At 67.5% G+C, this 53,360-nt stretch carries 50 protein-coding genes, 2 tRNA genes and 1 other RNA gene; 30 read left to right on the forward strand and 23 right to left on the reverse strand.

The annotated features are described in order from the left end of the window. The 4 genes from VFV09_13395 to VFV09_13410 form a co-directional block, all read left to right on the forward strand. Positions 1-207, forward strand: a 207-nt coding sequence (locus tag VFV09_13395; GenBank protein HEU4868705.1) for a hypothetical protein, incomplete at its 5' end; no start/stop codon positions are given. After that, on the forward strand, positions 195-890 hold the full coding sequence (locus VFV09_13400; protein ID HEU4868706.1) for a ubiquinone/menaquinone biosynthesis methyltransferase: 696 nt from the start codon (positions 195-197) through the stop codon (positions 888-890). The genes VFV09_13395 and VFV09_13400, both read left to right, overlap by 13 nt. Continuing rightward, positions 887-2,083: an isochorismate synthase gene (locus VFV09_13405; protein HEU4868707.1), complete on the forward strand. Its 1,197-nt coding sequence runs from the start codon at positions 887-889 to the stop codon at positions 2,081-2,083. Before VFV09_13400 ends, VFV09_13405 begins: the two co-directional genes overlap by 4 nt. A 161-nt stretch (positions 2,084-2,244) precedes the next feature. After that, entirely contained in the window at positions 2,245-5,208 is a 2,964-nt protein-coding gene (locus tag VFV09_13410) for an Ig-like domain-containing protein (GenBank protein ID HEU4868708.1), read from the forward strand. 45 nt (positions 5,209-5,253) lie between these two features. Here VFV09_13410 and VFV09_13415 read toward each other — a convergent pair whose 3' ends face one another. Both VFV09_13415 and VFV09_13420 read right to left on the reverse strand, forming a co-directional pair. Further along, positions 5,254-6,102, reverse strand: coding sequence for a SigB/SigF/SigG family RNA polymerase sigma factor (locus tag VFV09_13415; GenBank protein ID HEU4868709.1), 849 nt, complete (start codon positions 6,100-6,102; stop codon positions 5,254-5,256). Then, positions 6,102-6,479, reverse strand: coding sequence for an ATP-binding protein (locus VFV09_13420; protein HEU4868710.1), 378 nt, complete (start codon positions 6,477-6,479; stop codon positions 6,102-6,104). The genes VFV09_13415 and VFV09_13420 overlap by 1 nt, the downstream gene beginning before the upstream one ends. Positions 6,480-6,569: 90 nt before the next feature. Here VFV09_13420 and VFV09_13425 point away from each other — a divergent pair, with 90 nt between their 5' ends. Both VFV09_13425 and VFV09_13430 read left to right on the forward strand, forming a co-directional pair. Further along, positions 6,570-6,905, forward strand: coding sequence for an STAS domain-containing protein (locus tag VFV09_13425; protein HEU4868711.1), 336 nt, complete (start codon positions 6,570-6,572; stop codon positions 6,903-6,905). An 8-nt stretch (positions 6,906-6,913) separates the two neighbouring features. Beyond that, a complete protein-coding gene (locus tag VFV09_13430) occupies positions 6,914-7,321 on the forward strand; it encodes an ATP-binding protein (GenBank protein ID HEU4868712.1) in 408 nt (135 codons plus the stop codon). Positions 7,322-7,517: 196 nt separating this feature from the next. Here VFV09_13430 and menD read toward each other — a convergent pair whose 3' ends face one another. The 4 genes from menD to menB are packed head-to-tail and all read right to left on the reverse strand — an operon-like array spanning position 7,518 to position 11,850. Continuing rightward, positions 7,518-9,227 (reverse strand): 2-succinyl-5-enolpyruvyl-6-hydroxy-3-cyclohexene-1-carboxylic-acid synthase, encoded by a 1,710-nt coding sequence (menD, locus tag VFV09_13435; protein HEU4868713.1) that lies wholly within the window; start codon positions 9,225-9,227, stop codon positions 7,518-7,520. Further along, positions 9,224-10,135 carry an o-succinylbenzoate synthase gene (locus tag VFV09_13440; protein HEU4868714.1) on the reverse strand — a complete coding sequence of 304 codons (912 nt, stop codon included), beginning with the start codon at positions 10,133-10,135 and terminating at the stop codon, positions 9,224-9,226. Before VFV09_13440 ends, menD begins: the two co-directional genes overlap by 4 nt. Beyond that, positions 10,132-10,995: a 1,4-dihydroxy-2-naphthoate polyprenyltransferase gene (locus VFV09_13445; protein ID HEU4868715.1), complete on the reverse strand. Its 864-nt coding sequence runs from the start codon at positions 10,993-10,995 to the stop codon at positions 10,132-10,134. The genes VFV09_13440 and VFV09_13445 overlap by 4 nt, the downstream gene beginning before the upstream one ends. Positions 10,996-11,007: 12 nt before the next feature. Then, the gene (gene menB, locus VFV09_13450; GenBank protein HEU4868716.1) at positions 11,008-11,850 is read right to left on the reverse strand and encodes a 1,4-dihydroxy-2-naphthoyl-CoA synthase; all 843 of its coding nucleotides are present in this window, start codon (positions 11,848-11,850) and stop codon (positions 11,008-11,010) included. A gap of 88 nt (positions 11,851-11,938) precedes the next feature. Between menB and VFV09_13455 the strand changes: the two genes are divergently transcribed. The 3 genes from VFV09_13455 (at position 11,939) to VFV09_13465 (ending at position 14,410) form a co-directional block, all read left to right on the forward strand. After that, positions 11,939-13,114: an AMP-binding protein gene (locus VFV09_13455; GenBank protein HEU4868717.1), complete on the forward strand. Its 1,176-nt coding sequence runs from the start codon at positions 11,939-11,941 to the stop codon at positions 13,112-13,114. Between the two features lie 73 nt (positions 13,115-13,187). Further along, positions 13,188-13,565, forward strand: a complete 378-nt coding sequence (locus tag VFV09_13460) for a hypothetical protein (GenBank protein HEU4868718.1) — start codon at positions 13,188-13,190, stop codon at positions 13,563-13,565. After that, positions 13,553-14,410, forward strand: coding sequence for an HTTM domain-containing protein (locus tag VFV09_13465; GenBank protein ID HEU4868719.1), 858 nt, complete (start codon positions 13,553-13,555; stop codon positions 14,408-14,410). The genes VFV09_13460 and VFV09_13465 overlap by 13 nt, the downstream gene beginning before the upstream one ends. On the opposite strand, the gene VFV09_13470 is transcribed toward VFV09_13465, so the two are convergent. Further along, positions 14,407-15,438 carry an aldo/keto reductase gene (locus VFV09_13470; protein ID HEU4868720.1) on the reverse strand — a complete coding sequence of 344 codons (1,032 nt, stop codon included), beginning with the start codon at positions 15,436-15,438 and terminating at the stop codon, positions 14,407-14,409. The two genes, VFV09_13465 and VFV09_13470, sit on opposite strands and share 4 nt — an antisense overlap. 63 nt (positions 15,439-15,501) lie before the next feature. Here VFV09_13470 and VFV09_13475 point away from each other — a divergent pair, with 63 nt between their 5' ends. Both VFV09_13475 and VFV09_13480 read left to right on the forward strand, forming a co-directional pair. Beyond that, on the forward strand, positions 15,502-15,906 hold the full coding sequence (locus tag VFV09_13475; protein ID HEU4868721.1) for a secondary thiamine-phosphate synthase enzyme YjbQ: 405 nt from the start codon (positions 15,502-15,504) through the stop codon (positions 15,904-15,906). A 1-nt stretch (position 15,907) separates the two neighbouring features. Beyond that, positions 15,908-16,639, forward strand: a complete 732-nt coding sequence (locus VFV09_13480) for an inositol monophosphatase family protein (GenBank protein ID HEU4868722.1) — start codon at positions 15,908-15,910, stop codon at positions 16,637-16,639. On the opposite strand, the gene VFV09_13485 is transcribed toward VFV09_13480, so the two are convergent. Next, complete coding sequence (locus VFV09_13485; GenBank protein HEU4868723.1) at positions 16,626-17,141, reverse strand: peptidylprolyl isomerase; 516 nt, start codon at positions 17,139-17,141, stop codon at positions 16,626-16,628. The two genes, VFV09_13480 and VFV09_13485, sit on opposite strands and share 14 nt — an antisense overlap. A gap of 316 nt (positions 17,142-17,457) precedes the next feature. Here VFV09_13485 and VFV09_13490 point away from each other — a divergent pair, with 316 nt between their 5' ends. The 11 genes from VFV09_13490 (at position 17,458) to selB (ending at position 29,522) form a co-directional block, all read left to right on the forward strand. Further along, positions 17,458-17,661, forward strand: a complete 204-nt coding sequence (locus VFV09_13490; protein HEU4868724.1) for a Flp family type IVb pilin — start codon at positions 17,458-17,460, stop codon at positions 17,659-17,661. Between the two features lie 202 nt (positions 17,662-17,863). After that, positions 17,864-19,153, forward strand: a complete 1,290-nt coding sequence (locus tag VFV09_13495; GenBank protein HEU4868725.1) for a hypothetical protein — start codon at positions 17,864-17,866, stop codon at positions 19,151-19,153. Between the two features lie 11 nt (positions 19,154-19,164). Continuing rightward, the gene (locus VFV09_13500) at positions 19,165-19,617 is read left to right on the forward strand and encodes a TadE/TadG family type IV pilus assembly protein (protein HEU4868726.1); all 453 of its coding nucleotides are present in this window, start codon (positions 19,165-19,167) and stop codon (positions 19,615-19,617) included. A gap of 2 nt (positions 19,618-19,619) precedes the next feature. Further along, positions 19,620-20,090, forward strand: coding sequence for a TadE/TadG family type IV pilus assembly protein (locus VFV09_13505; protein HEU4868727.1), 471 nt, complete (start codon positions 19,620-19,622; stop codon positions 20,088-20,090). A 10-nt stretch (positions 20,091-20,100) separates the two neighbouring features. Then, positions 20,101-20,832, forward strand: a complete 732-nt coding sequence (gene cpaB / locus VFV09_13510) for a Flp pilus assembly protein CpaB (GenBank protein HEU4868728.1) — start codon at positions 20,101-20,103, stop codon at positions 20,830-20,832. A 46-nt stretch (positions 20,833-20,878) separates the two neighbouring features. Further along, on the forward strand, positions 20,879-22,891 hold the full coding sequence (locus VFV09_13515; protein HEU4868729.1) for an AAA family ATPase: 2,013 nt from the start codon (positions 20,879-20,881) through the stop codon (positions 22,889-22,891). Next, positions 22,888-24,309, forward strand: coding sequence for a CpaF family protein (locus VFV09_13520; protein ID HEU4868730.1), 1,422 nt, complete (start codon positions 22,888-22,890; stop codon positions 24,307-24,309). Before VFV09_13515 ends, VFV09_13520 begins: the two co-directional genes overlap by 4 nt. A 2-nt stretch (positions 24,310-24,311) precedes the next feature. Then, the gene (locus VFV09_13525) at positions 24,312-25,259 is read left to right on the forward strand and encodes a type II secretion system F family protein (GenBank protein HEU4868731.1); all 948 of its coding nucleotides are present in this window, start codon (positions 24,312-24,314) and stop codon (positions 25,257-25,259) included. Between the two features lie 97 nt (positions 25,260-25,356). Then, positions 25,357-26,190: a type II secretion system F family protein gene (locus VFV09_13530; GenBank protein ID HEU4868732.1), complete on the forward strand. Its 834-nt coding sequence runs from the start codon at positions 25,357-25,359 to the stop codon at positions 26,188-26,190. A 108-nt stretch (positions 26,191-26,298) separates the two neighbouring features. Next, entirely contained in the window at positions 26,299-27,693 is a 1,395-nt protein-coding gene (gene selA / locus VFV09_13535) for an L-seryl-tRNA(Sec) selenium transferase (protein HEU4868733.1), read from the forward strand. Next, entirely contained in the window at positions 27,693-29,522 is a 1,830-nt protein-coding gene (gene selB / locus VFV09_13540; protein ID HEU4868734.1) for a selenocysteine-specific translation elongation factor, read from the forward strand. The genes selA and selB overlap by 1 nt, the downstream gene beginning before the upstream one ends. Here the strand turns inward: selB and VFV09_13545 are convergent. Continuing rightward, a complete protein-coding gene (locus tag VFV09_13545) occupies positions 29,519-30,895 on the reverse strand; it encodes an NfeD family protein (GenBank protein ID HEU4868735.1) in 1,377 nt (458 codons plus the stop codon). The genes selB and VFV09_13545 overlap by 4 nt on opposite strands. A 32-nt stretch (positions 30,896-30,927) precedes the next feature. On the opposite strand from VFV09_13545, the gene VFV09_13550 reads away from it, so the two are divergent. From VFV09_13550 to VFV09_13560, 3 genes are read left to right on the forward strand one after another with little or no spacing between them, the layout of a single operon-like run. Then, on the forward strand, positions 30,928-31,896 hold the full coding sequence (locus VFV09_13550) for a hypothetical protein (GenBank protein HEU4868736.1): 969 nt from the start codon (positions 30,928-30,930) through the stop codon (positions 31,894-31,896). Between the two features lie 27 nt (positions 31,897-31,923). Further along, positions 31,924-32,949 carry a hypothetical protein gene (locus tag VFV09_13555; protein ID HEU4868737.1) on the forward strand — a complete coding sequence of 342 codons (1,026 nt, stop codon included), beginning with the start codon at positions 31,924-31,926 and terminating at the stop codon, positions 32,947-32,949. Positions 32,950-32,971: 22 nt separating this feature from the next. Further along, positions 32,972-33,826 carry a metallophosphoesterase gene (locus VFV09_13560; protein ID HEU4868738.1) on the forward strand — a complete coding sequence of 285 codons (855 nt, stop codon included), beginning with the start codon at positions 32,972-32,974 and terminating at the stop codon, positions 33,824-33,826. Here VFV09_13560 and VFV09_13565 read toward each other — a convergent pair. Next, complete coding sequence (locus tag VFV09_13565; GenBank protein HEU4868739.1) at positions 33,823-34,434, reverse strand: nitroreductase family protein; 612 nt, start codon at positions 34,432-34,434, stop codon at positions 33,823-33,825. The two genes, VFV09_13560 and VFV09_13565, sit on opposite strands and share 4 nt — an antisense overlap. 63 nt (positions 34,435-34,497) lie before the next feature. Between VFV09_13565 and VFV09_13570 the strand changes: the two genes are divergently transcribed. Beyond that, a complete protein-coding gene (locus tag VFV09_13570; GenBank protein HEU4868740.1) occupies positions 34,498-34,860 on the forward strand; it encodes a VOC family protein in 363 nt (120 codons plus the stop codon). An 18-nt stretch (positions 34,861-34,878) separates the two neighbouring features. Here the strand turns inward: VFV09_13570 and VFV09_13575 are convergent, their stop codons facing one another. Both VFV09_13575 and VFV09_13580 read right to left on the reverse strand, forming a co-directional pair. Beyond that, positions 34,879-35,229, reverse strand: a complete 351-nt coding sequence (locus VFV09_13575) for an STAS domain-containing protein (GenBank protein HEU4868741.1) — start codon at positions 35,227-35,229, stop codon at positions 34,879-34,881. Continuing rightward, on the reverse strand, positions 35,226-36,827 hold the full coding sequence (locus VFV09_13580) for a SpoIIE family protein phosphatase (protein ID HEU4868742.1): 1,602 nt from the start codon (positions 36,825-36,827) through the stop codon (positions 35,226-35,228). Before VFV09_13580 ends, VFV09_13575 begins: the two co-directional genes overlap by 4 nt. Before the next feature lie 47 nt (positions 36,828-36,874). Here VFV09_13580 and VFV09_13585 point away from each other — a divergent pair, with 47 nt between their 5' ends. Continuing rightward, a complete protein-coding gene (locus VFV09_13585; protein HEU4868743.1) occupies positions 36,875-37,060 on the forward strand; it encodes a hypothetical protein in 186 nt (61 codons plus the stop codon). Between the two features lie 186 nt (positions 37,061-37,246). Here the strand turns inward: VFV09_13585 and VFV09_13590 are convergent. The 9 genes from VFV09_13590 to ffs all read right to left on the reverse strand — a co-directional run bounded on the left by VFV09_13590 (position 37,247) and on the right by ffs (position 46,929). After that, positions 37,247-37,323 (reverse strand) — tRNA-Pro (locus tag VFV09_13590). 36 nt (positions 37,324-37,359) lie between these two features. Next, positions 37,360-37,779 (reverse strand): HIT family protein, encoded by a 420-nt coding sequence (locus VFV09_13595; GenBank protein ID HEU4868744.1) that lies wholly within the window; start codon positions 37,777-37,779, stop codon positions 37,360-37,362. Then, positions 37,776-38,804 (reverse strand): aspartate-semialdehyde dehydrogenase, encoded by a 1,029-nt coding sequence (locus tag VFV09_13600; protein ID HEU4868745.1) that lies wholly within the window; start codon positions 38,802-38,804, stop codon positions 37,776-37,778. The genes VFV09_13595 and VFV09_13600 overlap by 4 nt, the downstream gene beginning before the upstream one ends. Positions 38,805-38,855: 51 nt before the next feature. Then, complete coding sequence (locus VFV09_13605; GenBank protein ID HEU4868746.1) at positions 38,856-42,143, reverse strand: hypothetical protein; 3,288 nt, start codon at positions 42,141-42,143, stop codon at positions 38,856-38,858. 107 nt (positions 42,144-42,250) lie between these two features. Then, the gene (locus VFV09_13610) at positions 42,251-43,495 is read right to left on the reverse strand and encodes an aspartate kinase (GenBank protein HEU4868747.1); all 1,245 of its coding nucleotides are present in this window, start codon (positions 43,493-43,495) and stop codon (positions 42,251-42,253) included. Positions 43,496-43,499: 4 nt separating this feature from the next. After that, positions 43,500-44,099 carry a recombination mediator RecR gene (gene recR / locus VFV09_13615; protein HEU4868748.1) on the reverse strand — a complete coding sequence of 200 codons (600 nt, stop codon included), beginning with the start codon at positions 44,097-44,099 and terminating at the stop codon, positions 43,500-43,502. A gap of 40 nt (positions 44,100-44,139) precedes the next feature. Beyond that, entirely contained in the window at positions 44,140-44,460 is a 321-nt protein-coding gene (locus VFV09_13620) for a YbaB/EbfC family nucleoid-associated protein (GenBank protein HEU4868749.1), read from the reverse strand. A gap of 15 nt (positions 44,461-44,475) precedes the next feature. After that, a complete protein-coding gene (dnaX, locus tag VFV09_13625) occupies positions 44,476-46,599 on the reverse strand; it encodes a DNA polymerase III subunit gamma/tau (protein ID HEU4868750.1) in 2,124 nt (707 codons plus the stop codon). A 64-nt stretch (positions 46,600-46,663) separates the two neighbouring features. After that, positions 46,664-46,929, reverse strand: an RNA gene (ffs, locus tag VFV09_13630) — signal recognition particle sRNA large type. Positions 46,930-47,063: 134 nt separating this feature from the next. Here ffs and VFV09_13635 point away from each other — a divergent pair. Beyond that, positions 47,064-48,347 (forward strand): hypothetical protein, encoded by a 1,284-nt coding sequence (locus VFV09_13635; GenBank protein ID HEU4868751.1) that lies wholly within the window; start codon positions 47,064-47,066, stop codon positions 48,345-48,347. Between the two features lie 14 nt (positions 48,348-48,361). Here VFV09_13635 and VFV09_13640 read toward each other — a convergent pair. Together VFV09_13640 and VFV09_13645 are read right to left on the reverse strand one after the other, a co-directional pair. Next, a tRNA-Ser gene (locus VFV09_13640) sits at positions 48,362-48,450 on the reverse strand. A gap of 37 nt (positions 48,451-48,487) precedes the next feature. After that, positions 48,488-51,325, reverse strand: a complete 2,838-nt coding sequence (locus VFV09_13645) for an AAA family ATPase (protein ID HEU4868752.1) — start codon at positions 51,323-51,325, stop codon at positions 48,488-48,490. Positions 51,326-51,452: 127 nt separating this feature from the next. Between VFV09_13645 and VFV09_13650 the strand changes: the two genes are divergently transcribed. Further along, complete coding sequence (locus VFV09_13650; protein HEU4868753.1) at positions 51,453-51,791, forward strand: hypothetical protein; 339 nt, start codon at positions 51,453-51,455, stop codon at positions 51,789-51,791. Between the two features lie 188 nt (positions 51,792-51,979). Further along, positions 51,980-53,360: M28 family peptidase (locus VFV09_13655; GenBank protein HEU4868754.1), on the forward strand; the 1,381-nt coding region annotated here is incomplete at its 3' end.

The following is a 53,360-nucleotide window of genomic DNA, read 5'->3' on the forward strand; positions in this document are numbered from 1 at the left end:
GCGTCCTCCGACGAGGAGGCGGCCAAGCAGCTGGTGGAGGCGTTCCGAAAGATGCTGCCCGCCACCGTCGCCCTCGTGGCGCACCACTTCCGCCGGGTGCTGCTGGCCACCGCCCAGGCCCGGATCGAGAAGGTGGGAGCCGAGCCGGAGAAGCTTGCGGTTCGAACCGAAGCCGAGAAGCGGCTCGAGCCCTCATGGCCAACCTAAAGGGCGAGCTCCCGACCGGAGAACAGAAGGTCAAGGCGGTTACGTCGATGTTCGACGCGATCGCCCCCCGATACGACCTCGTCAACCGGGTGATGACCTTCGGCATGGACAAGGGCTGGCGCCGGCTGACCGTCGACCGGCTTGAGCTCCCCGACGGCGCGTTGGTCTTCGACGTCGCCTGCGGCACCGGCGACCTGTGCAAACAGCTTCGCAAGTCCCGCCTCAGGGCGGTCGGTTTCGACATGTCGTCCGGCATGCTCGAGGCGGCCCACACCACCGCCCCACTGGTGCTCGCCGACGGGCTCAAGCTGCCGGTGAAGGACGGCTCCGCGGACGGCGTGACCTGCGGCTTCGCGCTCCGCAACGTCGAGAGCCTCCCCAAGCTGTTCGAAGAGTTCGCCCGGGTTCTGCGCCCCGGCGGCCGGGTGAGCCTGCTGGAGGTGTCCGAGCCGAAGTCGCCGGTCATCAAGATGGGCCACCACTTCTACTTCCACAAGGTCGTGCCGGTCATTGGGGGCTTGATCTCGGACCGCAGCGCCTACAGCTACCTCCCCCGCTCCACCGCTTACCTCCCGCCGCCCGACCGCCTGCTGGAGATGCTGGGCGAGTCCGGCTTCACCGACATCGAACGAAAGGTCCTGGGGCTGGGGGCAGCCCAGCTGATCACCGGGACCCGGGGTTGACTGGAGCCATACGCTCCTCGACGGTCAAGCTGGAGGACGCGCCGGACCCGCATGACCTGATCCCGGCCGCCGGAGGGCTGGCCTGGCTGAGTGAAGCAATGTGCCTGATCGGCGAGGGGCCGTCGGTGGTCATTGACCCGGGCACCGGGCCCGACCGGTTCCGACGGGGCGCCGAAGCGGTGGCTGCCCTCATGGAGGGCGCCGGGATCTCCGACGAGGTTGACCTCCCCGGCACGGGCCCGGTCGTTTTCGGAAGCTGGACGTTCGACGAGGAGGCCCCCGGCTCCCGCCTGATAGTCCCGTCGACCGTCTACGGCTTCAGCGAAGGGCTTGCCTGGAAGACCACGGTCAACTTCGGATCGGAACCGCCCGCAACGCCCGCCGAGACCCACCGGGAACGCCCCGGCCTCGATCCCCAGGGGTGGCTGCGAGCGGTGGAGCAGGCGGTTGGGGAGATCGTCGCCGGCAAGCTCGACAAGGTGGTCCTGGCCCGAAAGACCGTGGTCGAGGCGGCCGAGGACATCCACCAGGGCGACCTCGCCCGGCGGCTCTCCGACGCCTACCCGGGGTGCTTCACCTTCTGCTTCGAGGACCTGGTTGGCGCTTCGCCCGAGCTGCTCGTTCGCAGGTTGGAGGATGTCGTGGACTCGGTGCCGCTGGCCGGATCCACCCGCAGGGGCGCCACACCGGCCGAGGACCTGGAACTCGGGCGGGAGCTGCAGCATTCGCACAAGAACCTGGGCGAGCATGCGCTGGCAGTCGAGACCGTGGTGAGTAAGCTTGCGCCGTTCTGCTCCGAGCTGGTGCGGGAGCCGGAGCCTTCGCTGCTGCTTCTCGCCAACCTTCAGCACCTGAGCACGAAGGTCCAGGGCAGGCTGGTCGGTTCGCCCAACGCGCTGATCCTGGCCGGCGCCCTCCACCCGACCGCCGCCGTGTGCGGGGTCCCGCAGCAGGAGGCGCTGGAGATGATCCGGGAGCTGGAGCACTTCGACCGGGGGCGCTACTCCGGCCCGGTGGGCTGGATGGACTCCCACGGAGACGGCGAGTGGGCGATAGCGCTGCGCTGCGCCCTGATTTCCGGCAACCGGGCGGAGCTGTACGCGGGAGCGGGAATTGTGGCGGAGTCGGACCCGGTGGACGAGCTGGAGGAGACGACCCTCAAGCTCCTTGCGGTGCTGGATACCCTCCCCTGATCAATTGTTCCTCCGAATCGACCGCTCTCTCACGCAGGCTAGGAAACCTAGGAAACCGCTAGGACTCGGACCGACCTAGCGACTCCTAGTACCGTCCAAGGCGCCTCTTTCAGTGTTCCCCCATCGAAGTTTCCGTTGGAACACCAAGAAGGAGGAACGTGATGCACCAGCAGCCCCAGACCCCGAGTTGGCCCGGACCCAAGACCTGGGATTGGGGGCCGTCGTACCGCCGCCTCGCCGCACTCGCACTGGCTTTCGCCCTGCTTCTTACTATCGCCGGCACCGCCGTTCCGGCCCTGGCCCTGGAATGCGGCTGCACCGCCACCGGCGACTACAAAGCCCCCGCCGTGAAGAGGGCCGCCAAGCTGGAGTTCTCGCCCGGCGGCGGCAAGTACCGGCTGACCACCTCCTCCACGCCGACCGAGGTCACCCTCCGGGTCGGCCTCGCCTCCGACAACTCCCTGGTCAAGCTGGTCCCGATGTCGCTGGTCCGTGCCGACTGGGGCTTCAGCCCCGACGGCGAGCGGTTCATGTACCGCTCGGCCACCGACACCCACATCGACCAGATCAACGTCTGGGACCTGGAGCACGACCGGCTGGTCCACCACACCACCACCACCTCCGGATCCTCTTTCGGCTTCAGCCCCCACGGCCGCTGGTTCCTGATCAACTCCCTGCGCAGCCCCGGGCACGCCGACCTCGTGGTCAAGGACTCGGTGAGCGGCGACAACGCGCTCGTCACCGAGATCGGCTACGAGTCGATTCCCGGCGACCCCGGCGACACCTTCGGCGTCCTCGGCGGCGGATTCAGCCCCGACGACGACGACCGCAGCTACGTCTACTCCTACCGCCAGCCGGGCGGCGTGGTGATGATGGTCCTCCGCAACCTCGAGACCCGCACCAACGTCCACGTCCAGTCCATGACCAGCGACTCGTGGTGGCGTTTCAGCCCGTGCGGCGACACCCTCGGCGTCGTGACCCAGCCCTTCGCCACCTCGGTTGAGGTTCGCCTGCAGAAGACCGCCGTCTCCGGCACGCTGGGCGACCTGAAGAGCTTCAGCCCCATCCCCGACCTTATCGACCTCGACACCACCGCCGACTACCACCGGGTGCTGACCACCAACGGCGCCGGAGTTGTGACCGCGCACAACATCGCACCCAACACCGCAGACACCAACTGCCCCGCAGCCCCGGCTCTGGACCAGGTCTCGGTCAGCCCGGCCGCGGTCATCGGCGGACAGGCCAACTCGACCGGAACCGTAAAGCTGACCCTTCCGGCCGCAGCGTCGACCACCGTCAGCCTGAGCAGCAGCGACACCGCAGCAGCCACCGTCCCGGCGTCCGTCACCCTGGCCGCCGGCGCCCAGACCAAGACCTTCACCGTTACCAGCAAGGCGGTTACCACCGCAAAGACGATCACGATCGTCGCAACCTCCGGCTCGGTCACCAAGACCACCGCACTGACCGTGAACCCGCCGGCCCCGACCGCCAAGGTCTCCGAGGTGTCGGTCAGCCCGTCCCGGATCCCCGGCGGCCAGAACGGCACCGGCACCGTGACCCTGGACATGGCGGCAGGTAGCAGCGGCACCCCGGTCACCCTGTCCAGCAACCTGCCGGCGATCGCAGCGGTCCCCGCATCGGTGATCGTCCCGGCCGGCGCAACCAGCGCAACGTTCGCAGTCACCACCTTCCCGGTCGACGGTGACTCGCCGGTCGTCATCAAGGCCACGGGCGGCGGCCAGGAGAAGACTGCCCGCATCATGGTCCTCGTCGCCGACCGCACCTGCACCGCCGGCGCTTCCGACGAGGCAGCGCAGAGCATGGGCGCCCGGGCGTTCGCCGCCTTCGACGACGCCGGCACCGGCGCCGACTGCTTCCAGAACCCAGTACTGAAGAACGGCATCACCGTCGGCGCCGGCAGCACCGGCCTGGCCGAAGGCACCCCGGTCGAGCTGGTCCTGAAGGCCAGCCTGAAGGGAACCGTCCACACCAGCCCGCCGGTCGGCGACGGCGGCAGCCTGGCCGAAGGCGACGTCCGCTATCAGGTCTTCGACGACAGCGTCGAGGCACCCGAGGGCCGCTACCAGGCAGCCGACTTCCGGGCCAGGATCGAACTCCAGCAGCACAGGCTCTACCCCGACAACAGCCCAAACTCCTTCCGAGAGCAGAGCACGCAGATGTTCAGCAACGCATCGACCCCGCAGGAGATCTTCGAGGACACCGAGTACCCCTCGGCCGACGCAGCAGCCCACTCGGTGGACACCGGTGAGATGGTCGCCAAGTTCACCACCAAGGTCGGCGCCCACCTCAGCCTCCAGGCCCGTCTGACTGCCGGCGCCAGCGCCTACGGCACCGGAGCCTCCGGCGTCGCGAACATGCTGAACGCCTTCAAGGCAAGCACCGTCCCGGCCGCCGGCTTCGAGGGCCTGGACCTCACCCTCGACAGCCAGGTTCCGCCGAACCGGGCCCCGGTCTGCACCAATCGTGACCTCACGACGGACGAGGACACGCCCCTGGGCGCAACCGTGGCATGCACCGACCAGGACAACGACACGATGACCTACCGGGTGATCACCGGGCCGGCCAACGGCACGATCTCGGCGATCGGCGCCGGCAAGGACTTCACCTACAGCCCCGCCGCCGACTTCTCCGGCGAGGACTCGTTCACGGTCAAGGCAAACGACGGCACCGTCGACTCGGGCCTGGCCACCATCAAGGTGACCGTGGCGCCGGTCAACGACGCCCCGACCTGCAACAACGGCTCAGGCACCACCGCCTACGGCGTACTGCTGGCCGGCGACCTGGAGTGCACCGACCCCGAGGGTGACGCACTCACCTTCTCGGTGACCACCCCGCCCGCCCACGGCTCGATGTCCCCGATTGGCGCCGACGGGAGCTTCAGCTTCACGCCGGCTTCCGGTTACTCCGGTGCGGACTCGTTCGCCTTCGAAGCCACCGACGCCGGCGGCGCCAAGGCGGCCGGACAGTTCGACATCACGGTCGGGGAGCCCGAGTTCGACCCGCCTGCCAACAAGAAGGAGTGCAGGAAGGGCGGCTGGAGGGACTTCGTCAACCCGAGCTTCAAGAACGAGAAGGACTGCTTGAAGTGGGTGCGCCAGCACTAACAAACTGCAGTAAGGAATTGCCCCCGGGATTCCCGGGGGCTTTTCTTATTCGTCCAGGTTGGCCGAAGGAGACTCCATGGGGCCCAGGCGGTCCCGGACCTTGCGAAGGGTGCCCGAGAGCAGCCGGGAGACGTGCATCTGTGAGATGCCCAGCTCGGCCGCAATCTGGGTCTGGGTCATGCCCTTGAAGAAACGCAGGTGCAGTATCTTGCGGTCGCGGTCGGGAAGGGTCTTCAGCACCGACTTCACGCTGACCCAGCTCTCAAGCACCTCCAACGAGTCGTCCTGGATGCTCAGCCGGTTGAGCGGCGAGGACTTGTCCTCGTCGGTCGGGGCGTCGAGCGGCGTCGTCGAGTAGGCGTGCATCGCCTCGATGCCCTCGACGACCTCCTCCTCGGTGGACCCGGTGTACTCGGCGATCTCCTTGACCGTCGGCGAGTGACCGAGCATCTGGTTCAGCTCCGAGACGGCCCGCTCGACGTGAAGCGAAATCTCCTTCACCCGGCGGGGGACGTTCAGCGCCCAGCCCTTGTCCCGGAAGTGGCGCTTCAGCTCGCCCACGATCGTGACCGTGGCGTAGGTCGAGAACTTGACCTCACGGCCCCGGTCGAACCGGTCGACGGCTTTGATCAGGGCGATCGATGCCACCTGCTCCAGGTCCTCCACCGGCTCCCCGCGGCCGGCGAACCGGCGGGCCAGGTAGCGGGCAAGGGGACGGAACAAAAGGACCAGCTCGTCCCGGGCCGCAGCGTCGGGCAGGCGCTGGAAGAGCTCGTCGGCGATCTCCGCGGTGGTCGGAGGGAGGACCACGGTTTCTTCCGGCGCTTCGGGCGGAGCCTCGGGGGCTGCCTCCGGATCTGGAGGGGTGGACTCCACCTCCGGCGTGGGGACCATCAAGACACTTGCCGGTTGCTTTTGGTCAACCGAACGGCCGGGAGTCCGCCGTCCTCGATGTCCACGCTGTCCGACAGGGCCGAGAGGATCGTCCAGGCCATGGACTCCTTGATGTCTTCGGGGGTTTTGGACGAGGACCCGTCCCCGGCGACGGTCAACTCGAGCGCACCATCATGGAAGCCGATGGTCAGGTTGAGCACCGTCGAGTCTGGGGACAGCTCCAGAACCTGCCCGCAGGCCTCGTCGACCACCAGACGGAGGTCGTCGATGGCGTCGATGGTGAAGTCCCTGGATGCGGCCGCACTGGCCACGACCGAGCGCAGTATGTGCAGGAACTCGGGCTGGGCAGGCAAAGAGACTTCGATGTCGCCGGGCAATGGGACTCCAGACTGTCTAGGACGGTGAGACATATACTAGCGGTGTAAATTCTCGCAGGACATTCGCAGGGGGCGGCCATCCAACTATCAATAGATTCCTCTTCACAGGATCCTTGGGTCGTAGTAAAGGTGGAGGGCGAGGTGGATCTCTCAAACGCCGCCGGGCTTCGGGACCACCTGATCGAGCAGGTACAGCAGGGCCACTACAATCTCGCCGTGGACCTGACAGGGGTTGAGTTCATGGACTCTAGCGGCCTCGCCGTCCTCATCTCTGGCCTTCGGCGAACCAAGGAGCACGACGGGTCGCTGGTTTTGATCTCCCCGACCGCCTCGGTCAAGCGGGTCCTGACCATCACGGGCCTGGACCGTGTCTTCGACATCTACGACTCGGTCGAAAAGGCTGCAGCCGGCGCCTCCCCGGCCTGACGCAGACCTTGTTTAGCATCTCTTTCCCCGCCGAGGCCGTGCACGTCAGCACCGCCCGCATCTTCTCCGCCGCCGTCGCCCGGCACTTCGGGGCCGACGCGGCCGACATCGAGGATCTCAAGATCGCCCTGACCGAAGCCTGCGGCAGCGCTATCTCCCACGCAAAGACCGGGGGTTCCGAGTCGGTGCAGGTTTCGGCAACTCCCGGTGCCGGGATGTTGACCTACGAAGTCAACGGCCACCGCCGGACCGACCTGTTGAATACGCCGGGCGGGGAGATCGAGCAGAGCACCGAGGAGCAGATGATCGCACTCAGCGCCGAGCTCATAGGCGCCCTGTTCCCGGATGCGGAGTTCATCGACAAGCCCGAGGGAACCTTCTTCCGTCTCTCGGTGCTCGCGTCGGGCGCAGGCTAGCCCCGAACTTCCCTCCCACTCTTCGTGGGCGGATTCAGTATCTATCGGCAGATCTCAGGGAACTTTTAAAGATTTTCTCGCGCAGATAGTGATTTTCTTGCTACAATTTCAAACACTCACAGTGAGCAACTTCTAGCCCCCAAACCGATCTGCCGAACACGCCAATGCCCAAGGTCCTGCTTCACCTATGCCTGCTTCACCTGAGCGCTGCCGCTGTTGCCTCCCACAGGAGGCGGTGGACGGTGACGTTCGCCTCACGAGACGTCTTTGCCTCGATCAAATGTGCCCCACCCATTCCCACCGCCCGCAGCACTGCCGGCGCCAACTCGGAGGGATCATGAATCAACGAGTAGCTGCAGTTGTAGAAATTGGCCAGCCTGGAGAAATCGAGGCCGTGGGGGGTCCCGAACAACTTCTCGAATCCGGGCTGAGCAGCCTGAGGCAGGAAGGAAAATATTCCTCCTCCGTCGTTGTTCACCACCACGAACACCACGTCAATGGAGCCCTCTGATGCGGCAAGCAAACCGTTCTGATCGTGGAGAAGTGAAAGGTCGCCGGTCAATGCAACAACTGGCCCGGAGTGCGAAAGGGCAGTTCCTAGGACGGAGGAGGCGAATCCGTCGATCCCGTTCGCGCCGCGGTTCGCCAGGAGTTGCACCCCGGGCGACGTACGCATAGACCAGTCGAGGTCGCGAATCGGCATGCTGGACGCCACGTACAGAACCGACCCGTCGGGCAGGCATCCGGCCAGATCCCGGGCGATTCGGGGCTCGGTGATCCCCTGCCCGTCCAGGAGTGTGTCGATGGCCTCCCGGGCCAGGTCATCCGCCTGAAGCCAGCCGTTTAGCCACTCCGAGTGGGGGGACTCGGAAGTGGCGGCGGCTAAAGCAGTGAAGACCTGATCCGGGTCGGCCCGAAGCATCCAGGACAGGGACCGGGCGGGGTCCAGCCAGGCGCTGGGGTCGATTGAGATCTGACGGACCGGCGAGTCGAGCAGGGCGGCGAGACTCGGAGAGGTCCCAAGGTTCCCGATCCGGATCACCAGGTCGGGGCGGTGCGACTCCGCAAACTCGGGTTGGCGCAACAAAGCTTCGAATGTCGAGATGGCCGGGGGGCCGGTACGCACGTTTGAGGTCGCCTCGGCCAGCACCGGCCAGGCGGCCTTGCGTGCGGTAGCAAGGATAGGTTCGGCGTTGTGCAGCCCGGTCCCCACCGCGATCACCCCGCGTGCGGTTCCCTCGATCTCCTCTATGAGCCGCTGCAGGTCCTCCTCCGACGCGGCTCTCGGCGAGTGCGACTCCTCGGTCCACGGACGTCCGCCCTCCCGCCCGTCCAGCGGGAATGGGAACCCGGCGGGGTCTGCGACCGGCACCAGGGGGTTGCGAAACGCCAGGTTCAGGTGCACCGGGCCGGCCGCGGGCCAGCGGCTGACTGCATAGGCCCGGGAGGCCAGCGACCGCCAGTACCCGACCGATTCCGGCCTCGCCTCGGCCACCCCGACCTCCACGAACCAGCGGACCGTGTCACCGAACATCTTGATCTGGTCGATGGTCTGCCCGGCGCCGGTGTCGCGCAGCTCGGGGGGCCGGTCGGCAGTCAGCACGATCATCGGCACCTGGGCGAAGGAGGCCTCGATCACCGCCGGGTACAGGTTGGCGGTCGCGGTGCCCGACGTCGTCGCCACCATCGCGGGGACGCCCGTCACCTTGGCCAGGCCCAGGGCCAGGAAAGCCGCCGAGCGTTCGTCGATCGACACGTGCAGGCTGATCTCCGGCCGGGCGTCCAGGGCGAGCGCCAGCGGCGTGGACCGGGAGCCGGGGCCGAGGCAGGCGTGGGTCACGCCGGCGCGGATCAGCTCGTCGACCAGGACCGTCGCCAGCGCGTGACCGGCGTTCTCCGCTTTCATCGTGCGCCGAGCTCCGAGAGCGGGTGGGGGTCGGCGTAGCGGTCGAGCAGCGCCGGGTCAACCTGTGGCCGGCGCACCTCGATCCTCCCGTCCACCGGGACCAGCGAGTGGGCCACGAGGTCGCCCGCCAGCAGGGGGACGGTTCCCAGCCCGCACGGATAGGGCAGGTGCTCCAGGGCGGCCGCAAGGGCAACCCCGGCCGATATGCCCACCGACGTCTCCAGCATGCTCGAAACGATCGCCGGGAGACCCGACTCTTCGATCGCCTGCATCGCCCGGTTGATCCCGCCCAGGGACTGGACCTTGACCACGAGCACGTCGGTCGCCTCGAGCTCCACCAGCCGGCGAACCGACTCCAGGGAGCTCGCCAGCTCATCGGCGGCGATTGGCACGTCGACGGCCCGCCGGACCTCGGCCATCTCCTCGATCGTCCGCACCGGCTGCTCGACCAGGTCGACGGAATACCGGGAGAGGACGTTGATGCACCGAACCGCCTCGTCGACGTTCCAGGCGCCGTTGACGTCGACCACCAGCCGGCCGCCCGGTCCGAGGGCATCCCGGACCGCCTCGACCCGGGCTTCGTCGTTGCCCTCGGCCACCTTGACCTTGGCCGCAGAGCAGCCCGACGCACGGACCAGAGCCGCCGCCGCCTCCGGCTCCAGCGCCGGGACGGTTACGTGGACCGGGATGTGGTCCCGGAACGGTGCCGGCCACGATTCGAACGCGGAGGCGTAGGCACTGGATACCGCCGCCCGGTGGTCCTCCGTCCCGAACCCGGGGAACGGCGAGAACTCCCCCCAGCCTTGGGGCCCCGAGACGACCGCTCCCCTTCGGGAGGTCTGGCCCCGGAACGGCATGCGCAACGGGATGTTGAAGTACCGCCATTCCGGACCGGCCGGTGCGGTCACAACCAGAGCCCCATGGCCAGCAACACCCCGAAGGCCAGTTGAAGCCTGGCGGTACCGACCAGCACGCCGATCAGTTCGCGGCCGCTGTCCGTGGAGACCTTGCGAAGCACCGGGATCGCCAGCGGGAACGAGAGCAGCGGCAGGAGCACCCAGGGGCCGCCTCCGCATAGGGCGATGAGGCCCAGCGACAGGTAGGAACCGACGATGAGCGCCTTGAAGACCAACCGGGTCCGGGCGTCGCCCAGAATCACCGCCAGCGTCCGCTTGCTGGTCCGGGAGTCGGTCGGGATGTCTCTTAGGTTGTTGGCCACGAGGATGGCCGCAGCCAGGAAACCGACCGGGACCGAGGCGGAGAGCGCCAGCGGGGAGATCTCCTCTATCTGGACGTAGGCCGAGCCCACGGTCGCGACGACCCCGAAGAAGATGAAGACGAACACCTCGCCGAGCCCCCGTGAGCCGTAGGGGTAGGGGCCGCCGCTGTAGCCGAGGGCCGCGATCACGCTCACCGCCCCGACGGCAACCAGCTCCCACCCGGCAACTGCCGCAAGACCGACACCGGTGGCCACGGCCACCAAAAAGGCGGCGATCATCGCATTGCGCATCGCCCCGGGCGAGATCAAACCGGAGGAGGTGAGCCGCCGGGGGCCGAGCCGCTCGTGGGTGTCGACACCCTTCACCGCGTCGAAGTAGTCGTTGGCGAAGTTCACGCCGATCTGCATGAAGACGGCCACGACCAGCGCGCCGAGAAACCTCGGCGGCGAAAGGCGGCCGGCAGCTGCGGTGCCGGCCAGCACCGGGACGATGCCGGCCACGAGGGTGCGGGGCCTGGCAGCCTCTACCCAGTACCTTCGATCGGCCACGGCTCTCGAGGCCTACGGCCTGCGGGGGAACTTGCCGAAGTCCGGCGCACGCTTCTCCAGGTAGGCGTCACGGCCCTCCTGCGCTTCTTCGCTCATGTAATAAAGGAGAGTGGCGTCCCCGGCCAGCTGCTGGATTCCGGCCATGCCGTCGGTGTCTGCGTTGAACGACGCCTTGAGGAGCCGGAGCGACAGCGGGCTCTTGGCAAGGATCTTGCGGCACCACTCCACCGTCGCCGCCTCGAGCTCGGCGAGCGGCACGACCTTGTTGACCAGCCCCATGTCCAACGCCTCCCGGGCGTCGTACTGGTCGCAGAGAAACCAGATCTCCTTGGCCTTTTTCAGGCCGACCATCCGTGCCAGCAGGCCGGCGCCGTAACCCCCGTCGAAAGAGCCCACCCGCGGACCGGTCTGGCCGAAGCGTGCGTTGTCGGCCGCGATGGTCAGGTCGCAGACCACGTGCAGGACGTGCCCGCCGCCGATGGCGTACCCCGCCACCATCGCGACCACCGGCTTCGGGAGCCGGCGGATCTGCACCTGCAGGTCGAGGACGTTAAGGCGCCCGACGCCGTGGTCGTCGGAGTAGCCGTCGTCGATGCGGACCCTCTGGTCCCCGCCGGAACAGAAGGCAAGGTCACCGGCGCCGGTGAGGATCACCACCCCGACCGTCGGGTCGTCACGGGCCAGGTCGAAGGCCTTGATCAGCTCGAAGACGGTCTTCGGGCGGAAGGCGTTGCGTACCTCGGGCCGGTTGATGGTGATCTTGGCGATGCCCTCGAAGGTCTCGTAGAGGATGTCCTCGAAGTCGCCGGAGCCTTCCCAGGCGAAAGTCGCCACCTCTTCAGCTTCTGAGCTCATACGCATTGACTCCTGAGTGATAACTCGAATCGTTAGAGTAACTTATCAGACGAAGTCACTCTATCCTGGACTACCCGACAGGAGCGTCGTGAGCGACAGACGTCTAATAGCCCTACGCTACCCAAACCGCACGATGGCCGCCCGGCTGAACGAGCTGTGGGACGGCGGTTTCGCCGCCCTCCCGCTCAGCCCATCGCTGCCCGGCGCCGAGGTTGGCGCCCTCCTCGAGGAGCTCAAGCCCGCCCGTATAGAGGACGAATCCGGCTGCACCGACCTGCCCGGCGGAGTGCCGGTGGCGGAAGGGGTGGCCGTGGTGATCGCCACCTCCGGGGCTTCGGGGAAGCCGAAGGGGGTCGAGCTTTCCCACGCCGCACTGGAGTGGTCCGCCCGGGCCTACGCCGAACGGCTGGGCACCCGTCCCGGGGAGCGCTGGCTCGGCTGCCTGCCGCTTTCCCACATTGGAGGCCTGGGCATTCTGGTCCGGTCTCGCCTGGCGGGCACCGAACCGGTGATCCACGACCGGTTCGACCCGGAGGCGGTCGCAGCCGAGCAGGATACGACGCTGATCTCGCTGGTCCCCACCACGCTGATGCGCCTGATGGACGCGGGGGTCGACCTGGCCCGGTACTCCGCCGTGCTGATCGGCGGCGCAGGACTTCCGGCCGCAACCGCTGAGCGCGCCCGCTTCGCCGGGATCCGGCTGGTCCACACCTACGGGCTGACCGAGACCTGCGGGGGCTGCAACTTCGACGGGGTGCCGCTCGACGGCGCCGAGTTCCGGGTGGTCGACGAGATGATCCGGGTCCGGGGACCGATGCTGATGAACGGCTACCGCCTGAACCCGGAGCTCACCTCGGACGCGCTGGAGGGCGGGTGGCTGCACACCGCCGACCGGGGCCGGATCGACTCGAACGGGGTCCTGGAGGTTTTCGGCCGGGCCGACGACCTGATCGTCACCGGCGGGGAGAAGGTTTCGGCAATCGAGGTGGAGAACCTGATTCAGACCCACCCCCTGGTCGCCGACGCGGCGGTGGCCGGGATCGACGACTACCGCTGGGGCCAGGCGGTGGCCGCCCTGATAGTCCCCCGGGGAAGCTCGGTCCCAACCCTGCGGGAGCTCAAGGGCTTTCTGACCGGGAAGCTTGCCGGCTTCAAGGCGCCCAAGAGGATCCTCATCGTCGACGAGGTGCCGCGCACCGCCTCGGGCAAGGTCCGGCGGCAGGCGGTGAGGGACCTGCTGGAGTCGTCCGAGGTAACCGGTTGACGCAACTTCGGACTCGAGCTTAAGCCCGGGCCCTAATCGGCCGAAAGTACTGGTAAACGGCCGGGGAGAAGGTGTGGGCACCAAACTTGGGGCAGTTGCGGAGATCCAACCGTCCGCAAGCAGGTCCCGGCGGCGCGCAATCGTGCTGTTCTGCGCTGCGTTCATCGCGGTTCAGATCCTCGTGCCGATTTACAGGCTTGCCTTGCCCCCGAACCAGCCGTTCGGCTGGCAGATGTACTCCTCGGTCGCCGGATACCGCTACGAAGTGAAGCTGGCCGACGGGACCACCTCCGAAGCCGACCCGGTCGACTACGTTCTGCGGTACCGGACGGAGATCGACTTCCGGGATCACCTGCCCCCGGTGCTCTGCCGGGCGTTCCCCGATGCCACCGAGATCGTGACCTCCAACCGGCTCCTCGGGAGCAACGAGAGCTTCCCGTGCGACCGCTAGCCGCCCTCAAGGCGCTCCCCGACACCGAGGCCGCCTCCCTGCCGATCGGCCTGGCCCGGGCCGGGCTGGGCGTGGCCACGCTACTCGGCGCCGCCGAGATGGCCCGTGGCCTGAAGGCGTTGCACACGCCCGGCGTTCTCAGGATTCCGAGGTTCGAATCCCTCCCGGTGCTGCCGCAGTCCGCGGTCGCCGTGTTTCTCGGCGCCTGGGCCCTGGCGTCCATCGCCTTGCTCCTGGGGTGGCATACCCGGACCGCCGGCGTCCTTCTAATAGGCTTTCAGGCCTACGCACTGGCTCTCGACCATCAGCTCTACAGCAACCACCTGTACCTGATGGCCCTGTTCACGCTACTGCTCACCCTGGCCGACAGCGGCGCCTCCTTTTCGCTGGATGCGCACCGCAGGGGAAGTGTGCCTTATATACCCGCCTGGCCGGTGGCGTTGATGCGCGTGCTGATCAGCATCGTCTACAGCTTTGCGGTCCTGGCCAAGCTGAACGCGTTCTTCCTGTCGGGCATCGTCCTTCGACAGAACATGAAGGTCCCCGGGATGGAGCACCTGCCCAACTGGGTTTTTATGATCCTTGCCCTGGCGTCGGTGGCAACCGAGGCCTTCCTCGCCTACGCCTTCTGGAGGAAGCGGCTGAGGGTCTTCGCGTTCCTGGTCGGGCTCGGATTCCACGTGACGATCGTGTTCACGATGTGGCTCTTCCCTGACCTGCTCACCTTCGCAGTGATCATGGGGTCGGCGTACCTGGCGTTCTTCAGCCGGTTCCGGCCGGCCGAGCTTGGCCTTGCGCTGCCGGACCGGGATGGCGAGGGCCTAGCCCTGCAGCTCAGCCGCTAACCGCGCGGCCGGCGCCGGTATTCGGGCTGGAGCCAGGCCGGGTCGAATCCGTTGTCGGCAGGGTTCAGCGTCACGCCGGGAGGAACCAGCTCGTCGATGGCGTCCAAAGCCTCGGTCGAGAGCCTGATCTCGGCCGCGCCCAGCTGCCCTTTTAGCTGGTCCAGGTTTCGGGGGCCGATGATCGCGGAGGTCACCGCCGGGTGCTCGAGCACCCAGGCGACCCCAAGCTCAACCAGGGAGATCCCTTCCTTCTCCGCAAGGGGGATCAGCCCCTCAATCACCTCGTACTTGCGCTTGTTGCCGGGCAGGGCCTCGTCGAACCGGGCCGGGATCCGCTCTGCCCTGCCGGTCTTCTCGACCGGCTTGCCCTTGCGGAACTTCCCGGAGAGCCAGCCTCCGGCGAGGGGGCTCCAGACGATCACCCCCATCCGGTGCTTGACCGCCGCCGGCAGCACGGCCCTTTCTATGTCCCGCACGAGGATCGAGTAGGGAGGCTGCTCGCAGACATACCGCTCCAGACGCCGGTCGGCGGCCACCCACTGGGCCTCGACGATGTCGGCGGCAGGAAAGGTGGTCGACCCGGCGTAGCGGATCTTGCCCTGACGAATCAGGTCGGTCAGCGCCCCGAGGGTCTCTCCGGCGTCCATCAGCTGGTCGGGCCGGTGCGCCTGGTAGAGGTCGATGTAGTCGGTGCCCAGGCGCCGAAGCGACGCCTCCACGGCCCGGAATATGTACTTGCGGGAGGTTCCACGGTCGTTGGGCCCCTCGCCCATCGGGTTGTAGAACTTCGTGGCGAGCACGATGTCGTCGCGGTTGCGGCCCTTGATGGCCTTGCCGACGATCTCCTCGCACTCCCCGTCGGAGTAGATGTCGGCGGTGTCGACGAAGTTGATGCCGGCGTCGAGCGCGGCGCGGATCACCTCGATCCCCTCTTCGTGGTCCGGGTTGCCCCACTTGCCGAACATCATCGTGCCCAGGCAGAGCGGGCTGACCATCACGCCGGTGGCGCCGAGCCGCACGTACTCCATCGATCCAGCTTAGTTGAAGCTCCCGGCCTGCGCCGCCCGGCCCCCGCCTTTACACTGGCGCCCATGAAGACCCACCGTATGAAGCTGGAGACCGGGAACGTCCGGGCGCTCGTCGACCTGACCCACGAGGTCCGGAGATTCGTACAGGACGCGGGTGACGGCCTGGTCAACATCTCGATTCCGCACGCCACCGCCGGCCTGGTCCTCATGGAGCTGGGCTCCGGCAGCGACGAGGACCTGTGGGAGCGGCTGGACGCCCTCCTGCCGAGGGACCGGCGTTACACGCACTCCCACGGGTCGCCCGGCCACGGCGCCGACCACCTCCTTCCCGCCTTCATCACGCCCACGCTCACCCTCCCGGTGATAGACGGAGAGGTTTCGCTGGGGACCTGGCAGAGCATCGTGCTGGTCGACTCCAACGTCGACAACCCCCGGCGCGAGGTGCTGTTCGCCTTCCTGGCCGGCTGAGGTGTCCTTAAAGGACGAGCTGAGGGCGCTTGCCGTCGAGCTGGCCACCGAAGCCGGCGAGATTCTTCTGCGTATGGGCACGGGCGGCGTGACCACGGCCAAGTCCACCCCCACCGATCTGGTCACCGAAGCCGACCGGGCCGCCGAACGCCACATTGTCGACAAGCTGCGCCGCCTCCGCCCGGACGACGCGATCGTCGCCGAGGAGGGCTCGGCCAACACCGGCACCAGCGGCATCCGGTGGGTGGTAGACCCCCTGGACGGGACCGTCAACTACACCTACGGGTTCCCGCACTGGTGTGTGTCGATCGGAGTCGAGGGGGCCGAGCGCCTGGGGGTGGTCCACGACCCGAGCCGGGGCGAAACCTTCTACGACCCGGCACTGCTCACGCCGAGCCGCAAGACCGATCTTTCAGACTCGCTGATAGGCACGGGGTTCGCCTACTCGGCCGAGACCAGGGCCCGCCAGGCCGCGACGGTCGCCAACCTTCTTCCGATCGTCAGGGACATCCGCCGGGTCGGCTCTTGCGCGCTGGACCTGGCGTGGGTGGCGTGCGGGCGGCTGGACGGCTTCTACGAGGAGGGCGTCCAGCACTGGGACGTCAGCGCCGGCATCGCCCTGGTGAACGATGCCGGCGGAGTGGCCCGGACCTCGGGTCCCATGACGGTGGCCGCGGGGACCGAGGAGCTGTTGGTGAAGCTGGAGAAGCTGGTACTACCTACTCGTCGGTGATCTGAACTTCCTCCAGGACGATGTCCTCGAAGGGACGGTCGCCCGAGCGGGTGGCAACGAGTGAGATCGCGTCGGCGACGTCCTGGCCCTCTACGACCTTGCCGAAGATCGTGTGTTTGCCGGTCAGCCACGAGGTGTTTGCCGTGGTGATGAAGAACTGGCTGCCGTTGGTTCCGGGGCCGGAGTTGGCCATGGCCAGCCAGCCGGGTCCGTCGAAGGAGGGCCCGCCGCTGACCTCGTCGGCGAACTTGTAACCGGGGCCTCCGGTGCCGGTGCCCAGCGGGTCGCCGCCCTGGATCATGAAGTTCGGGATCACCCGGTGAAAGATGGTTCCGGCGTACAGGGAGTCGCCGGTGTGGCGCTCGCCGGTCCTCGGGTGCGTCCACTCCTTGGTTCCGGTCGCAAGGCCGATGAAGTTCTCGACCGTCTCCGGTGCGTGCTCCGGTAGGAGCTCCACTTTGATGTTGCCTTTGTTGGTGACAAACGTCGCGTGCTTAGCCATTAGGCCTCCTGGGTTTTGTGGTCCTCAGGGCCAGTCTATTGGCCCTTCTCCCCTTAAGGCCTCGCCCGCAGGCGTGCGGCCGCGCGGTACCCCCTTTGGAGCCTTCCAAACCAGGTCGATTCGGGCCGGTACAAATTTTTTCTGAAAATCGTTAAAGCCCTTACTAAAGCTGCCGATAACTAGGGCGTCGCAAGAACAGCAAGCCCGGAGCACAGACCGGAAGAACAACAGCGACACACCGAAGTTTTGAAGCACAGGGAAGTTCTCGAAACCTAAACGCAACACCGACAGGAAAGGAAGTGACCCCATGGTTGCAATGCACCTTTGGCTTCAGTACCGCATCGCAGAGCTCAGGAACTCCGAAGACGGCGCCGCTGCAGTTGAGTACGGCCTGCTCGTCGGCCTGATCGCAATCGCCATCATCGCCGCAGTCATCGTTCTGGGCGAAGAGCTGACCGACCTCTTCGAGTTCGTAGGCACCGAGCTGGCGGACGTTCCCGCAGCCCCCGTCGCTCCGTAACCCTTCTAGCAGCTTCGCCGGAACCCGGTCAGACCCCGAAACGCACTTCGGGTTCGCCGGGTTCTGGCATCTAGACCTCAGTACGACCGACGCACCACGAAAACGCACTTTCACCAGCTCGTAGCAAGAAAAGGGGGTTGAAAACTTGCAAGCTCACGCACGCGACGAACGAGGAGCCGTCCTCGTTATCGTCGCCTTAGTCATGTCTGTCCTCCTGACTCTTACTGCGGGCGGCGTCATGCTCTTCACTCTTTACGGAAGCCAGCGCGAAATGCAGAAGGCGGCCGACCAGGCAGCCCTTGCAGGAGCCGCCGGCATGCCCCTGCTCAGGCCCGGTGTGGCTCTGAGCAGCCTTCCCCTCAACACCGTCTACGACCTCACCGACGACGTGGGCCTGGACGTGCCACTCAAAGGATTGAACAACGTTCCGGACCCCCGGGCCGTCGCATGTGCCTACGGCACCAGCGGCCTGGCCGCCGACTCGGCGAAGTTCGTGAACTCTTTCGGCGTTACGGCGTCAGGCCTGCCCAGCAGCTACTGCTCGAGCAGCCCGTGGTCCGACGCACGCGTCAACCCCTCCCTCAACTCGCTGACCACGCCCCTGTCCACCTGTGTCAACGGGCTGACCACCTCCATCAACGGCGTCATCTCCCAGCTGCAGGGCAGCTTGGCCGGCCTGTTGAGCAACCCACTGATCGGCCTCTTGCTTGCGCCGCTCGGCTTGAACGTCACAAGTTTGACCAATACCGTCACCGGCACGATCACAACGCTGACCGGGACTCTGGATTCGGTGAAGAACCTTGAGGCCCTGGCGCCGGCTCTTCTGACCCCCGAGATGACCGTTACCGTCACCGACAAGGTGAAGCCGCCCATCGTCGGGCTGGTCACCGGCGGCGACGGCGTGCAGATGAAAGTTACGGCCACCGCCCAGCGGCGCCTCAAGAACGCCGTCGTGCTCCCGGCCACGCCCGGCCTGCTCAACACCGACCTGAACACCGCCTTGAACACCACGAAGCCCCAGGTGCTCAACGCCCTTACCGCCGCCAACACGCAGCTCAACGGCCTGATGACCAGGTTTGGACTCAGCTCGTGCCAGAACCTTCTGGCTCCGACCTCGAGCATCTACCAGGACATCAGCGACATCTATTCCCCGCCGGCAAGCGGCACCTACACCGGCAGGGACCTGATCGAGGGCGCGACCGATGCGGTCAACCGGATTGCGGGTGAATCCGGAACGGCCACCAACGCTCTGGCCGGGGAAGCCTTCCTGGTGATCCGCCAGGGAGCGACTCCGACCACACTGTCCGGCTTGCTGGGCCCGGTTACGAGCCTGTTGGGCCTGAGTTCCACGCTTCAGACGCTGCCGATACCGGCGCTCGATGTGGCGATGGTGGCGGCGCACAACCTGGAGGACGGCAACATCTCCAACCCCGACCTGATTACCGACGCAGCGGCGGCTCGTGGACTGTTCACGGCCACCCTGGTGAAGTGATGGAGACCACGATGAGAGCCAAGTTCAAGCGTTTCACCGAGCTCCGGAAGGAGGAGCGGGGCGCCGAGGCAGTGGAGTTCGCTCTTATCTCACCGCTGCTGTTCTTCCTGGTGTTCGGCCTGATCTACCTGCTGTTGATGTTCGCAGCCCAGCTGTCCCTTGGCTACGCAACCAACGTCGCAGTGCGGTACGCAGCAATCCCGGTCTCGGGGACCGTGTACCCCACCACGGCTCAGGTGCTGGCCAAGGCAGCCGCTTCGACTCCGTTCTTCAGCACTACAGCCTGCACACCGGTCATGGCTTCCGGAGGTACCAACGCTCCGATCACCCTGACCCTGAACTGCGACTTTCCGAACCCAGCCGGCGGCGCCGCCAATGCAATGAAGCAGGCGTTCTTCGGCGGGGGCGACGAAATCGATACCACGCTCGAAATGACGGCCACCGCACAATCGAGAAAGGAGTGAAGATGCGTCGAATTCTGCGCCGGGACGATGGCGCTGCCGCACTGGAGTTCGCCATCATCCTCCCGATCCTGCTGGCGCTCATGGCCTTCGTAGCCCCGTTCATCAAGTTCGGCTACGACTACATGGTTCTCCAGCGGGCCGTCGCACACGGCGTTCGCTACGCCAGCCGTGCCGACATCAACCCGGTAGTGCGATCCGACGGATCCGTGGGCCGCAGGCCCCTTCCGTCGGAGGTGAAGACGTTCGTAAGCAACTCGTCAAACGGCAAGGTTCTTGCCAGCACGGTCGACGTGACACCGAACCCGACCCTTGCAGTCCCGGGTGAGCTCATCACGGTGGAGGTCGACTACGAAATGTCGTACGGACCATTGGCGGAGATCGCCAATGGAGTAAAGGAACTTTTCTTCGGTGGGGGTGCGTTCCTACCGAGCTCGACAACGGTAACTGTCTCCGCTCGGGGACGCGAGGAATAGGAGAAAAAGGATGAACAAGAGGTCAAGTGGAGTCGTGGTGGCAGGAATCGTTGTGGCCCTTCTGGGGATGGTTCTTGTCTTCACATACGCCGGTCGAGTTCGCGCCGGCGCTGGAGTTTCGGGAGCAGCGGGCACCGCTTACGTTGCAACCAACGACATTCCTGCAGGAACCCGCTGGGAAGACATGGTGGGCGCACTGAAGAAGAAGGATGTTCCGGCCGACGTTCGCCCGGCAACCGCCGTGGCAACCACCAGCCAGCTGAACGGTAAGGCAGCCATCCGAGGCATCGCCAAGGGTGAGATCGTCACCACGTCGCAGTTCAACACTTCGAGCTCCGGCGGCCTGGACATCCCGGCCGGCAAGAACGCAGTGACAGTCAACCTGACCGTCCCGCAGGCAGTTGCCCGTTACATCCAGCCCGGCGCGGACGCCAACGTCTACGTCAGCTACAAGGGCCTGCCCACGGCCGGCAACCCCGCCGACGCCAACGTCACCAAGCTGTTGCTCAGCAACATCAAGGTGCTCGCGAACCAGCCGATGCAGGCTCCGACGGCCGAGGCAGCAGACGCCGCAACAGCCAACCAGGGCAACGAGGTCCTGCTTACCCTGTCTCTGTCTCCGGACGAGGCCGAGAAGCTGATCTTCGCCAAGGAAAACGGATCCCTGCACCTGGGTCTCGTCCACCCGGGCGACGCACCCGTGACCTCCGCCGGCCGGACGTTCAAGACCGCACTGGTCTGACATGACTCATAACTCGGAAACCGACCTGACCAGGAGGGCTCATAAAATGGGTGGCTTCAGGCTGGGCAGTCATCGGAAGGACCGGGGGCATCTGCCCCCGGCTCCGGCCGAGGCTCCGGGCAGTGGTCGGCCGGTTGCCGAGAGCCCCGTGGCGCGGAACAGGATTCAGCCCACGGAGTTCGGCAACATGGCCAACCCTCTTGCCTCGAGCGCCCGCAAAGCATCTAAGGCAGACGTTTGGGCCTCCACCGGAGCAACCGCTCCTCAGGAAGCTAACAGCTACTCCCGACCGGGACGGGCCGGCAGGCCCAACTGGGCTCCGGAGCAGGCTCCCGTCGCACAAAGCGGCGCCGGACAGCCTGTGAAGGCCCGGTGGCAGGCACCTGCACCGGCCCCGGCGGCTCCTGCCGTCAACCGCAACGGTCACTCCACGATCCAGCCGCCTCGTTCCGGCTACAACCCGGAGGCGCCGCAAAGCGCCAACGGGAACGCTCGGACCGAGATCGACTATGTCGAGGAGAGGCCCACGCCGCGCTCCAACTCGGGAAGCTCGCACCAGTCCGCGCTTTCGGTCGCTCTCGACAGCCAGCTGTCGGATCCGGCCGCCCGCACGGCGCCGGTTCACGAGCCCGTCAACGAAAACAAGAGCAACGGACGTTCCGCCCAGGGTGCCTGGGCCGAGGGGATCCAGGACGACGACTGGGACTCCGAGGATGAGGACGAGTCGGTAGACGGCGATCGGGTTCCCAGGGTTCTGGTGCTCGACCGTGTCGGCGACTTCTCCAACGACCTCGCCCGTGCAACGGTCGACCTGGACCCGGCGCCGGAGATTCTCCGGTTGAGCCGTTCCACCCAGGTGATCGACGTGGTGGAGCAGGAGGAGCCGGACGTCATCGTGGTAGCTCCGGAAGAGGTGACCGGTGCAGGCCTCAAGCGCCTGGCCGAGATCCACCGGAACGACCCGAAGATCGTCATCGTCCTCTCCGAGGGCACCAAGCCGGTGACCTCGGCTCAAACTGCTGCATGCGGGACGAGTGACATCATCCCGGCCGGTACCACCAAGGCACGTCTGCGGAGCAAGATGATGCGAGCTCTTCAGACCGCCGAGGAGCTGCGCCAGGAACACCTCGTGGTTGAGGAACGGATAGTCATCCAGGAACCCTCTTTCCTCGAGCAGACGCTTGAGCCCGAGCCGGTCGAGGAGTTCAAGCCGGCGCCGTTTGTCGCCAGGCCCGCCGCCCGCAACACCAAGCTGGCACGGGTCTTCACGGTGGCATCGGCATCGGGAGGCTGCGGCAAGACCTTCTACGCCACCAACTTCGCTGCTTACCTGGCGAAGGCAACCGGCGGCAGGGTACTGCTCGTGGACCTGGACCTGCAGTTCGGCGAGGTTGCGATTTCCTTGCACCTTCGCCCGAAGCGGACGATCTCCGAGCTCGTACAGGAGGAGGACATCGCCGCAGCGCTCAGCGACTACGTCGTGGACCACGGCGCGGGCTACAAGGTGCTTTGTGCGCCGCGTGACCCGATCGCCGGCGACAAGGTCGGGCCCCGGGAGACCACCGCAGTTCTGGAGGCCGCCCGTACCCAGTTCGACTACATCGTGGTGGACACCCCGCCTTCGATCAACGAGACCTGCCTGGCCGCTTTCGACCAGTCCCAGTCGCTCGTGATCATGGCGACGATGGACCTCCCGTCACTTAAGAATCTGAGGGTTTTCCTTGAAACCCTTAAGAAGTTGAACCTTCCTGCCGATCAGGTATCGCTGGTCGTCAACAAGGCCGAGTCCGGAACCGGAATCGATCTGAAGGAAGTGGAGCCGCTCTACCCCCAGGGCTTCTCCGCGGTTCTTCCGTATGCCAAGCAGGTGTCCTGGTCCATCAACATGGGGATGCCCGTCCTGGTAGCCGACCCCAACGCTGACATCAGCCGCAAGCTGTTTGAAGGTGCGGTGAAGCTTGTTGCGCCACTTCCGGGGAAGCAAGTTCCCTGGATGGCACCCGCAGCTGCCCCCCGGCGCGGATGGTTCTCTAGGTTATTGAAAGGAAAGGCCAAATGAAACTGTCGGACCGGGTTGAGCTTATTGAAGTAGAAGCAACGCGCTCGGGCACCAAGGGCGGCAGGCGGCGTACGGCTGCTGCGGCGGGTACCGAGAACTGGGGACAGATGAAGCGCCGGGTGCGCGACGCGCTCCTGGAGGAGCTGGGCCCCAAGCTGTACCAGAAGACCAAGCCTGAAGAGCTGAAGGCAACGGTCATGGAGAACCTGGATGCAGCCCTCGAGAAGGCCGGTGTTTCGGTCTCCCTCACCCAGCGGGCGAAGTTCGCCGCCGAGGTGGCCGCGGACCTGCTGGGCTACGGCCCGCTCGAGGAGCTTCTGGCGGACCCAACCCTCACTGAAATCATGTGCAACGCCTACGACGACATCTACGTGGAGCGCAACGGAAAGCTGGAGCACGTCAACACGGTCTTCACCGACGAGGCGCACCTGCGCCAGATCATCGAGAAGATCGTGGCGACTGTGGGTCGCCGCATCGACGAGTCCTCGCCGATGGTCGACGCCCGCCTTCCCGATGGATCCCGTGTCAACGCGATCCTGCCTCCGGTTGCCGTCCACTCACCGGTGCTTACGATCCGGCGATTCCCAGCCGAGCCGTACGGCATGAAGGACCTGATCAACTTCGGGTCCATCACGCTGGACGCAGCCATGTTCCTCGAGGCCTGCGTTCGCGGCAAGCTGAACATCCTGGTGTCCGGAGGAACCGGCACCGGTAAGACCACCATGCTGAACGTGTTGACGGAGTTCGTTCCGGAGTCGGACCGCATCGTGACCATCGAGGACGCAGCCGAAATCCGGCTGCACCAGCCTCACGTGATCACGCTCGAGGCCCGGCCGGCCAACATCGAGGGCGCCGGCCAGATCACCATCCGTGACCTGGTCCGCAACGCTCTGCGTATGCGGCCGGACCGCATCGTCGTCGGTGAGGTCCGAGGCGGAGAAGCCCTGGACATGCTGCAGGCGATGAACACCGGTCACGAAGGCTCGTTGACCACCATCCACTGCAACTCGCCTCGCGATGGTCTGGCCCGTATGGAGACCATGGTCCTGATGGCCGGTTACGACCTGCCGCTCAGGGCTATCCGCAGCCAGGTGGCGTCGGCAGTCGACATCATCATCCACATCGACCGCTTCGGAGACGGCAGCCGCAGGGTTACCCACATCTCCGAGGTCCAGGGGATGGAGGGCGACATCATCACCCTTCAGGACATCTACCGCTTCAACTTCGCCGAAGGCGGAACCCAGTCGGCCCGTTCCACCGGCCGCCTGCGTCCCACCGGTCTTCGCCCGAAGGTTGTCGAGAAGCTGCAGGAAGCCGGCGTCAACGTGCCGCCCAAGCTCTTCCGGCCCACCGACAACGAAGCAGCGGCAGCTCCCGGGTCGCTTCGTGCAGTGACCGGCACCGTTAGGAGGGGGTAATCGTGACGTTTCTGGCAGCAATTTTCGTCGGAGCCGGGCTGCTGATGGTCGTTTTCGGCATCAGCCAGCGCAGCTCCGGCCGGAGGGAGGAGCTCCGCCAGCTTCTCGAGATCGAGCTGGAGCAGCCGACCAAGTCGCCGGAAGCTCTGTCCGACCTCATGGAGAAGGCAGGAGCCTACGCCGAGCGTGCAATGGGCAAGACGGCCACCGCAGTCAGCCTGCGGGGCCGCCTCACCCAGGCCGGCTCGAATTTGAAGGCCGGTGAGTTCGTAGCGATCGTGGCAATAACGGCCGCAGTCGTGGGCCTGCTGTTTGCGACGCTCGCCAACTCGGTGGTCCTGGGCCTGCTGCTCGCCCTGGCAACCCCGCTGTTGGGCCTGATGTACCTGAGAAGCAAGGCTCGCAAGCGCCTGATAGCACTCGAGGGCCAGCTTCCGGCAGTGCTTCAGCTGCTGGCGGGTTCGCTCGACTCCGGTTCTTCGCTTCTGCTGGCTCTCGAGCTGGCGGCCGAGGAGGGCGACGCCCCCCTGGCCACCGAGCTCAGCAGGGTCATCGTTGAAACCAGGGTCGGCCGGCCGCTCCTCGAGTCGCTCGAGGCAATGGCCGAACGAATCGGGTCCAAGGACATCTCGTGGACGGTGGAAGCCATCCGCATCCAGCACCAGACCGGTGGCAAGCTCGCCGACACCCTGAGGATCCTGGCCGAGTTCATGCGGGCACGCCTCGAAGTTCGTGGCGAGGTTCGGGCCCTGTCGGCTGAGGCACGGATCTCCGGCAAGGTGCTTATCGCCCTGCCGGTCGGAATCGGGTTGTTCCTGTTCTTCATTCAGCCCACGTACCTGGAGCCCATGCTCACGACCACCATCGGCAAGTTGATGATGGGCGGCGCAGTAGTCGGAATGATCCTCGGATCGTTGTGGATGAAAAAACTAGTCCAAGTGGAGGTGTGAGATGGAAACCCTGTTGTTGGCAATGAGTGTCGCGGCAGTCGCCGGGGGACTCGGGCTAGCCGCTGTTGGGGTTGGCCAGACTCTGTCCGGTCGCCGGGTGGCCACCTCCGCTAGTGAGGTGCTGCTCAGCGAAGGCCCCGGATACGACGAGGAGATCGATCGTCCGTTCTCCGAGCGCCTCCTCGGTCCCGCATGGGGCAGCTTCCGGAAGGTGGGACGCATCGTCACGCCTACCTGGCAGATGAAGCGGATGCGCCGTCACGCACAGCTCGCGGGCCTCGGCCCCGGTGGTGTCGAGGGACTCCTCGCCATCAAGGCTGCTGCAGTGGCAGTGGGCGCAACCGTGATTCCGCTGGCGATGGCAGCCCTGGGAGCCAGCTTCGGTCCCGTGGTGTTGTGGGCGATCATGGGCGGAACCTTCGGGTTCTTCCTCCCGGACCTCTGGATTGCACGCAAAGGCGAGGCCCGTCAGAACGACATTCGCCGGATGCTTCCGGAGACCATCGACCTGATGGCAATCGCGGTGCAGGCCGGAATGGGCCTCGAGGGCTCCATCGAGCTCGTGGCCCGCAAGCTGCCCGGTCCTCTGGGTGAGGAGCTTCAGCGCCTCCTCCAGGAGATCCAGCTCGGTTCCAGCCGGCGTCAGGCCCTTCAGAAGCTGCGGGAGAGGACCGAGATCGGTGAGCTCTCGACCTTCGCCATGGCTCTGATCCAGGCGGACACCATCGGCAGCCCGGTATCGGATGTTCTGCAGACGCACGCCTCAGAGATGCGGCTCGTGCGGCGGCAGAGGGCACGTGAGTCGGCGGCGAAGCTTCCCGTGAAGCTGCTGTTCCCGCTGCTGCTGACGATCTTCCCGGCACTGATGATCATCGTCATAGGTCCGGCCGTCATCTCGATCATCGACGCTTTCAGCGGAGGTGCTCTGTAGCAGCATTTGACGGCTAGGTTTCAAAGGGCTCCCGTCCCCCCCGGGAGCCCTTTGTCATTCCCGGAACAACACACCGACCCATCTTCGTGGCGTCGCTAGAATTGTCGAATGGCGAAGACGACGGCTGGGGATAGGGCTCTGGAGTTGCGCAACCTGCCCCAGGTCGACCGGCTGAGCGGCGCCCTTCCCCGGTCGGTCCCTCCATCGCTGAGGGTAGCCGCCGCCCGAGCGTCGATCGCGGCAGCCGCCGAATCCATCCTTTCCGGGGAGGCCGCCCCCTCTTTCGACGAGCTGGTCGCTTCGGCGACCGGACGGCTGGACGCCCAGGGCCGCCGGCGGCTGAGGCCCCTGGTCAACGCCACAGGGGTCCTCCTGCACACCAACCTGGGGCGTGCGCCCCTGGCGGGTGGAGCGCTCGACGCCGTCCGCGACGTGGCTTCCGGCTACTCCAACCTCGAGTTCAACCTGGAGACGGGGAAACGGGGCACCCGCTACGAGCACTCCGCCGAGATGCTGGCGTCCCTGACCGGCGCCGAGTCCGCCCTGGTGGTAAACAACAACGCTGCAGCGGTGCTTCTGGCGCTCTCCGGACTGTCCCGGGGCAAGGAGGCAATCATCTCCCGCGGAGAGTTGATCGAGATCGGCGGCGAGTTCCGGATTCCCGAGATCATGGCGGAGTCCGGTGCGGTCATGCGGGAGGTGGGAACCACCAACCGGACCCACCTGAAGGACTACGTCAACGCAATCACGCCGGAGACCGGGGTCATCCTCAAGGTTCACCCCTCCAACTACGAGGTCACCGGCTTCACCAAGACCGTGTCCGGGCGGGAGCTGTCCGAGCTGGCGCACTCTCGGGACATCCCCCTCGTCCACGATGTGGGCAGCGGCCTGCTCTCCCGCCACCTGCCGGGCGGGGTCCCCTCCTGGCTCTCCAGGGAGCCCTCGGTGAACGATGCGGTGGATGACGGCGCCGACATAGTCACGTTCTCCGGCGACAAGCTTCTCGGCGGCCCCCAGGCCGGAATCCTGGTAGGCAGGTCCGACGCGCTCGCCAAACTCCGCAAGAGCCCCCTCCTGCGGGCGTTCCGCACCGACAAGACCACGCTGGCCGCCCTGGACGCGACCCTGATGGCGTACCTGTCGGGCGAGGTCGCCCGCATCCCCTTCTGGCGGATGGCTCTTGCCGGCGCGGAGGAGATCGGCGTGCGGGCTAAGGCCCTGGCCGCCGGGCTGCCCGAAAACCGGGCCCGAGTCGAGGTCGTAAGCGGGTTCTCCACCACCGGCGGCGGCTCGGCCCCCGCCAGCCGGATCCCCACCGCCCTGCTTCGGGTCGAGCCGGAGAACGGCGGCGCCCAGGCCCTGGCCGAAGCCCTCCTGGCGCACGACCCCCACGTCGTGGCCCGGATCGAGGACGGCGGGTTGGTGGTGGATCTGAGAACGGTCGACCCGCCGGACGACCGGGTGGTCGCCTCCGCCCTAAGCAGCGCCTTGAAGGGAACTTAGTGCCCGTAATCGGCACCGCCGGGCACGTCGACCACGGAAAAAGCACCCTCGTAAACGCCCTGACCGGGATCGACCCCGACCGGCTGGAGGAGGAGAAGCGCCGTGGCCTGACCATCGACCTCGGGTTTGCGTGGTTCACCACCCCGGCGGGACGGGAGGTCGGCATTGTCGACGTCCCCGGCCACGAGCGGTTCATCAAGAACATGCTGGCCGGCGCCGGGGCGATCAACCTCAACCTGTTCGTGGTCGCCGCCAACGAGGGGTGGAAGCCGCAGTCGCAGGAGCACCTCGACATCCTCCACACGCTGGGGATCTCGGCGGCGATCGTCGTGATCACCAAAACCGACACCGTCGACGAGGAGACGCTGGCGGCGGTGCGCGACTCGGTCGCTTCGAAGATCGAGGGCACCAGCCTGGCCGGGTCGCCGATCCTGGGGGTCTCTGCGACCACCGGCGAGGGGCTCGGCGAGCTGGTCGCCGCCGTCGACCACCTGCTGGCGACGACCCCGGAGCCGGCCGACCTCGGAAGGGCGCGGCTGTGGATCGACCGGGTGTTCACGATCAAAGGGTCCGGGACCGTGGTCACCGGGACTCTGAGCGGGGGCTTTTTGGAGGTCGACCAGCCGGTGGAGGTCCTGCCGGGCGACACCCGGGCCCGGGTGCGCACGATCCAGTCGCACCGGACGCAGTGGACTCGCCTGGGGCCGGGAAACCGGACCGCGCTGAACCTGGTCGGGGCCGACGCCAAGGCGCTGGGGCGCGGCCACAGCCTCGGGCCGCTGGGGGCCTGGCGGACCACCGACAAGCTGCTGGCGTCGCTCAGCTTCCTCCCCCACCTGGACCACACTCCCCAGGAGCGGGGGGCGTACAAGTTTCACGTCGGGTCGGTGGAGATCGACGCTACCCTTCGCTTTCTCCAGGCGCCGGGACAAAACGGGGAGGCCGGGCTGGCCGCGATCCGGCTGGCGAAGCCGACGGTCCTGGACTTCTCCGACCGGTTCATCATCCGTGACTCCGGCCGGCAGCAGACCGTCGGCGGCGGAGTGGTGCTGGAGGCTCACCCGGGCAAGTTCCGGGGGGACGCCGCAGTCACCGCCGCCCGGGCCCGCATGCTGGCCGGCAGCCGGCACGACTACGTCCTCGTGCTGCTCGAGGAGTCGGGCTTCCTGCCGCTGGACGAGATATTCGTGAGGACCGGGGTGACACCCCAGGCCGCCCAGGACCTGCAGATCCTCACCCTGCCCAACTTCGCGGTGTCGCCGGAGGCGTTCGACCGGATTGCGGCCCAGGCGATCTCCCACGTCCGGGCGTACCAGGCTTCCCACTCGCTCGATCCGGGCCTGCCGCTGACGACCCTGCGAGCTGCGCTGCGCCTCGACCACCGGTTCGTCGACGAGCTGGTGGACGAGCTGGACCGCCGGAAGCTGGTGGCGGCCGACGGCACGGTCGTGCGCACGCCGGACTTCAAGCCGATGATCCTGGCGCCCGAGCGGGATCAGATCCTCCGGGAGCTGAACGAGGCCGGCGCCTCTCCCCCGACCGTTGCCTCGCTGTCCCAGGGGTATGGCGCCGACATGGTGCGGGCGCTGGTGCGTTCCGGGGACCTGGTGCAGGTCAGCCCGGACTTCGTCTACCCAACGGAGTGGGTCGACCGGGTCAAGGAGTCGCTGCGGGCACGGATCGCCGAGGCCGGGCCGTTCACCGTGGCCGAGTTCCGGGACCTGGTGGGGACCACCCGCAAGTTCGCGGTGCCGTTCCTGGAGTTCCTGGACCGGACCGGCTTCACCACCCGCCAGGGCGACGTCAGAAAGCTGGGCCCGAAGGCTTAGGCGTCTTCCTCGATCTCCACCGGCGTGTCGACGTCCGACTGGGCCGGCGCTTCGTTCGTCGGCTCGACCATCAGCATCAGGCCGGAGATGCCCTTCACCTTCACCGCGGTCCCCTGCCCTATGGCCGCTCCCAGCGTGCGGGCCCTCCACAGGGTGCCCCGGGCCATGACCTGGCCGTCCGGTGCAATGTCGGTGCGGGCGACGCCGACCGCCTCCAGGATCCCGTCGGATCCGGGGAGTGGCTTGGCCGTCCGGGCCCGGATTGCCGAGGTCATGACCGAGACGAAGAACAGCACGGTCATCACGATGCCGCCGATCGCCGCCCACCAGCTCAACCGGATCGCAGGGTGCGACCCGCCGTAGAGCAGGAAGGTCCCCGCGATCAGTGAGATCACACCCAGGATCGAAAGGATGGCCAGGGTCCCCCGGCTGAGGTCCCAGGTCAGCAACCAGATCGCCAGGACCAGCAGCGCCACCGCGATCCACGAAACCGGCAGGGCCGTGAAGGCGTAGAAGCTGAACCCGAGGGCGATGGTCCCGGCCACCCCTCCGGCGCCGAGGCCGGGGTTGTAGAGCTCGAAGATCAGTCCGAAAAAGCCGATCAGCAGGAGAAGGTAGGCGTACTCCGGGCGCATCGCGCTGTGGGCGAGCCGCTCGAGCACGCCCATCTTCACGAAGCGGAGGGTGAGCGGTTCGTCCGGGATCGTGGCTGAGCCGTCGAGGAGGGGAACCTCCACGCCCCGGATGGACTGCAGCAGCTCCTGTACGGTCGGCTCGATGCCGTCGGCCACGCCCAGGTCCACCGCTTCTTCGGCGGTCAGTGCGTCGGAGACCAGCCGGTCGACCGCCTGGGGGCTGAGCTGCTTGTTGCCGTCGGCGGCCACCTGCTGGATGGCCTCGGCGGCGGTGCCGTCGTCACCGGTGTCCTCCCCCCGGTAGTCCCGGAGGTCCAACGGGTAGGCGGGTCCGACGGTGGCGCCGGGCGACATCACGGTCAGATGCCCGGCGAGCGCCAGCAGGGAGCCGGAGGAGCCGGCCTCGGCGTCGCCGGGGGCAACCCACACCAGGACCGGCACGGTCGACTCGGACATCGCGTGGAGCACCGGGCCCATCGACGCATCGAGCGCGCCCGGGGTGTCGACCCGAAGAATCACCAGTGCCGAACCGGCCTCCTGCGAGGCGGTGATGTGCCGCAGGAGGAAGCTGGCGGCGGAGGAGTCGAGCGCCCCGCTGACCTCTACGTAGTCGGCGACGTTCGACTGCTCGGCCGGGGCGGCCTGGGTAGCCGCCGGGAAGGCGAGCGCGAGCACCCCGAGGGCGATCAGAGTGAGCAGAAACAGCGACCCTCTGCGGGGTGGGGCGGTAGCGACCAACGAGCCTCCTGAACTGTCCATATAATGCGGTCATGCTTAAGACCAAGAAAGTCACCATTCAGGAAATCAAGGCCCAGCTCGCCAATCGTATCGCCGAATACGACATCCCCAGCGGCGTGGGCTCTGCAGGAACCGTCGAGATCTCGCTGGCCCAGGGCGTAACCCGCACGTTTCGCGCCCACTGGACCGGCTTCCGCCTCACCTACCAACGGCCCACTCTGGTCCTGAAGGCGTCTCTCAAGGACGGCAGCTTCTGGTCCGAGGGCTACATCTCCCCCGATCAGCCCAGCTTCGTCCTCGTCTTCCGCAAAAAGCCGCACAAGTCTCGCGGCACCGGCGCCGAGCGCCCGGACGACAAGTTCTCCTCGGCCCAGGCGCTGGAGACCTCCCGGTCCATCACCGCGGCTCGGGTGGAGGAAGGCGTGGTCGCCGACGAGGAGATCATCCGCTACGAGGATTTCGACGACCCCTTCGAGGCGGTCGACGAGTTCTTCAACTACACCTCGTTCTACGGCCTGCGGGCGGTCGACCTCGAGCTCTCGCAGTTCGGGTTCGTGGCCGACGAGTCGGTTCGCTGGGAAGACCAGGCGATCGACTACAAGGCTACGCCGGACCTGGCCAAGATCGAGGAGGGCCTCAAGCGCTCCGACATCCTGTGGCTCTCCGTCGACACCGACCCGGGCGGCAAGCCGGTCCCCTGCTGGTTCCTCTACACCAAGGACAAGCGGCTGTTCATCCTGTCGGGAGAGCCCGAGCAGCGGATTCCGTTCGCCGGTCAGGTCAAGAAGGCGCACGTCCAAACCCGCTGGAAGGGCCGGGACGCCACCATGGTGGACTTCGACGCCAGGGTGCGCCCGATCACGGCCGCCGACGGCGACGAGTTCCGGGAGGTCGCGCAGCTTTTGGTGGCAAAGCGCCAGTCGGTAAGGGGCAGTGCGGCGGACACCATCGACGCCTGGATGCGTGACGCGGTGATCCTGGAGCTCTTCCCCGGGGGTTAGGCCGTCCCACCCCACCCTCCAAACAGCTTGAGCGAACAACCCGATCCCACCGAACTCACATCGGCTGCCTTTCTGCTGAGGCTTTCGGCGCGCCCGGTGATCCTGGCCGGCGGCGGGGTCGCAGAAGCCGGGGCCTTCGACGAGCTGGCGTCGATCGCCGAAAAGCTCGACACCCCGGTGGTGACCACCTGGAACGGCAAGGGCACGATCTCCGACCGCCACGAGCTGTCCGCCGGGGCGCTGTTCGGGACCGCGGAGGCCCGGGCCGCGCTGGAGTCGGCCGACACGGTCCTCGCCGTCGGCACGACCTTCGACGCCGGGCCCGGTGACCCCGATCTCAACCTGCCCGCCCAGATGATCCAGATCGACAGCGACCCCGGGCAGATCGGACGCAGGTACCCGCTGCGACTGGGCATCGTCGGGGACGCCAAAGCGGTGCTTTCGGGCATCCTCACCGCCCTCGAGGCGCCCAACCCGTTGCAGGGAGTTGCCGACCGGACCTCGATCGAAGAGCCCGACCGAACCGGCCCGGCCCGGGCGAAAGAGCTGCGCGACGCGGCCCGGAGCCGGGCGGCAACGGGTGGCCCCGACCAGCTGGCGGCACTGGAGGGCATCCGCCGCGCCCTGCCCGACGACACCTCGATCCTCCACCGGCACCCGGGGTCGGCGGCCTGGTTCCACCCGTTCTTCGAGGTGGCCGAGGCCGGCACCTGGCTGGCCCCGACGAACCCCGACTACCCGGTGGCCGAAGCTGCCGCCGACGCAGGCGGCGCCTCCGGGACCACGGTGACCTTCTGCGAGGAGGACGAGCTGATCCCGCACCTGCAGGAGCTGGAGGGCGTGGAGGAGCCTGCCAGCCTGGTGTTCGTGGTGTTCACCGACCGGTCCGATGCGGACAAGGAGTCGGCGCTCGCCCGGGCGGCGAACGAGACCGGCCTGTCGGTGGCGGTCACCTCGGGGACCGGCGAGCTCGAAGCTGCGCTCGCCCGGGCGGCCGCCTCCGCCAGCCACACGATCATCGAGTCCGACCTCGGTTGGGGGACTCCTGCCTAAAAACCCCCGTGCGATCTTCAAGGTGCTCGCCGGACTGGCTGCCGCCGGCCTGGCGCCGGTGGCTTACGGATTTGTCGAGGCCAAGCGGTTTCGCATCGGCCGTTACGAGGTTCCGATCCTGCCCCCGGGCGCCAACCCGATCCGGATCCTCCAGGTCTCCGACTTCCACCTCAGGCCCCAGAACCGGCTGATGATCAAGTTCCTGAAGTCGCTCGGCTCCGAGGAGTACGACCTGGTGTTCGCCACCGGCGACCTGCTCGGGGGCCTCGATGCGGTCGACGACTGCCTGGAGGTCCTGAACGGACTTCGCGGCCGGGCGGGGCGGCTCTTCGTGTTCGGCTCATCCGACTACTTCGCGCCGGTGCTGAAGAACTACTTCGACTACTTCCGGAAACGCCGCCGCCACGGCAGGATGCGCAACCCTACGCAGCAATTCCGCCGCAGCCTGCTGGAGGCCGGCTGGCTGGACATGAACAACGCCAACGTCGTCCTGGACGTGAACGCCACCCGGACCCAGCTGACCGGCCTGGACGACCCGTACCTCAAGTGGGACAACCGGGCTCTGCTCAAAAAGGACCCGTCGGCCGAGATCTCCATCCTGGTGGTCCACGCCCCCGACCCGTACGAGGACGCGTTCAAGGAGGGTTACGACCTGCTGGTCGCCGGCCACACCCACGGCGGGCAGGTGCGGTTCCCGTTCGTCGGGGCGGTGGTGACCAACTCCACCCTGCCGACATCGCTGGCGATGGGCCTTTCGAAGGTCGGCCGCTCGTGGCTGTTCGTCACCCCCGGCGTCGGCACCGGCAAGTTTGCCCCCTTCCGGTTCCTCTGCCCGCCCGAGGCGTCGGTCCTGACCCTGGTCCCCCGCCAAGACTAGAGCTCGTCCGGTGAGCTCCAACGCTCCCGGTGCACGACCTCGGCCTCCGGCTTGTGTCCCCGCGCCAGGGAGCCCGACCGGCGGTCCGGGGCCGGCACCCCGATGGTGACCAGCCCAATCGGCTGCACCTCTCCAGGGATCCCCAGCAGCCGCTTTAGGGCGCCGTAACCTTCCGCATCGAGGTCCAGGAACCCGGCTCCAAGGCCTTCGTCGGCCGCCGCCAGCAGCATCAACATCAGGGCGCACCCCCCGTCGACGAACCAGTAGGGCACCGGCCAGGGCCTTTCGGCGCCGCCGGAGAGCTTGTCCGGCTCGCGGTAGCGCTCGTGGTACGCCTGCTCGCTAACGCAAATCACCACGTGAACCGGGGCGCTCGACAGCCAGGGGTCGAACCCACGCTTGACATAGGCGGGCTCCCGGGCGATCCCGGCGATCTCGGCGCGCCGGGCCGGGTCGGTCACCACCACGAAGGACTGCCCCTGCGTGAACCCGGCGCTCGGCCCCCTTCGGGCGGCCTGCAGGATCCGGTCGAGCCGGCGCTCGGCGACCGGCTCGGGGGCGTAGTGGCGCACCATGCGACGGCGTTTGAGCAACTCCTCGAACTCCATGAAGGCCTACCCTATTGCCAACGGCCGGGCTTGTGACAGGCGCGACGTGAAAGGATGGCGGCCATGGCGATCAACGGCGCTCATGTGCTGATCTACACCCCGGAGCCGGAGGCTCTGAGGGCGGTCTTCAGAGACGTTTTAGACTGGCCCCACGTCGACTCCGGGGGCGGGTGGCTGATCTTCCGGCTCCCTCCGGCCGAGCTGGCGTTCCATCCGGCTGAGGGGCCGACCTACGACAGCGGTGTCCGCACCCAGCTGACGTTCATGTGCGACGACCTCCGCACGACGATCAAGGAGCTGACCGACCGGGGGCTCGAGATCCGCGGAGAGCCCGAGGACGAGGGCTGGGGGATCACGACGACCCTGGTGCTTCCCGGCGGCGTGGAGCTGATGTTGTACGAGCCTAGGCACCCCACCGCCATCTGAGTCCGCTCGCTGCGTCGATCAGACCCGGTGGTTGCCCGCCGACTCCATGGTCGAGTACACGGGGATAACCGCAATGACCCCGCCGATCTCCAGCGCCTTGCGGAGGACGGAATTTGACGGCACGACCAGTAGCAGCCGCTGCTGGCGGTCCTCCAGGAGCCGCCTCATGTTGAGCAGCGAGCGGATTCCGGCGCTGTCCAGGTAGGTGACGAGTCCTAGGTCGATTGTCAGTCCGTCGTCGGAGTTGTGCATCGCGCCCAGGGCCGCCTGCTCCAAACCGGCGGCGTTGGACATGTCGACGTCCCCGTCCCAGGTCGCGCTCACCCAGCGGCCGTCCCGGTGGATCCCGGCCGGTTCGGCGCCGCTCACGTCGGAAACCTCAGCCGTGTGCGGAGGGTGACGCACGTTCCGTGCTCGTCGGTCACGAAGTCCACCTCATCCATAAGCTTGCGCATCAGGGAACGGCCCAGCCCCCGGTTGGTACCCCGCGGCTCCCGCCACGAACCCCGGTCACAGACCGATATCTCCAAAATCGAGTCCTTGCGGACCGCATCGATTCGGATTGACCCGCCGCCCGGGCCATGGGCATGCTCGATGGAGTTTGAAACCGCCTCCCCTACGGCAACCAGGACGTCCTGGGTTTGCTGCGGGTCGGCGCCGTTGGCGGCAAGCCACCTGCGAAATGACCGGCGCAGCGGGCCGAGCTCTCTGGGGTCGGCCGCAATCGTGGCGTGAATCTCCTCCAGGAGGTCGACCCCGGCGAGCCGGACGGCCAGGATCGCAAGGTCGTCGGCAAGAACCGGGGCCCGGTCGTTGAACACGTCCCCCCGGAGAGCGTCGAGGCTCCTCCAGGGGTGCTCCGACGCTGCCCTGAGTGCTTCCAGACCCTCCTCCAGGGGGCGACCCCGCCGCTCGACCAGGCCGTCGGTGTAGATCAGGAGCGTGGAGCCCGGCTCCAGCCGGAGCGTTCGCTCCCGGTAGCTCATGAAGTCCACGCCTCCGAGCGGCGGCTCTGCCGGCTCCTCGATGAGGTGAGCCCGACCCAGCGAGTCCACGTAGACCGGCGGCAGGTGCCCCGCGTTGGCATACCTCATCGTCCCGTCGGGCTCCAGCAGTCCGACCAGAACCGTGGCCATGACCCCGGGGTCGAAGTGAAGAAGGAAGTCGTTCAGCTGGGAAACCGTGAGATCCGGTTTGCCGTTGACGAACACCAGCGCCCTCACCGCGTTCCGAAGCCTGCCCATCGCGATGGCGGCCGGGACTCCCCGGCCGGCTATGTCTCCTACCACCACGCACAAAGACTCGGCGCCCACCACGAAGACATCGAACCAGTCGCCGCCGACGATTCCTCCCTCGGCGGGCTGGTAGTGCCCGGAGATCTCCACCCCGTGCACCTTCGGGAACCGGTCTGGAAGCAGGCTTCGCTGCAGCGTCTCAGCCAGCGCGCGCTGGCTGTGTTCACGCCGGATGTGAACCGCCATGGCAACCCGGTCGGCCACGAGCTGCATCAGCTCGACGTCTTCGGTGACGAAGGTCCGGGGCGTGAGGGTCCCGACGTGCAGGACACCGATCACGTTGCCGTGGACGATGAGCGGAACCCCGAGCATCGACCGGATTCCCTTGGACAACAAAAGCGGGTTCAGGACCTTGCGGTGATCGACCTCCTCGAGGATGACCGGCCGCCCGGTGGCTGCGATCCGGCCGGCGAACCCGCCCCCCACGGGGAGGCGGACCCCCTGCTCGACCTCCTCCTCCAACCCTTTGGCCGCCGTCGCCACCAGCTCCTGATTCTGCTCGTCCAGGAGCAGGACTGCCGCGGTGTCTGCGCGGAGGAGGTCGCGGATGCGGACGAGCAGCTCGTCGAGGAGGGATTCGACCGTGAGGTGCGCCAGTGCGGAGTCGGTGACGCTCTGGAGCCGCCTGAGGTGTTCCTCGGCGATGTTGGCTTGGCTCTCGCTGGTCGCCATGGCCCGATGAGGATACTTGGCCTCTTCAGCCGTGTCGAAGCTTAAAGATGACCGGCACCCTTCCGGCCGCCGCGCGAGCGGCCGGCGGCCGGCTTTGGAAAGACCGGGCAACGGGCGGCTGCGACAACCTGCACGCCGCCCACCTGGCGGAGGACGAACAAGTCCGAAGGCAATTGAACCAAGCCGTCTTCGAGGCGATCTACGTCACTCGGGACGGCGTTACCGAGAGTTGAATACACGCATGGCATGGCCGACCTAATGGCACCGGGCCGGCCCGGTGAAGCTCTGGTCGAGACGTCGCTGCCACCAGATATCCAGATGATTCGAACTGCCGAGGCCCCAAATGACAAACGTGCTGAGACCCGAGTCCAGGACGTATCACCGAATTTCTCACGCTGACGGTGGGAACGTCAGTCGTTTGGTCGGGATGGCGGGATTTGAACCCACGACCTCCTCGTCCCGAACGAGGCACGCTACCAAGCTGCGCTACATCCCGTAGCCGGTCCATCTTAAAGGGTTCTCAGGCCTCCCGTTACCCGGCGGCCTCAACCACCTTGCGAATGGCTGCCGCAACCGCCCCGGCGTGTGCCTCGTCGTCGTACCTCTGGCGGGGCCAGAAGAACCCCCTCAAGCCGTCCTTGAACTTGCGGGGGATCACGTGGACGTGCAGGTGGGGGACGCTCTGGCTCACCTTGTTGTTCACCGCGACGAACGTCCCATCTCCGCCCATCGCCTCCGGCATGGCTGTCGCCAGGCGCCGGGCCGCCGCGAAAAGCGGGACCAGCAGGTCGTCAGGAAGTTCGGGAAGCGTTTCGATGTGCGCCCTCGGGACCACCAGCGTGTGTCCCGGAAAAACCGGCCTGCTGTCCAGGAACGCCAGGGTGTGTTCGTCCTCCCAGACCACGTGTGCCGGGATGGACCCGTCCAGGATGCCGCAGAAGATGCAGCTCAACCGGGTAGCAGGATCTCCGCGATCTGGACCGCGTTTAGCGCGGCCCCCTTGCGCAGGTTGTCGGACACGGTAAAGAAGCTGATCGAGTTCGGGTCGAAGGGGTCCCGGCGCACCCGGCCGACATAGCAGGCGTCCTTGCCGGCCGCCTCCTGGGCGTTCGGCAGCGCCGACATCCTCACGCCGGGGGCGTGCCTCAGGATCCCCTCGATCTCGTCGAAGTCGACCGGCTGCGAGAATCGGGCGTGTACCGCAGCGCCGTGGCCGACCGCGGTCGGCACCCGGACGCAGGTGGTGATCACCTGAACGTCGGGCAGAGAAAGGATCTTGCGGGTCTCGACCAGCATCTTGATCTCCTCGGAGGTCGAGCCGTCCTCCTTGATGCTGCCGATCTGCGGGAGGATGTTGAATGCGATGGGGGCGGCGAACATCTGCGGCTGGGGCGCAACGCCCGAGCCGAGGCCCTCGGAAAGGCTTTCCATCTCGCTCGCGAGCTTCTGCGACTGCTCGGCCAGCTCTTCGACCCCTCCCCTTCCGGCGCCGGAGGTGGATTGGTAGGTGGAGACAATCATGCGCTCCAGTCCGTAAACCTTGTGCAGCGGGGCTACCGGCACGATCACGCCGATGGTGGCGCAGTTGGGGTTGGCGATGATGCCCTTGTGGCGGTCGACCGCCTCCGGGTTGGCCTCGGGGATCACCAGCGGGACATCGGGGTCGGTCCGCCAGGCGGCCGAGTTGTCCACGACGATTGCCCCGGCTTCGACGGCGGGACGGGCCCACTCGGCGGCGACGTCGTCGGGGGTGTCGAGCAGGACGAGGTCGATACCGTCGAAGACGCCCGGCTCGAGCGCCCTCACCGTGAGCGTGCCGTTGCCGTAGCGGATCTTCTTGCCCGCCGAACGCTGGGAGGCGATGGCGATGACCTCGGAGGCCGGATAGTGGCGCTCGGCCAGTATGTCGAGCATCACGCGTCCGACCGCGCCGGTGGCACCGACGACCGCGACGATAGGAGCGTGGGGCAGTTTCATGGGATCTAGGTTAACCGCAACCAGGCGGCCCCGGCCATTGGGCCGCTACGGCTACGGCTCGTCTCCGTCGCCCGAGTCGCCGCTGTCGCCCGAGTTCCCGGTGCCGCCGGTTCCGCCGCCGTCACCCGATCCTCCCGAATTCCCGCCGCTTCCGGCGTTGCCCGAGTCGCCGCTACCCGCCGGACCTCCGTTGCCGCTGCCGCCGCTGCCCGACCGGGCCGGGGCGCCGTTACCGGCGCTGCAGCCGCCCTTGCAGCCGCCTCCGCCGCCGCCTCCGCCGGAGCCTCCGCCGCCGCTCCCGCGGCCCGTCGTCGCCCCCGAGTAACGCCCGCTGCCGCCGGCCGTGCCGCCGGGACCGCCTGCGCCGCCCTGTCCGCCGCCGTCTCCGCCTGCCCCCCCGACCGCAGGCCCGGCGTCCCCGCCGTTGCCGCTGCCGCCGGTGGCGTCACCGGTAGGTGCGCTGTCGCCGCCGTCACCTGCGTCTCCCGAGTCGCCGCCGTCGCCTGCATTGCCGGAGTCGCCGGTATCCCCGGCGTCCCCGGTTGTCTGGCTTCCGGCCTGCTCGTTCAGCTGCTCGACGATCCCCGGGAACAACTGAATAAGGCACACGGCCGTCCCGCCGCCAATCGCGCCTACCGAATTTCCGCAAACGTTGATCGGGAACTGAAGCACAGAACCCGCCAGGTTGTTGAAGATCGTCCGGATCGATATGCCGCCGGCGCCGCCTGCGTTTCCGGTGCGCCCTGAGCTGCCGCCGTCCCCGGCCGCGCCGGATTCGCCGCCGTCCCCTGCGCTGCCGGAGTTGCCGCTAGACGCACCGCCTCCGTTTCCGGTGCCGCCGTCGCCCGAGGTGGCCCGGCCGCCGTTGCCGGCGTTGCAGCCGCCGTCACAGGAGCCCGTTCCCCCGCTACCGCCGCTACCGCCCCCGCCGTTCCCGCTGCCCAGGGTGGCGCCTGCAAAGGCTCCGCTGCCTCCCGCCGCTCCGCCTTCACCTCCGTCTCCGCCGTTACCGCCGCCGTTGCCGCCTGCTCCACCTCTGGCCGGCCCCCCGTTGCCGCCGTCCCCGCTTCCTCCGGTTGCGCTACCGGTGCGGCCGCTGGTCCCGCCGTCGCCGCCGGTCCCCGAGTCGCCGCCGTCACCTGCTGCGCCCGACTCTCCGCTGTCGCCGCCGTCTCCGGCGGTGATCCCCGCTATTGTCGAGGCGACCTGCGGAGCGAACTCCAACAGCGCCGTCACTGCACAGATAGCTTCGCTCGCTACCCCCGGGCCGTCGGCGTTTCCGATTCCGTTGCCGCAGACGTTGAGGGCCACCTGGGTCACATCCCCGATAAAGCTCGAGCTGGAGAGGATGTCGACTAAGCCGCCGTCACCACCCTCGCCGGTGCGCCCGGAGCTCCCTCCGTCTCCGGCCCTTCCGGAGTCCCCGCCATCGCCGGCGTTGCCGGAGTTCCCGCTGTCCGCCGGCCCTCCGTTGCCGGATCCCCCCGAGCCCGAGTCGGCCGGGCCGCCGTGACCGGCGTTGCAGCCGCCCTCACAAGAACCCGCTCCTCCGGAGCCGCCGCTTCCGCCTCCGCCGTCCCCGCTGCCAAGGGTCGCTCCGGCGTAGTCGCCGCTTCCTCCGGCAAATCCTCCGGCGCCGCCGTCGCCGCCCCGGCCGCCGCCGTTACCGCCGCCGCCTCCGGTTGCCGTGCCCCCGTTCCCGCCGTTCCCGCTGCCGCCGGTTGCATTCCCGGTGCGGCCGCTGTCGCCCCCGTCGCCCGCCGCGCCCGAGTCCCCTCCGTCGCCTCCCGGGCCGGAGTCGCCGCTGTCGCCTCCGTCACCCGTGGACACCGAATCGATGAGCGTGGTGAGCTGGGGAGCGAAGTTGATGATGGCCTCGGCGATGCAGGATTCGGCAATCCCAACGCCCGGGTTGACGTTGCTCACGCCGTTTCCGCAGATGTTCACCGCCGCCTGGAGGACATCGCCCACGAAGTTGGCCTGCGACCTGATGCGAGCGTCTCCCCCGTCGCCTGCGTCCCCTGTAGCTCCCGAGTTGCCTCCGTCGCCGGCGGCGCCCGACTCGCCGCCATCACCGGCGTTGCCCGAGCTGCCGCTGGACGCCGAGCCTCCGTCTCCGTTCCCGCCACCGCCCGAGGTCGCCCGGCCGCCGTTCCCGGCATTGCAGCCGCCCTCGCAGGAACCCGGGCCGCCTACTCCTCCGTTTCCGCCACCGCCGTCGCCGCTGCCCAGCGTGGCGCCGGTAAAGTCGCCGCTACCCCCGGCCCCACCCCCTGCACCGCCGCTGCCGCCGGTTCCCCCTCCGTCGCCGCCGGAGCCCCCGTTAGCGGAGCCGCCGTTGCCGCCCCGGCCGCGGCCTCCGGTTGCGTTGCCGGTACGGCCGCTGTCGCCGCCGTCTCCGCCCGCGCCGGAATTGCCGCCGTCCCCGGCTGCGCCCGACTCACCGCTGTCGCCACCGTCGCCGGTAGAGAGAGAGCCGACCAGCGTCGCGATCTGGGGTGCGAAGTTGAAGACGGTGCGCGCGATGCACTCGTTGGCGGTGCCGCTGGCCGGAGCGTCGTCTGTCCCGATGGCGTTGCCGCAGACATTTGCCGATACCTGGACCAGGTCTCCGAGACGCTCGGCCGTCGCCCGCAGGCTGAAGTCCCCGCCGTCACCGCCGTCACCGGTGCTCCCGACCCTGCCCGCGTCCCCGGCGTCGCCGGATTCCCCGGCCCGGCCCGATGCCCCCGAGCTGCCGGTGGATGCGTTGCCCCCATCTCCCGACCCGCCGGGACCGCCGCTCGCCGGGCCTCCTGTGCCGGCGCGGCAGCCGCCCTCACACGAACCGGGTCCCCCGGCGCCGCCGTCTCCGCCGCCGCCCGAGCCGCTGCCGAGGGTCGCTCCCGCAAAATCGCCTTCGCCGCCTGCGGGGCCTCCGTTTCCTCCACCGCCCCCGGTTCCACCCCCGTCTCCCCCGTCGCCGCCTGTGGCCGACCCGGCGTCCCCGCCGTCTCCCCGGCCGGCCGAAGCGTCGCCTATTCGCCCGGTGCGGCCGGCGTCGCCGCCGGGTCCGGAATCGCCCGCCAGGCCCGCTGCCCCGAGCTCACCGGAGTCACCTCCGCCACCGAGGTCGGCCGAGCCGCCGCTAATGATCGATGTGCCCACCTCGAAGATGGCTTCGGTGAAACAATTCGCAAACGCCGTTCCCGTCCCCAGGACGTTTCCGCAGATGTTGATGCTGATCTGGGCGTCGACCGCGTTGGCCGAAGTAGGAATCGCAAGGCCGGCCAGCAGGACGCCGGTGATGAGGATCGACTTCAGCGCTGCCGAAACTCTTGGCGGCCTGCCTGAGTTCATGTGCTCCCCAATGTCCTCAACTCCGGGCGCCCGGCTTAGGACCGGGGGGCACTATTAAGTCACTGCGGGGCGAGGCTTCGCAACCCCCAAGCCGGCGGGACGACTCTCTAAGCCTGGCCCACCGCGGACATCGAAGGCTTACCCTCCAGGCCGAACCGGTCGTGAATGAGGGTCACCGCCCGGTTGATTTCTACCGACCGCACCACACACGAGATTCGGATCGAGGAGGTGGAGATCATCTCGATGTTGATGCCGGCCTCCGCCAGGGCGGCGAACATCTCCGCCGCCACCCCCGGGTCGGTCTTCATGCCGGCCCCGATGAGCGAGAGCTTGGCGATGTCGGAGTCGGCCGAGAAGCCCTCGGCGCCGATGTCGGCCACGATCCGCCGGATTGCGTCGCCCGACCGGATCAGGTCCTCCTTGGGCATGGTGAAGGTCAGGTCCGTCTTTCCTTCGTGGGAGATGTTCTGCACGATCATGTCGACGTTGATCCGCTCCTTGGCGATGTCGCTGAAGATGCGTGCGGCAATGCCCGGCCGGTCGGGGACCCCGTCGACCCGGATCATCGCCTCGGAAGTGTCCTGCGCCACCGCAGTGACAAGAGCCTTTTCCACCTGTTCAACCTCCTCTTTGACCACGGTGCCGGACTCATCGGTAAACGACGACCGGCAGTGGATCACCACGCCGTGGGTGCGGGCAAACTCAACAGAACGCAGCGCAAGCACGCCGGCGCCGGACGCCGCCATCTCGAGCATCTCGTCGTAGGTCACCGCGTTCAGCTTGCGGGCCTTCGGCACGATGCGGGGGTCGGCGGAGAACACGCCCGCCACGTCGGTGTAGATCTCGCACACCTCGGCGCCGAGGGCCGCCGCCAGAGCAACTGCAGTGGTGTCGGACCCGCCCCGGCCCAGCGTGGTGACGTCCTTGTCGGACGAAACGCCCTGGAAGCCGGCGACGATGACGATCTGACCTGCTGACAGCGCGGCTTCGATCCGGTGCGCCTTGACCTCGACGATGCGGGCCTTGGTGTGGGAGGTGTCGGTCATGATGCCGGCCTGGCTGCCGGTGAAGCTGATGGCGTCGTGGCCCATCTCGTTCAGGGCCATCGCCAGCAGAGCCATCGAGATCCGCTCCCCGGCGCTCAGCAGCATGTCCATCTCCCGGGCGTGCGGCACCTCGGAGATCTCGTGAGCCAGCTTGACCAGGTCGTCGGTGGCCTTGCCCATGGCGGACACGACGACGACCATGGAGTTGCCCGCAGCGGCGCACCGGGCGATGCGCTCGGCGACCACCTTGATCCGCTCCACGCCGGCGACTGAGGTTCCGCCGTACTTCTGAACGACTATGCCCACAGCCCTACACTCCTAGTTCTCTACGTCCTTGCAGCGCCCGGCCGAGGGTCACCTCGTCGGCGTACTCCAGGTCTCCGCCCACCGGCAGTCCGCTGGCGATACGGGTCACCTTCACCCCAACCGGCACCAGCAGGCGGGCGAGGTACATCGCGGTCGCCTCACCCTCGACGTTCGGGTTGGTAGCGACAATGACCTCGCGGACGCCGTCGGAGGATATCCGGGTCAGCAGCTCCTGCAGATGCAGGTCGTCGGGACCGATGCCGTCGATTGGCGATATCGCCCCGCCCAGGACATGGTACCGGCCGCGGAACTCGCCGGTCTTCTCGATGGAGACGATATCCGGTGCCTCCTCCACAACGCAGACGATCGCGTCGTCCCGGCGGGGGTCCGAGCAGTACTCGCACAGGTTGCCGGCGGCGAAGTTGAAGCACTTCGGGCAGAAGCGCACGGTGTCCTTCATCACGACGATCGAGCTGGCCAGCTTCTTAGCCGCCGCCGCGTCGATCTTCAGCAGGTGGAACGCCAGGCGCTGGGCCGTCTTGCGGCCGATGCCGGGAAGTTTGGCAAGCTCGTCGATGAGGTCCTGGACCGGAGGGGCGAACATGGGGAAAGTGGGGCCGAAGGCCCCTAAACGCTCGCGGGCACTAGAACGACGGCATCTGCATGCCGGGGATGTTCATCCCGGCGCCGAGGCCACTCATCCGCTCCTCCGCCAGCTCCTGCTGGATGCGGACTGCGTCGTTGATCGCGGCCAGGACCAGGTCCTCGAGCATGGTGGGGTCGTCGGGGTCGACCGACTCGGGCTTGATCTTGATCCCGGTGAACTCGCCCTTGCCGGTGACGGTGACGGTGACCATCCCGCCGCCGGAGGTGCCGGTGACCTCGGTCTCGGCCAGCTCCTCCTGGGCCTTCGCCAGCTCCTGCTGCATCTTGGCGACCTGCTTCATCATCTTGTTCATGTCCATTGGGCGGTTCCTCTCTTAAGGGTCCTCGACAACGACTGTTCCCTTGAACGCTCTGCGGATCAGCTCGATGGCATCCTCCGGCGGCTCGGTCCCGTCCGAGTCCGACGGCCCTCCCGCATCGTCCGGCGGCGTTCCTGCCGGGTCCGACGCCGGATTCTGCGCCGCCGGCTCCGCGCCGATCACACAGTTCAGCCTGGGGGTTACCCCCAAAATCTCCTTGAAAGCCTCCAGGAGCGGTCCGTTCTGGGTCTGGTCCGCAACCTTGTCCCGGTGGAAGCGGGAACGGGGGCCGAACTCCAGCACCAGCTCGCCGTTTCTCCAGGCGACCGGCTCGGCCGGGAGGAGCACCGCGTGGAACGAGATCTTGCGCCGCTTCACCTTATCCCTGATTAGCGGCCAGGCCCGGACAATTGTCTCGAGGTCCAGCTCACCGGCCGGGACCGGAGTCCTCGCGCCCGCGGCGGGGGAAGGGGAGGCGGCGGTTTCGGGGGCCGGGGAGGGGGCGTTATCTGCGACCGGGGCCGGGGAGGCCGGTGGCAGCGGGGCAGGGGCGGCCGGGCGGGAGGGTGCGGCAGGCGGTTGGGTCTGGACGGCCGGCGGCGGGGGTGCTGCGGCCGAAGGCGGTGAGGTGGCCGGAGCCGCAGCGTGCCGGGGAGCGGTGGCCGCCGGCTCTGGGTAGGGGGCTTTGGCGGGCGGAGTGGGTGGTTTCGCGGCTGCCGCGGGCCGCGCCGGGGCGTCGTCCGATCCCCACAACCAGCCTGCCCCGATCTCGGGCGGGGCGTCGGATTCTGCGGCCTCCGGAACCGAAGGTGGGGGGGCCGGGGCGCTCGGCCCTGCGGCCGGGGCCGCCCCAGGGGGCTCGGGCGCTGCAGGGGGTTTCGCCGCAACCGGGGGACGAACAGCAACCGCGGCCCGCGCCGGCTCGGGGCGAGGGGCCCGGCCCTCGGGGGGCGCCATCCGGGGCATCGGCATCGACGCGGCACCCATCGGGGCGTCTCCCTGGTTTCGTTCCAGCCTTTCCAGCCGCGCCAGCAGCGATGCCGGGGTCGCGTGCAGGTCGGGCCGGGTCATCCGTGCCAGGCCGACCTCGAGAGCAAGCCGGCCCTCCACCGCCTGGCGGAGCTGCAGGCCGATCTCGTTGGTCAGGTCGATCAGGCGGAGCACCTCGGCGCTTCCCAGGTGGTTGGCCTGTTCCTGCAGGCGGGTGAGCCCGTCGTCGGTGACCTCGAGGATCTCCCGGGCCGCCGGGGCGTGCAGGACCAGGAACAGCGACCGCAGGTGGTCGGTCAGCGCCCGGGAGAACTCCCGGATGTCCACACCAGAGCGGATCAGGCGCTCGGCAAAGACAAATACTGCGCCGATGTCCCGCTCCGAGATCAGGTCGATGGCTTCGAACAGGACCTCGTCGGGCATCCGGCCGAGCAGTTGGGCCAGGTCCCCCACCGCTACGGTGTCGCCGGCGAAGGCCCGCAATTGGTCGAGCAGGCTGAGAGCGTCCCGCATCGACCCGCCGGCCCGGCTGCTGATCAACGTCAGGGTCTCGGGGTCGGCGTTGATGGCCTCCAGCTCGCAGATCTGCGACAGCCGGCCGGCGGTGTCCAGGCTGTTGATCGACCGGAACTCGTAACGCTGACAGCGGTCGAGGACCGTCTGCAGGACCTTGTGCGGCTCGGTGGTGGCGAATACGAACACCACGTGGCTCGGGGGCTCCTCCAGGACCTTCAGCAGGGCGTTGTTGGCCGCCGGCGAGAGCATGTGGCACTCGTCGATGATGTACACCTTCCAGCGCCCGGCGTAGGAGGCGTACGCCACCTTCTCCCGCAGGTCCCGGGCGTCGTCAACCGAGCCGTGGGACGCAGCGTCGATCTCCACCACGTCGAGCGACGACCCCGAGGTGATCGACAGGCAGGAGGAGCACTCGCCGCACGGCTCGTCGCCGTCCCGCTCGCAGTTGAGGGCTTTGGCCAGGATGCGGGCCGTGGAGGTCTTGCCGGTCCCCCGGGGGCCGCTGAACAGCAGGGCGTGCGCCAGGCGGTCCTGCTTGATTGCGGTCTGCAGCGTCTGGGTGACGTGCTGCTGGCCCACGACTTCGCCGAAGTTCTGGGGACGGTACTTCCGATAAAGAGAGAGGTGGGCCATTGGGTAACCCAGGATACCGTGCCCGGGTGACGCGCCTCAGAGGGAATCTGAGGGGAATTAAGTGTCGCGCACCCACCTTCGACTCTAGGCCCCGGGCGTATCCGCGGCAGCCAGCTCGGGCCAGGTGACCCCGCGGCGCAGTGCCTTGAAGCTTAAGGCTGCTTCGTTCCCGACCTGACCTGGTTCACCCCGGTCACTCGCGCGGGACCCAGCCGTCAACACCGCTTACCGGGACCGTCCCCGAGAGCTTTCGAGCCTAGGGTGGGAATTCAGCCTCCCATAAGGCGGATTTGGAGTTACAGGCAACCGCCGACTGCCCACCTAGCGCGACTTAACCAGTCTAACCGTTGGGCCGGCTTGGGGCGGACGGCTGCCGTAAGACTGTGCCGATCCGTATTGACAGACGAACCTGCCGGGGACAGAGTCCCGTGCTAACTCGGTGTTGTCGCCGGAAGGAGATGGCCATGGACCGGCTGCAGGATCGGGATCGCCCGGCTGCGTCACTGACACCGTTGCTGCACGAGTCGAGGGTCGGCTGGGATGTGCTCAACGATCGCTACGGTGCCTTGCTGCAGCTCGTCGAAACCGTGCTCGGGGTCGTGCCGAACTGTGATCGCTATATGGAGATCTGGCCGCCGGCGTTTCGGACCTACAACATCATGGCGCCGAACCTCCTCAACCTGCCGGTACCCGTGTTCGGGCTGGGTGGGCCGCCTCCGGGCGTCGTCGGCCTGGCAATGTATGTGGCGAGCCGCGCAGCCGGCTGCCCGTACTGCTCGGCGCACAGCTGCACGTTCGCGATGCGGCGCGGGGCCGCCCCCGACAAGGTTGCGGCGGCGTTGGTCCCGGACCGAGCCTCGTTCACCCGCGGCGAGCTTGCGGCGATCGCGGTGGCTCGGTCGATGGCGCGCATTCCCTGCGAGCTGACCGAGGGCGAGCGGGAGGAGCTGGTCGACGTCTACGGCGAGCGAAACGCAGAGTGGGTCGGGCTCGCCGCAGTCATGATGGGATTCCTCAACAAGTTCATGGACTCGATAGGAGTCGAGCTCGAGCAGGCCGTGGTCAGCGAGGTCTCGTCAACGATGGGGGCCGGCTGGTCACCGGGAAAGGCCGGAACTCTGCTCGACCCAGGCGCTGCCGAGCAGCCCGCCCCGGCTGTCGACGGGCTGCGGACGAGGATGCGACTGGTTCGGCTCATGCCTGCCGCAATCCGGTTCGACCGTCGCTGGCAGCGCGAGACACCCAGCAGGTGGCCGGAGGTCGGCGCCTTCCTGGCCGAGCGGACGGGCCACGACTTCCCGGTGTTGGAACGGCTGCACTCGCGCCGCGCCCGCCGCGCCATAGCGTCGATGCTCGCTCTGAATCTCGATCCGGCATGCTCCGTCGTGGGGCTCGAGCTCAAAGTTCGGGTGGGAGCGATCTTCGCCGAGATAGCCGGCGATGAGCGCCTGGCCGGCGACATTGGTGCCCTGGCGGCTCACGCCGGCATCGACGGCGAGAAGATCGATGAAGCCATCGCGTACGCCCGGGGCGGGGACACGGCCGCGCCCGCCGGCGGCCGCACCGAGTCGGGGGCACTGGCTCTGGCCCGCGCCGCGTCCTACAGCCCCGCCCGGACCGAACCCTCCACCGTAGAGGCCTGTCGGGAGAGCGGCCTGTCTCCGGCGGCGATCGTCGAGATCATCACCTGGTTGTCCGTGCTGCAGATGCTGCACCGCCTCACGTGCTACCTGACGGCCGGCGACTGAAGAGGCCGATTTTGCGGAGGCGGCGAGATTTGAACTCGCGATGGGGTTGCCCCCAAACCAGCATTCCAAGCTGGCGCCATAGGCCGGTCTAGGCGACGCCTCCGCTACCGATTGTAGTGGCTGATCGATCCGGAGGTGTTCTACCGCTCCAGCGCCTGCACAAGCTGGGTGCGGGACGAGATGCCGAGCTTTTGATAGGCATGGGTGAGGTGGTGCTCGACGGTTCGGGTGGTCAGGAAAAGATCCTCGGCGATCTGCCGGTTGGTCAGACCCGCCGCCGCCAGGTCGGCCACCCGCCGCTCGCCCGCGGTCAGCGACTCGGCTCCCGACAACGCACGCCGGCGGGGACGGGCCCCCAGCATTACCAGCTCGGACCGCGCCCGCTGGGCCAAGCCCTCGGCGCCACAGCGGTGACCGAGGTCCAGCGCCCGGCGTAGGACCTCGACTGCCTCGGACCGCTTCCCGGTCCGGCGGAGGGCGGACCCGAGTTCGGCAAGGGCGGAGGCTTCGGCAAGACGGGCCGTCGACCCTGCGGCAACCTGGGCCGCCTCCCGAAATAGCTCCAGCGCGGCATCTCCGTCCAGCACCCGCCCCGCCATCGTCAGCGTTAGGCTCAAGATCCGGGCGGAGCCCCAGTTCCGGGCTGTGGCAATCTCGCCGGTGATCGTCTCGACCGCGTGGTCCAGGGCGCCCATCTGCATTTGCGCCAGGGCGACCCATGGCCGGTATGGGGTGAGATAGAGGTTGGAAGCGCCCTTCTCCTGCTCGGTCCTGCTCAGCTCCACCAGCTCGGCCAGGCCCTCCTCGGTTCTTCCCTGGGCAATTCTCAGCCGGCCCCGCGAAGCCCGGAAGATCCGTCCCGGCACAGTGTCGGCTACCGGGCCGATCAGGTTCCTCTCCACGAGAAGCTGTTCCGCCTCCTGCAGCCTCTCCGAGAGAATGAGCGACTCGAGCCACGCCCCGATGGACACGATCGGCATGAAGTCGAGTCCGAAGCTGGACATTGTCTGGGCAGCCTCGGCGGACTCCGACTCCGCTGATTTCAGCTCGCCGAGGGCCAGCGACAGGTTGGCCTTGAAGCTGAAGGCGAGGGCAAAGGCCGCCGGCGACCCTCGTTCGCGAGCCAGCTTGAGGGCCAGATCCAGATACCTCCCAACGGTGGAGAACTGGTCGGCACACAGCAACGGGTAGAGCGGCAGGTAGGCAGCCAGGGAGTCGGGCGACTGGTCGACCAGAAGCAGTCCCTCGCCCAGTGCCGCTTCGGCCATCTGCACCACCTCGGAAGCCGGGGCACCCGAGAGCGCCGATCTGACCGCCAGCTGGGAGAGGATCAGCCGCTCCGCCGGGGTGGAACCATCGATCCGGCCGCTCCACTGGTCCAGGCGGGAGTCGGCAAACGGAGTGGACGCCCGACCCTGTCGCATGGCCACGATAAGCTCCGCGTCCAGCTGAAGAGCGAGGTCCTGGTCGACCTTGAGAAGATCCCGGATGACCGGGACCACGGCCCTCTCGGCCTGGCTCACCGAGCCGGCGTACAGGTGGGCGCGGATCAGCTCGCGGCTGATCGCTCCGCGCTCGTAGTCGTCGGTGGACCTCTCCAGGGCCTTGGACAGGTGGATCAGCGCCGCCTTGGGGTCGAAGCGCATCTCGGCCACCCCGAGGCTGCTCAGCACCTTGGCGTGATCCTCAGGCTCCGGTGGCTCTCTCAGCGCTCTCCCCAGATAGTGCTTTGCGATTTCCGGAGAGCCCCGGCCGAGCGCCGCTTCCGCCCCACCCAGGAGCAGTCGCACCACCGAGGGGTCCCCCACCGGCTCGGTGTAGAGCAGATGCGCTGCGACCAGCTCGGCCGGCGCGGATTCAAGCTCCAGCTGATCGGCCACCTGCCGGTGCCCTCGAGCCTGGGCGGAGGGCGTAAGGTCCGAGTAGATCGCCGCCCTCACCAGCGGGTGCACGAACTCCAGCGGCCGTCCGGACCGGAGGATGTCGGCGGCGGCAAGCTTGTCCGCTGCGACGCCGGCGTCCGCCTCGGAAAGTCCGGCCACGGTCGCTGCCTGTCGGAGCTCCGCCCGCCCTCCCCACAACGCAAGAGCCTGGGCCAGCTGCATCGAAGGCGGGCCAAGCCGCTCCACCCTCCTCAGCACGGACGGCGCCACCGAGGCGGTTCCGATTTGGAGGAGCTGCTGCACCCCGGACTCGTCGGGCGCAACCCGCCTCTCCAGCAGGCCCCGAACGAGCTCGTTCAGCAGCAACGGGTTGCCCTGGGTCGCCTCGTGACAGGCGGAGCAGAAGCCCGCCTCAGCCGAGGCCGACAGGCGCGATCTTACGAGCTGCCGGGTGCTGGAGTCGCTGAGGGGCCGGAGCCTGAGGAACCGGGTCCCGGGAGCGGACGAAAGTTCGTTGAGCTGATCGGGCAGCGGCTCCCCACTCCGCACGGTCAGGAGCACAAGAACCGGGAGGCTTTCCAGCCGATTCGCCAGGTACGCCAGGTACCTCATCGACGCCGGGTCGGCCCACTGGGCGTCATCAACCGTCAGAAGAACCGGTCTACGGCTGGCCAGGTTGAACGTCAGCCACCAGAGGGCGTGCAGCAGCCTGACGCCACTCGGGTCGAAGGCAGTGGCGCCGATCGACTTTCCGAGCAGCAAAGGGCCGCTGGCTGAGGCGGAATCCATCAGCAGATCCGCCTGCTCCTTCGGGCCGGCAGCCACGACCGGCGGCTCCAGGAGCTGGCGGACAACCCCCAGCGGGAACGCCGTCTCCAACTCGGTCCCGCGGGCGCGAAGGACCGTGTAGCCCGCTCGCCGGGCCAGGGTGGCCGCGGCGGCCAGCAGAGCCGACTTCCCGATGCCTGCGACCCCTTCGACGACGATCATTCCGCCCGAGCCCCCGGCGATGTCGCTGAGGGCCCCGGCGATCACCTCCAGCTCGTACTCGCGCTCCAGCAGCGCGGGGCCGGGGCCGGGCTCAGCTTGGCTCATCAGGCACAGATTGTAGGCCGGGGACAAACTCTGTCGGTCCCTGCGCCCAATTACTTCGGTCCCCGCCCCGATGTGCCCAGGGGCCGCCGGATGAAAGATCGCAGGCACTCAATCCAGGAAGGACCGGATGAAATCCGCCCGCAGGACCCGCGAAGCAGTCCAGTGCACCGAGGGCATCGCACGGGTGCGCTCGGTGGAGGTCGCCGGAGCCGTCATCCAAATTGGGGCCGCACCGCAAGAGCCGGCACACAGTCCGGATTGCCGGCGTCATCCAAAGACGGCGTGTCAGCACGCACATTTCGGGTACGTCGTGAACGGCACCTGTCGCTTCCTGTCCTCCGAGGGGGCAGTGTCGTTTTCCAAGGGAGAAAAGTTCCGGGTGGGTCCGGGACACTTCACTCTGCCGGACCCCGGTGCCGAGTGGGTCATGTTCACTTCGACCATCGGTGGAGGAGGTGGGATTTGAAATTCACCGAGCTTCTCGGCTCACCCGATTCGAGGCACGCGTAATATCGCCTTTTGCCCAAGCTAGCCATTGCCTGGCGAAGATCCCGGAAGTACCGTTAGGGGTGCCAAGGCCGAACTTGAGTCATGAAGCCCTGCCCCTGCCGCTCGGGTCCGACCGAAATCGTATGAGGCCGCGAGGAGGTAGGAATGAGACGGACTTTCGTGGTGGTAATCATCATGGCGCTGACGCTCGGAGTGTTCCCGGCCGGCGTTGGCCTAGCCGACGAAAACGACAACTCCCAGGAGCTTCGGGAGTCGGTGAGGGTCGCAGGAGTTCGGCAACACCAGCGGGCACTTCAGGCCAGGGCGGATGCCAACGGCGGAACCAGGCTCTCGGGAACCCCCGGCTACGACGCCTCCGTCCAGTACGTCGCGCGGCGTGCAAGGGCGGCAGGTTACAGGGTCACACTTCAGCCATTCGACTTCCTGCTGGTCGGAGACGCCTCCCCGCCGATTCTCCAGCGCATCACCCCAACGGCTCAGACCTTCGCCGACGGGCCGGACTTCATGTCCATGCAGTACTCCGGCTCCGGGGACGTCACCCTGCCGGTGACGGCGATAGACCTTGTGGTGCCCAGTCCCGCCGCCAATACGTCGACCAGCGGGTGCGATGAGGACGATTTCGCCGGCTTTCCCGTTGGTTCGATTGCGCTGATGCAGCGGGGAACCTGCAACTTCTCGGTCAAGGCCGACAACGCCAGGGCCGCAAATGCCGGGGGCGTGATCATCTTCAACGAAGGCAACCCTGGCCGGACTGCAGTCATCGACGGGACGCTCAACCCGCCCCTGCGAGACCTGCCGGTTGTCGGCACCACCTTTGCGGTGGGCGACAACCTGCGCAACGGCGTCCTGAACGGGCCGACCGGAGTAACTGCACGGCTCCGGGTGGACTCGGTCGCTGAAACCCGCAGCACGGTCAACGTCATCGCCGAAAGCCGGCACGGGCGGGCGGACAGCGTCGTAGTCGTCGGGGCCCACCTGGACAGCGTGAGCCGGGGGCCGGGAATCAACGACAACGGCTCCGGATCGGCAGCGATCCTCGAGGTCGCCGAGGAGATGGATGAGGTGGAGACCCGCAACCGTGTCCGCTTCATCTGGTTCGGAGCCGAGGAGGAGGGCTTGATCGGCTCGACCTTCTACGTGAACAGCCTTACGCCCGAACAGAGAAACAACATCGCCGTGATGCTGAACTTCGACATGGTCGGTTCGCCGAACTTCGTTCGCTTTGTGTACGACGGCGATACATCCGACACCCCGCCGCCCGCCGGCGGAGCCCCGGCGGGCTCGGACGTAATCGAGCAGGTGTTCCTCGACTACTTCGCCAGCCGGGGCCTGGCAACCCAGCCGACCGCTTTCGACGGCCGGTCCGACTACGGCCCGTTCATCGCAGTAGGAATCCCGGCCGGAGGCCTCTTCACCGGAGCCGAAGGCGAGAAGACCCCCGCACAGCAGGCGATCTACGGTGGAACCGCCGGTCAGCCGTACGACCCCTGCTACCACCTGGCATGCGACACGTTTGCCAACAACA

Source organism: Actinomycetota bacterium (assembly GCA_035759705.1).
Taxonomy (GTDB): domain Bacteria; phylum Actinomycetota; class CADDZG01; order JAHWKV01; family JAHWKV01; genus JAJCYE01.

Coding starts and splice junctions, on each gene's coding strand:
- VFV09_13400 (HEU4868706.1), top strand. CDS start 195: ATGGCCAACCTAAAGGGCGAGCTCCCGACCGGAGAACAGAAGGTCAAG.
- VFV09_13410 (HEU4868708.1), top strand. CDS start 2,245: ATGCACCAGCAGCCCCAGACCCCGAGTTGGCCCGGACCCAAGACCTGG.
- VFV09_13415 (HEU4868709.1), bottom strand. CDS start 6,102: ATGGTCCCCACGCCGGAGGTGGAGTCCACCCCTCCAGATCCGGAGGCA.
- menD (HEU4868713.1), bottom strand. CDS start 9,227: ATGAAAGCGGAGAACGCCGGTCACGCGCTGGCGACGGTCCTGGTCGAC.
- menB (HEU4868716.1), bottom strand. CDS start 11,850: ATGAGCTCAGAAGCTGAAGAGGTGGCGACTTTCGCCTGGGAAGGCTCC.
- VFV09_13470 (HEU4868720.1), bottom strand. CDS start 15,438: ATGGAGTACGTGCGGCTCGGCGCCACCGGCGTGATGGTCAGCCCGCTC.
- VFV09_13475 (HEU4868721.1), top strand. CDS start 15,502: ATGAAGACCCACCGTATGAAGCTGGAGACCGGGAACGTCCGGGCGCTC.
- VFV09_13485 (HEU4868723.1), bottom strand. CDS start 17,141: ATGGCTAAGCACGCGACGTTTGTCACCAACAAAGGCAACATCAAAGTG.
- VFV09_13490 (HEU4868724.1), top strand. CDS start 17,458: ATGCACCTTTGGCTTCAGTACCGCATCGCAGAGCTCAGGAACTCCGAA.
- VFV09_13495 (HEU4868725.1), top strand. CDS start 17,864: ATGTCTGTCCTCCTGACTCTTACTGCGGGCGGCGTCATGCTCTTCACT.
- VFV09_13500 (HEU4868726.1), top strand. CDS start 19,165: ATGAGAGCCAAGTTCAAGCGTTTCACCGAGCTCCGGAAGGAGGAGCGG.
- VFV09_13505 (HEU4868727.1), top strand. CDS start 19,620: ATGCGTCGAATTCTGCGCCGGGACGATGGCGCTGCCGCACTGGAGTTC.
- cpaB (HEU4868728.1), top strand. CDS start 20,101: ATGAACAAGAGGTCAAGTGGAGTCGTGGTGGCAGGAATCGTTGTGGCC.
- VFV09_13515 (HEU4868729.1), top strand. CDS start 20,879: ATGGGTGGCTTCAGGCTGGGCAGTCATCGGAAGGACCGGGGGCATCTG.
- VFV09_13520 (HEU4868730.1), top strand. CDS start 22,888: ATGAAACTGTCGGACCGGGTTGAGCTTATTGAAGTAGAAGCAACGCGC.
- selA (HEU4868733.1), top strand. CDS start 26,299: ATGGCGAAGACGACGGCTGGGGATAGGGCTCTGGAGTTGCGCAACCTG.
- VFV09_13550 (HEU4868736.1), top strand. CDS start 30,928: ATGCTTAAGACCAAGAAAGTCACCATTCAGGAAATCAAGGCCCAGCTC.
- VFV09_13565 (HEU4868739.1), bottom strand. CDS start 34,434: ATGGAGTTCGAGGAGTTGCTCAAACGCCGTCGCATGGTGCGCCACTAC.
- VFV09_13570 (HEU4868740.1), top strand. CDS start 34,498: ATGGCGATCAACGGCGCTCATGTGCTGATCTACACCCCGGAGCCGGAG.
- VFV09_13580 (HEU4868742.1), bottom strand. CDS start 36,827: ATGGCGACCAGCGAGAGCCAAGCCAACATCGCCGAGGAACACCTCAGG.
- VFV09_13585 (HEU4868743.1), top strand. CDS start 36,875: ATGACCGGCACCCTTCCGGCCGCCGCGCGAGCGGCCGGCGGCCGGCTT.
- VFV09_13600 (HEU4868745.1), bottom strand. CDS start 38,804: ATGAAACTGCCCCACGCTCCTATCGTCGCGGTCGTCGGTGCCACCGGC.
- VFV09_13605 (HEU4868746.1), bottom strand. CDS start 42,143: ATGAACTCAGGCAGGCCGCCAAGAGTTTCGGCAGCGCTGAAGTCGATC.
- recR (HEU4868748.1), bottom strand. CDS start 44,099: ATGTTCGCCCCTCCGGTCCAGGACCTCATCGACGAGCTTGCCAAACTT.
- VFV09_13620 (HEU4868749.1), bottom strand. CDS start 44,460: ATGGACATGAACAAGATGATGAAGCAGGTCGCCAAGATGCAGCAGGAG.
- dnaX (HEU4868750.1), bottom strand. CDS start 46,599: ATGGCCCACCTCTCTCTTTATCGGAAGTACCGTCCCCAGAACTTCGGC.
- VFV09_13635 (HEU4868751.1), top strand. CDS start 47,064: ATGGACCGGCTGCAGGATCGGGATCGCCCGGCTGCGTCACTGACACCG.
- VFV09_13645 (HEU4868752.1), bottom strand. CDS start 51,325: ATGAGCCAAGCTGAGCCCGGCCCCGGCCCCGCGCTGCTGGAGCGCGAG.
- VFV09_13650 (HEU4868753.1), top strand. CDS start 51,453: ATGAAATCCGCCCGCAGGACCCGCGAAGCAGTCCAGTGCACCGAGGGC.